This window comes from Bradyrhizobium sp. Cp5.3 (genome assembly GCF_000426265.1).
Classification (GTDB): Bacteria; Pseudomonadota; Alphaproteobacteria; order Rhizobiales; family Xanthobacteraceae; genus Bradyrhizobium; species Bradyrhizobium neotropicale.
Window position 1 is genome coordinate 394111 of sequence record NZ_AUFA01000003.1, and the last position, 55717, is coordinate 449827.

Below are 55717 nucleotides of genomic sequence, written 5' to 3' on the forward strand. Positions count from 1 at the left end.
CGCGTTCTACGACGGCAAGTTCGACATCCTGCTGTCGACCACCATCGTCGAATCCGGCCTCGACATCCCCAACGCCAATACGCTGATCGTGCACCGGGCCGACATGTTCGGCCTCGCCCAGCTCTACCAGCTCCGCGGCCGCGTCGGGCGCTCCAAGCTGCGGGCCTATGCGCTGTTCACGCTGCCGGCGCAGCAGAAGATCACGGGGCAGGCCGAGCGACGGCTCACCGTGCTGCAATCGCTGGAGACACTCGGCGCAGGCTTCCAGCTCGCCTCCCACGACCTCGACATCCGCGGCGCCGGCAATCTGCTTGGCGAGGAGCAGTCCGGCCACATCAAGGAAGTCGGCTTCGAGCTCTACCAGTCGATGCTGGAAGAGGCGATCGTCAACCTCAAGGCCGGCGTCTCCGAGCCTGCGGCCGACCGCTGGTCGCCGCAGATCACGATCGGCATGCCCGTGCTCATTCCGGAAGACTATGTCGGCGATCTCGCGGTGCGGCTCTCGCTGTACCGGCGCCTCGCCGATCTCGACACCGAAGAGGAGATCGAGAATTTTGGCGCCGAGCTGCGTGACCGCTTCGGTGTGCTGCCGGACGAAGTGCGCTATCTGTTCAAGGTCGCCGCGATCAAGGCGTTCTGCCGCCGGGCCAATGTCGAGAAGATCGATGCCGGTCCGAAGGGGGCCGTCATCGCCTTCCGCGACAATTCGTTCGCGTATCCCGACCGCCTGGTGTCGTTCATCCGCAGCCATGGCCAGGCCGCGAAGGTGCGGCCCGACATGAAGGTGGTGTTCTTGCAGGACTGGGAGACGCCGGAAGAGCGCCTCGCCGGCACCACCGAGATCATGCGTCAGCTCGCACAGCTCGCACAGAGCAAGAAGGCGGCGTAGGGCGCAAGTTAGTTTCCCCGTCATTGCGAGCGAAGCGAAGCAATCCAGAAATGTATCCGCGGAAGGATGCTGGATTGTTTCGTCGCTTCGCTCCTCGCAATGACGGTGTTACTGGAAGCATTTGTACGGTTGATAAAGGCGCGCAGCGCCGTGTCTTCTGCACCCGGATCTGGAATCGGTGGCACGCTTCGCTTTGCCCGCCCTACGTGGTCAATCGAGGTGGAATCTCAAGTAGAGGTTTCCAGCCGGCTCATTCTGGAAATACAAGAGCCCTTGCGGCGCCATGCCGGTAAAAAAGCGGAGCCTCGGTGCCGGGTCGCCGGGCACTATCCTCTGTGATGGCGCACCGAGTTCGAAGAAACAGCAGCCGGGCTTGCCTTCGATTTGAATGCGCGCGTGGTCGGGGTCGTCGCGAGACAGGAAAATGATGACCGTCAGGTTTAGCTTCGCGACCTTCACACGGCATACCCTATAGGGGCACGCCGTCGAACCTGCATCGCCGTCGGTCGGTGTTTCAATGCCGTAATCCAGCCTGTAGTCCTTGGCGTAGCCGGAAGCCGACGTGAGCAGAACGGCGGAAATGAATGCTGTTGCGAATTTCATCGTCGACCGGCATATCGAGGCGCACTGACAGACGATTTCTCGCCCGGAGGTTGTGGACAATTCGCATAGAACGAACCGGGAACGATGTCAACCGGCTCGCGGCTTTCGTGCATTGGCGACAGCGCTGATGTCGCCGCGGGTGCGCCTTTTCGGCATCTGATGAACTATCTCAATCCCTGACGACGCGACGGAGAACTCGGATGTTCGGGGCATTACGATCGGGAGCTTGCTTGACGGGCGGGGCGTCCAGAACACGATTGGTCTGAACTGCCTTAGGCGTCGAGAGCACGCCCTGGTCCGTCGGCGCTGCAAGAATTTGTATTCTCCCATTTGTCGTTGGTGAGGCATAGATTGGCGGGCGCGCACGCATGATCGAATCGTTTGGATCGCGCGGACGGATCTCGCTACGGCCGTCATCCTCTAGATTCGGGATCGCATTGCTGGCTGCTTGATAGCCGCATCAATCATTTGCTTTATAGGACCCAATATTGAGCCGGGGTCATCGACGTATTGCTCGGATGCGATAACGCTGTTCTTAAATCTATTGAGGTCATCGATGGTCTGCTGGACAGATTTTCGCGGCCCCTCGTTCCACCAGGACCCCTTGCCAGACATGTAATGATCTATGACGTCGCGCGCGCGACTCGTGATGTCTTCCTTGTCTGACGGATTGATCGTGACAAACCCAGAGCCGATCGGCGGTAAAGGTTTCCTTTCAATCGTCGGCACGAATAATTCTCCTGCGCAAATGAAAAGACCCGCAGCGGAATTTCTCCGCGCGGGCCAGCTGATTATTTCGATGATGCCATTCTGCCGGTGTTTTGCCCGACGTGTCAAATGGCTTCGTAAAATCCGTAGGGCTTCACGTCAGCAATTGACAGCTCCTTTGCATGGGGTTGTTTTTCAGATTTTGTCGGATCACCGTTCAAACCGAGGTCCGAAGGGCGATCCTGCGAAAGGAGGGCGCGATGATATCTACGACGCCGCGCGCGGTGCTTCTGCCGAGAGACGCGCCAGCAACGAGCGCGCGGTATCTAACGGCGACAGCGAATCCACGCTGACGACGGGATCGCTGCGCATCTCGTGCTTGCCGTTCGAGGTGTGCCGCATCACCGCGGAGAGGCGGCGGGCGATCATGTGCGCGGTGCGGAAATCGGTCTCTGCGAACACCACGATCACCGAGCCGTCCTTCTGCGCCGTGCCAAAATCCATCTGCCGCATTAGCCGGCTCAGGATGCGCGCGGCATCGAGCTGGGCGCGCGGATTGGCCGGATCGAACGCAAAGCGCGCAACCGAAAGGCCGCCGCCGCGGGCGAGCGTCTGCTCGACCGCCTTGGAGAAATCGCGGGCGAAGGCTTCGACAGTCAACAGGCCGCTGCGCGGATCGAGCCAGCCGCCGGCATCGATCGAGCGCAGCGTGCGGCTGAGCTGCGCCTCCATCGCGTGCTGGCGGATCAGCGGCAGCGCGTTGGCCGCGATCCGGACCGGCTCGCCCGAGATGATTTCGAGATTGGGCAGGTCGTAGTTCTGCGTGAGCTCGTGCGCGGTGACCACTACGGGCAGGTTGCGGAAGCGGGTGTCTTCCGCGAGCACCGTGAGGAAGGCATCCGCGACGCGCGCGGTAAAGCCTTCCGCGAGCACGACGCCGTCGATGTCGCGGGTGTTGAGATGCTTTGCTGCGGCCTCGATCGAAAGCGCGCCGATCACGCCCATCCGCTCGCCGAGCGCGACCGAGAGTGCGGGATAGGCCGCGCCGCGGCCGATCAGGAGCACCGTGGCATCACGCGCGGGATCGGCCTCGGGCAGCGAGACCTTTGCCGTTGCCTCCGGCAGCCGGCGCAGCACGGTCGCATGCAGCGTGCGCACGCGCAGTGCGGCGCGCAGCCGCGGGATCAAGCGGTCCGGATCGGCGCCGTGCGTGGCGAAGGGCAGGGCGTTGTGGGGGAGAGTGCCCGGCGCGTCCAGCGCGACGAAGGGAATGTAGAGCGGCTGGTCGGCAATCTTCTTGGCGAGCGGCGCGATGTACGGCTCGTGCCCGCCGGACATTGTGGCGAGAACCGCGGCAGGTTGCACCTGCTCGATAGCGCGGGCGGCGCTCGCCCAGTCGCTGTCGACAATGGGAAAGAGACGGCTCTCGTCGAGTGCCGCGATGAAGGCCGGCCGCTCGGCATTGGACACAAAAAGGATCGGGCCCGCCTGGGACATCGCAAACTCTGATCACGCAATAGGTGATGCGCAATCTAGTTTGGCCGCCTTAATGCGGCGTCAACGGATCAGTCGAACTGCGCTCAAACCGGGCCGGAGCGGTCGCGAAAAGCCTCGACCATCAGGGGGTTAAGCCCGAGCTCGCTGAGCGCCTCGCGGGCCCGGGCGTTGTCCTGGGCACGGCCTGCCAGCCGGTGCCCGGAGAGCCGATCGGGCAGCGCGGTCAGAAGCGCGCCCTGGCCGAGCCGGCGCGCCCATTCCTGCAGATCGTTGGAGAGGAAGCGGTAGCCGCCGACCGCCATGATGCCGGAGGGAGGCGCCGTGATGCAGATCGCGCCACTCGCACGGTCGATCCGCGCGGCGTAGCCGGTGTCGACATAGTCGCGCGGCGGCTGCGCCGTCAGCGTCTCGCCGACCGGTTGCGGCGGTGCGTAGGCCGCGATCGGCACCATCGCTCCGCGCAGGCCCAGTGTTCCCTTCGGCGTGAGCAGGATCTCGCCGGCGATCGAGGACCCCGACTGCTCGCGCGGCGCGCCATGGGGGCCCGGCATCACCGGCACCGGCATGCCGTCTTCGCCGCGCCGGACGCCGAACAGCCCGGCCTCGCCGAACAGATAGACGTCCGTGAGCGGCGCATGCGGCGCGATCCAGGCATCGCTCGCCGCCACCTGTTCTGGCGCGCGCCACAGGCCGACGACGTTGCGCAAGGTCGGCATCCGGGCCGCGAGGTCGGAATCGCCGAGCCGCAAAGCGAGTTGCGCGGGCGCGATCAGCACCTCGCAATGGTGCTCGTTGATCTGCTGCTCGAGCACCTCGCTCTCGAACGGATGATGCAGCGCCAGCGTTCCGCCGGAGAGCAGCCACACCGCGAGCGAAGAGGCGAGGCCCGCGAACGACATCGGCGTGAACGCCGCCATCACGGTCGCCCCCTGCTTGATGTCGGCTTCCAGCGACATCGCAAGGCCGGCGGCGATCAGGCTGAAATGCGGCCGCGGCACCGGACGAAAGCCCTCCGCGGTGACGTCGAAGGAGATCATCGCCGCCTTGCGGCCGTCCTGGATGATACTGCGTGTGGTGCCGGGCGGGCGGGCCAGCACCTCGTCGAGCGAGGCCATGCCTTCGGGCAGGTCGGTGCCGAAACCGAAGACGTGGCGGATCGAGAACGCTTCCGCCGCGGCATGCATGGCCAGGTCCGAATAGATCACCCCATCGACCTTGCTCATGGTGACGATGGCGCGCGCCGCGGTGCGGTTGAGCGCGGCGGTCAGTTCCGCGTGGCGCCAGAGCAGCGGCAGCACGGCGACCACGAGCCCGGCGCGGTGGGCGGCGAGCACGGTGAGCACGAACTCCACCGTGTTCGGAAGTTGGATCGCGATGACGGAATTGGCCGGCAGGCCGGACTCGACGAAGTGCGCCGAAAGCGCCTCGATGGCCCGATCCGCCTCGGCATAGGACAGCCGCCTCGGCTGGTGCCCGGTCACGCGCGCCTTGTTGATGGGGTCGAGCAGCGCCTGCGCGTGCGGCTGGCGGGACAGCGTGCGCTGAAACAGCGTGTCGAGCGTCGGCGATACGGCTGGCTGGTTCACGGCGTCACTTCGCTTGAGGCTGCCCCTTCGACCACCAGGTCTCCGGCAAATAGCCGGACAGCGCCGTGGCCGATGGCCGTTCTATCCGATTCCAGCGCGCGATCCATTGCTCCGATACGTTAAAGAGGGGGATTGTGTAGAAGCCCGCGATCAGGGCGCGGTCGAGCGCCAGCACCGCCGACACGAACGCCGCATGTTCACGGGCCTCCAGCAGGGCTGCGATCATGGCGTCGACCGCCGGATTCTTGGCGCCCATGTAGTTGCGGGTGCCCGGATTGTCGGCCGCAGTGCTGCCCCAGTAGAAATATTGCTCGTTGCCCGGCGACAACGACTGGTCCCAGCGGTTCTGGATCATGTCGAACTCGAAACCGAGCCGGCGCTGGTCGAACTGCACGGGATCGACCGATCGCACGGTCGGCTCGATGCCGGCCCGTTTCAGGTCGCGCTGGAAGGCGAGCGCGATGCGCTCCTGGTCGCGGGTCGTCACCAGCATCTCGAAGGTGAAGGGGACTTTGGTCTTGCGGTTGCGCAGCACGGTTCCGTCGAGATCGTAGCCGGCCTCGGACAGCAGCTTGAGCGCCGCACGCAACGTCGTGCGGTCGCGGCCCGAGCCGTCGGTGACGGGCAGGCGGTAGCTGCCGTCCATGATGTCGGACGGAATTTGTGCGGCGAAGGGTTTTAGAAGCTCGCGCTCACGCGCATCCGCAGGACGACCGTAGGAGGACAGAGCCGAGCCGGCAAAATAGCCGGCGACGCGCGAATAGAGTCCGAAGAAGTAGTTGCGATTGACCAACTCGAAATCGAACAGCAGCGTCAGCGCCTGGCGCACGCGGATGTCGGCGAAGATCGGACGTCGGGTGTTGAACACCAGGAATTCCGAGGGCTGCGGCACGCCGGGCTTGATGGTGTCGCGGATCACTTCGCCGCTTCTAGCCGCGGGAAAATCGTAGCCGTCGTGCCAGCGCAAGGGCTCGTTCTCGACGCGGAAATCATAGAGGCCGCGCTTGAAGGCTTCGAACTGGCCGTTGGCCTCGCGGTAGAAGTCGAGCCTGATCTCGTCGAAATTGTAGAGGCCGCGATTGACCGGCAGGTCGCGGCCCCAATAGTCGGGATTGCGGGTCAGCGTCACGCTGGTGCCGGGCTTCACCATCGTGACCCTGTAGGGGCCCGAGCCGATCGGGGCGGCCATCGTCGTCTCCTCGAAGGTCGCGACGTCGACCGCATGCCTGGGCAGGATCGGCATCAGGCCGAGGATCAGCGGCAATTCGCGGTCATTGGCCCCGGCCAGATCGAAGCGGATGGTGAGGGGATCGACCGCCTCGGCCTTGGCGACCTTGCCGTAGTACTGGCGGAGGTTAGGGCGGCCGTGATCGCGCAGGAGCTGCCAGGAGAACACCACGTCGTCTGCGAGCACCGGCTTGCCGTCCGAAAACCGCGCCCGCGGATCGAGATGGAACGTGACATAGGTCCGCTCGTCGTCGGTCTCGACGGTCCTGGCCAGGAGGCCGTAGAGCGTGAACGGCTCGTCATAGCCGCGCGCGAGCAGGCTCTCGAGTACGTAGCCCCGCGTCTGCTGCACCGCCAATCCCTTCACGATGAGGGGATTGAGGCTGTCGAAGGTGCCGAGGATGCCCCAGGTCAGCCGGCCGCCCTTGGGTGCGTCGGGATTGGCGTAGGGCATGTGGGTGAAACCGGCTGACAGTGCCGGCTTGCCGTGCATGGCAATGGCATGAGCTTCCTCGGCCCGCGCCGGGGCCGCCGGAAGCGCAACGGCGAGGAGGAAAGCGAGGCCGCAAATCCGGACGCCAAGGCCCTCGAAATGGCCGTCAAGAAGGCGCGGGAACATGAACATAAGCACACGTTGATTCGAAGACCGGCGGGATACGAATCCTAACACAGGGATTTTCCCCGAAAGCGTCCGCTGTCGCAGTCAAAGATAGTTGTCGGCATTGATCTTTTCGTCCGCCACGTTAAGAAGGCGGGCAATCGCGCAAGAGCGCCGAGCCCGTCACTTTTCCGCCTCTATTGACGGGGAGACAGCCGCGCCCAAGGCGGCTTGGTTCGGTGTTTCGGAGCGGTTCGGGCGCTTCCCGTTCAGAAAGGGTTTTCCGTAATGAATTTCCGTTACTTGGCCGCGTCCGTCCGGCCGCGCGGGCGACTTCTCGCTCTGTTGACGGCGACGGCATTGGTCGTTCCGTTCGCCGCAGAAGCCCAGGCTCCGGCGCCGGCCCCCGGTGCGCCCAAGGCGGCTCCGGCGCCGAAGGCCGCTCCGAAGGCTGTCCCCAAGGCGCCCGCGCCGGCCCAGGCTCCCCAGGCCCAGCAGGCCCCCGCTCAGGGCGCCCCCGCGCAGCAGAACGGCCAGCCCGCCGACCAGCAGATCCAGCTGATCTACGCGCCGTGGACCAAGTTCTGCCTCAAGGGCCAGGACGCCAATGCCAAGCAGGTCTGCTTCACCGGCAAGGACGGCCGCATCGAGTCGGGCCAGCCGGTCATCGCCGCCGTGATCATCGAGCCGGAAGGCGAGCCCAAGAAGATCCTGCGCGTGACCTTGCCGCTCGGCATGCAGCTCGTCCACGGCACCCGCATCATCGTCGACAACAATGCGCCGCTGCAGAGCCCGTACGTGATCTGCTTCGCCAATGGCTGCATGTCGGACTACGAGGCGACCCCGGAGCTCATCAACAACATGAAGAAGGGGCAGAATCTCGTTGTGCAGGCGATCAACGCCAACGGCGCGCCGCTGACGCTGCCGCTGCCGCTCGCGGGCGAGTTCGCCAAGGCCTATGACGGCCCGCCGACCGACCCGAAGCAGTTTGAGGAAACTCAGAAGAAGCTTCAGGAAGAGCTGCAGAAGAAGGCCGAAGAGCAGCGCAAGAAGCTCGAGCAGCAGGGCGGCGCGCCCGGCGGGGCTCCGGCGGCGCAGAAGTAAGCAGGCTGCTCAAGCCTGGACATGAAAAAGGCGCTCGGTTCGAGCGCCTTTTTTGCTGGTTCGTTTGTTTTTGTTGGTCCGCTTGCCGAGGCGAAAATCAGTTCAGCGACGGGTTGCGCGGCCGGTAGCCGCCGCCCTTGTCCTTCACGAAGATCTCGGCGACCTGCGAATGGCGGATCGGCTCGCCGGAATCATCGGGCAGGAGATTCTGCTCCGAGACATAGGCGACGTATTCCGACTCCGCGTTCTCAGCGAGCAGGTGATAGAACGGCTGGTCCTTGTGGGGCCGGACCTCCTCGGGGATCGACAGCCACCACTCCTCGGTGTTGTTGAATTCCGGATCGATGTCGAAGATCACGCCCCGGAACGAAAAGATCCGGTGGCGCACGACCTGTCCGATCTGAAATTTCGCGGTCCGCGCTTTAATCATCCTTCGTCGATAGACCAGGATTGTGGCCGATGCTAGTGCCCTGATCCGGAATTAACCCGCCGGTAAGGGGCAGATAGCCCCCAAGCCTTCAGAAAACACTTCATCAATGGTCGATATCCTCAATCTGGCCCTACCTTATTTCGGCCTGATCTTCGTCGGTTTTGCCTGCGGCAAGGCCAAGTCCCTGCCGGAATCGGGGCTGGCCTGGATGAACTTCTTCCTGCTCTACGTGTCGTTGCCAGCGCTGCTCTTCGCGATCATGTCGAAGACGCCGTTCTCGGAGCTGAACAACCCGCCATTCCTGGTTGCGACAACGCTGTCGACCGTTGCGGCGTTCACCATTGCACTCGTCGTCGGCAAGGTTCTCGGCCGGCTGTCGCTGCGCGAGGCGACGCTGGCCGGGCTGTCCGGCGGCTACGGCAATATCGGTTATATGGGACCGGGGCTGGCGCTTGCCGTGCTCGGGCCGAAGGCGGCGGCGCCGACCGCGCTGATCTTCTGCTGCGACAGCATCTTCCTGTTCACGATCGTGCCGCTGCTGATCGAGCTCTCCGACCGCGATCATCCCTCGCTGGTGCACGCCTTCGGCGTTGTCCTGAAGCAGATCGTGCTCAACCCGCTGATCATGTCGGCCTGCTTCGGCGCGGCTGTCGCGGCGCTCCATCTCGAGCTGCCGGTAGCGCTCGATCGCACCATCACCTTCCTCCAGAACGCCGCGGCTCCGACTGCGCTGTTCGTGCTCGGCGTGACGGTGGCGTTACGGCCGTTCGACCGCGTGCCCTGGGAGGTGCCGGGCGTGATTGCGGTCAAGCTCCTTATCCATCCGCTCGCTTCGTTGGCCCTGATGCTGGCCTTCGGTCCGTTCGCGCAGCCGTGGGCCGCGACTGCCGTGCTGATGGCCTCGCTGCCGCCGGCGCTGAACGTGTTCGTCATCGCGCGCCAGAACGACGCCTGGATCGAATCCGCTTCGGTCGCGGTGCTGCTCGGGACCTTCGCATCCGTGGTCACGCTGACCAGCGTGATGTGGTTCATCCAGACCGGGCGGCTGGCGTTTCCGTGAGCCGCCAGATTACCGCCGCCAGGTGGGCGTCAGCCCTTCGCGCATGGCGAAGCGCCGCAACGGGCCGATGGCGCCGAGCAGGTGCATGCCCAAGGCACGGACCGGCTGGAGCGGCAGGAAGTCGTTGAGCAGCGAGCGGTTGGCAATGTCGATTGCGAAGGTCCGGCTTAGGATGTCCGGACGCCGCGCCCAGTCGTAGCGCGCCAGCACCTCAGGAGCGCCGGGATCGCGGCCGGCCGCGATCGCGTCACCCGCGACCTTGGCGATGTCGGCGGCGTCCCGAAGACCAAGGTTGAGGCCCTGGGCGCCGATCGGGGGCACCACATGCGCGGCTTCGCCGACCAGTGCGATGCGGTCGCGGGCAAAGGACCTTGGCCGCTCGATTGCCAGCGGGAACAGGTTGCGGCCGAGCTCGACTGTCATCTGTCCCAGGATGGAATGCGACTGCTTCTCGATCGCGGCGGACAGTTCGTCGTCGGACAGGGCGCGAAGCCGTTCGGCCTCCTTGGGGGCCGAGACCCAGACTATGCTGGAGCGGTTGCCGGGCAGGGGCACGAACACGCAAGGCCCGTGCGGGGTGTGGAACTCGGTCGAGACGTTCCGATGTGGCCGCGCATGGGCGACGTTGAAGGTCAGCGCGGTCTGGGTCAGATCGCGCCGCGTAACCGCAATGCCGGCTGCCTCACGGCAGAGCGAATGCCGGCCGTCGGCGCCGACCACGAGGCGCGCCGTCAAAAAGCGTCCGGAGGCTGTGCGGATGGCGACATCGTCGGCCTCGATAACCACGCTCTCGGCGTCGTCGTCGAAACGGACAAGCTCGGGCAATTCGGCCGCGCGTTCTTCCAGCGCCAGCATCAGCGAGCGGTTGTCGATGTTGTAGCCGAAGGCCTCCAGGGCGATTTCGTGACAGGAGAACCGGACCTCCGGGGCGCGGATCAGCCGGCCGGTGTCATCGACGAGACGCATGACCTCGAGCGCGGCCGCCTTGTCCTTGCAGCGGGACCAGACGCCGAGGCTCTCCAGGAGATCGACGGAGGCGCCGAGCAGCGCGGTCGTGCGGTTGTCGGCATAGGGGGTGCGCCGCGCTACCAGCGCGGTACGCACGCCGGCTTCAGCCAGCGCGATCGCCGCCGCGAGGCCTGCCGGTCCGCCGCCGATAACGGCCGCGTCAAAAGAGACCGATGCATCTGTCATGAAGGGACAAATGACATGCCCCGCGGCAAATTCAAGTCCGCTTATTTTGCCTGATTTTGTGACGAATTGAACGGCCCTGCGCCGCAATGGCGGATGTGCAAACCGGTCTCATTCTGATAGCAGAAGCCATGGACAGCCAAGAGGATTCCCTGAAGCCCACGCCGGTGATCCGCGCCGCGGCGTTCTCGGTGCACGTCTTCACCGCATTCGGCGGAGCGCTCGCGCTGCTGGCGATGCTGGAGGCCGTGCGCGAGCATTGGGCGGCGATGTTTCAGTGGCTGGGCGTCGCGCTGATCGTCGACGCGATCGACGGGCCGATCGCGCGAAGGCTCGACGTCAAGAACGTGCAGCCGAACTGGTCGGGCGACGTGCTCGATCTCGTGGTCGACTTCGTCACCTACGTGTTCGTGCCGGCCTATGCGATCGTCGCCAGCGGCCTCCTGCTGCCGGTTGCCGCGCCGCTGCTGGGGATCGCGATCATCGTCACCAGCGCACTCTATTTTGCTGATTTGCGCATGAAGGCCGATGACAACCATTTCCGCGGCTTTCCGGCGCTGTGGAACGCCGCGGCGTTCTACCTGTTCCTGCTGCACTGGCCGCCGGTGCTGTCGACGCTGCTAGTCGCGGCGCTGGTCGTGTTGACATTCATTCCCTTCCACGTGCTGCATCCGGTCCGCGTCGTGCGGCTGCGCTGGCTGACGCTGTCGCTGATCGCGATCTGGGCGCTGCTCGGCCTCTACACGCTGGAAATGGATTTCCGCGTCGGCCCCGTCGCCACCATTGCGCTGTGCGCGATCGCGCTCTGGATCACCTTCAGCGACGCGCTGATCCGGCTCGTCAAATCCTTCGCATGATGCATCTGTTGACAAGCCCCGAAGCCTGGGCCGCGCTGCTGACCCTGACTTCGCTCGAGATTGTGCTCGGGATCGACAACGTCATCTTCATTTCCGTCATCGTCTCGCGCATTCCGGAAAAGCAGGCCAACCGCGCGCGCCAGATCGGACTGGGGCTGGCGCTGGTATTCCGCATCATCCTGCTCAGCGCGCTGGTCTGGCTGATCGGCCTGACCGAGCCGGTCTTCACCATGAAGGGCAACGCATTCTCTTGGCGCGACATCATCCTGGTCGGCGGCGGCCTGTTCCTGATCGCCAAAGCCACGCACGAGATCCACGGCGAGGTCGAGGCCGACGAGGCGGGCGGTGAGGGGGCGTCCGGCGGCAACGCCTTCTTCTGGGCGATCGCCCAGATCATCGTCATCGACATGGTGTTCTCGCTGGACTCGATCATCACCGCGATCGGCATGGCGCAGGACATCGAGATCATGATCGCGGCCGTCGTGATCGCCTGCCTCATCATGTACATTTCGTCGGGACCGGTGGCGCGGTTCGTCGCCGAGCATCCGACCACCAAGATGCTGGCGCTGGCCTTCCTGGTGCTGATCGGCGTTGCGCTGGTGGCGGATGGATTCCAGTTTCACATTCCGCGCGGTTACATCTATTTTGCGATTGCGTTCTCGGCTGCGGTCGAGTTCTTCAACGTGCTGGCAAAGCGTAATCGCAAGAAGGCCGGCCGTTAACGCTTAAGTTGTTCCATCCGGCGTCGAGTTGACAAGGCAGGCGCGATGCCTTTCGCTTGCGAAGCGGGAGGGAAGCGAGGGAGGCCAAGCGATGACCAAAGCGGTCCGGGTGCACAAGGTCGGAGGTCCCGAAGCCCTGGTCTATGAGAGCATCGACGTGCCGGCGCCGGGCCCCGGCGAGGTGCGTATCCGCCAGCACGCGGTCGGGCTGAACTTCATCGACGTCTATTATCGCACCGGGCTCTACAAGGCGCCGGGACTTCCCTTCATCGCCGGCAACGAGGCCGCGGGCGAGGTCGTCGCGGTCGGACCCGGCGTGACGCATTTCCATCCCGGCGACCGCGTCGCCTACTACTACAATCTCGGCGCCTATGCCGGCGAGCGCAACATCCCCTGGGAGCGGCTGGTCAAGCTGCCGGACCACATCACCTACGAGCAGGGCGCCGTGCTGATGCTCAAGGGGCTGACGGTCTGGTACCTCCTGCACAAGACCTTCAAGGTCGAACCGCATCATCGCGTGCTGATCCACGCCGCCGCGGGCGGCATCGGCCTGCTGGCCTGCCAATGGGCGCAGGCGATGGGAGCACATGTGATCGGCACGGTCGGCTCGCGCGCCAAGGCCGAGCTCGCGGAAGCCAATGGCTGCGACCACGTCATCCTCTACAACGAGGAGGATTTCGTCGCGCGCGTGAAGCAGATCAGCCGCAACGAAGGCTGCGACGTCGTCTATGACGGCGTCGGCAAGGCGACGTTCCCAGGCTCGCTGTCCTGCCTGAAGCCGCGCGGCATGTTCGTCTCGTTCGGCAATGCCTCAGGGCCAGTGCCGCCCTTCGCGATCGCCGAGCTCAACAATCACGGCTCGCTGTTTGCGACCCGGCCGAAGCTCAACGACTACATCGGCAAGCGCTCCGAGCTCCTGGAAGGCGCCGACACGCTGTTTGCCGCCGTCATCAGCGGCAAGCTGCACGTGCCGATCAACCACGCCTACGCGCTGAAGGACGCGGCGAAGGCGCATATCGATCTCGAAAGCCGCGCCACGACGGGCGCCTCGATCTTGAAGCCGTAAGCGCAGTCCCGAAGTGACGCCATGCCCGGGATTGTCCCGGGCATCCACGTTCTCCGTGCTGCGCGTCAAGCGTGCATGGCCGGGACAAAGCCCGGCCATGGCGGAGCATGCGGGGCGCTTACGCCACCCGCCGTGCCGCGCCGGCCTTGGTGAGAATTCCGTCGAGACAATCGATCATCTCGGCGATCTCCTGCCGCGTGACGTTCAGCGCCGGCATGAAGCGCAGTGCGTCGACCTGCGGCGCGTTCAGAAGCACGCCGGCTTCGAACGCCTGGGCGACGATGCTGGGCGCGATCGGCAGCTTGAGGTCGAGCGCCAGAAGGAGGCCACGGCCGCGCACGCCGCCAAGGCCGTGCCGGGCCGAGATCTTCTGAAGCTCGCTCTCGAGCAATAGGCCAGTTTCAGCGACCGCCTTCAGGAAGTCCGGCTTGCTGACCTGCTCCAGCACGGCGAGCCCCGCGGCGCACATGATCGGGTTGCCGTTGAACGTGCCGCCCTGGTCGCCGTGCGCGAAGCACGACGCGCGCTCGGTCGCAAGCAGCGCCGCGAGCGGCACGCCGCCGCCGATGCCCTTGCCGAGCGTCATGATGTCCGGCGCGATCCCGGCATGCTCATAGTGGAAGAGCCTTCCGGTCCGACCCATGCCGGTCTGGATCTCGTCGAAGATCAGGAGCAGGCCGTGCGCCGCAGTGAGCGCGCGCAGCTCTTGCAGGAACTGATCGGTCGCCTGCCACACGCCGGACTCGCCCTGGATCGGCTCGAGCATCACCGCGACGGTGTTGTCGTTGATCAGCGCTTCGACCGAGGCGATGTCGTTCAGCTTCGCCTTCTTGAAGCCGGCGACCTTCGGTTCGAACAACGGTTCGAACGCCTTCTTGCCCGAGGCCGACATCGTCGCCAGCGTGCGGCCGTGAAAGCCGCCTTCGAAGCTGATGATTTCGAACGCGCCGCCCTTGTGCAGGCCGCCATATTTGCGCGCGAGCTTGATCGCGCCTTCATTGGCCTCCGCGCCGGAATTGGCGAAGAACACCTGGTCGAAAGCGCTGTTCTTAACCAGCGCTTTCGCGAGCTTGAGGCTGGGCTCGTTGTAGAAGGCCGGGCTCGGCGTCAGGAGCCGCTTGGCCTGCGCGGCAAGGGCGTCGGCGATCGCGGGCGGCGAATGGCCGAGGCTGTTGACGGCCCAGCCCTGGACGAAATCGAGATAGCGCTTGCGACTGTCGTCCCAGAGGTAGGAGCCCGCGCCGCGGACGAACACGGCCTTGGGCCGTGCTGTGATGTCCATCAGCGCGTCATACGGATGGGTGGCGGTGGTCATGTCGAACTCCTCTGGAGGCGGGTGAAAAAGGCGCGCGAAAAGCAAGAAGGCCGCACTTTGCGGGTGCGGCCTTCTCGAAAACTCTGCTGATGTTAGTGCTTCAGCGGCGTCGTCGGACATGGCGCAACCCATCATCGTCGCGGGTGCGACGACGGAAAGCTGCGCGGCGGTGGGTCCGAGAGTTGATCATGGGGCGCGGCCATACAGCCGAATGGCGGGGCTTGTCAAGCGGGCGTTTTGCAGAGCACCCGCCCAGCGTGCATCGATCAGGTCAGATGCGTGGCCTCTTCGGCGTCCTCCTCGCTCCAATCCGCATCGGCGATCGACGTGTCGATCAGCTCGCCGCGCAGAAGCTTGAGCGGGGATTTCCAGTACAGCGCGATGTTGTGGAAGGGATCGGTCAGCACCTTGAAGACCCACACCAGCCCGGTCGTGACGTCGCGCGTCAGGAAGAGCTGGATCATGCGGAAAAGACCGCCGCCGATGCCGATCGCGAGCCAGACCGCGCCGACGTGGCGGATGAAGTCGAGCCGGCCGGCGGGCGGATCGAACAGGCCGAAAAGCGTCGGGACCACGTAGAGCACGAGCGGCGTGCTGCCCCAGACCAGCAGCAGGATGATCTTGCGGGTCTGGTTGTAGCCGACCTTGACCGCTTCCTTGTATTCGTTGCTGACGTCGTTGACGGCGTCATAGCCGTTGGGCTCGAAGAAGAAGTGTCCGGTCTGCCGCGTCAGCATCGCGAGCCAGCCGACGAGGCCCGCGAGTGCGGGGTCTTTGAACAGCAGCGCGTAGCAGCCGAGGAAGATCACGGCGCTGATCAGGTGCAGCGTCTGATTGACGGTGCTCTGGTGGTAGTAGCGGTAATCGTCGAAGCGCTGCGTGCGCAGCATGTTCGAAACACGGCTCATCATCAAACCTCGCTCGCGTTGAAAAGCGCGGCAGGCATAGGCCGAGTCCGTGACTGATGCGTGAATGCACTATAGTTTCACATCTCGCTTCTCTTGCAGCCGCGCGCGATCTAACGACGCGGCGGTAGAGAGTTACTCGACGCCGTAGTGCGCGAAGGTATCCACAATGCCGGCATTGATCGCCTTCGCAGCGGCGATGTCGCGCTCCGCGCCGTCAGCATCGCCCTTCTTCCGCTTCGCAAGCCCGCGGCCGTACAGAGCGCTGTCGAGCTGCGGCTGAGCGCTCAGTGCCGCATCATAGTCCATGATGGCGGCATCGAGATTGCCGAGCTTGAGGAAGGTGAGGGCGCGGCTGTCGAGCGTGTAGGCATCGTTCGGGCGCATTCGCAGCGACTGCTCGCAATCGGCAAGGGCCTCCTGGAGGTGGCCGAGGATCGCGTGCGTCATGCAGCGTGCATTGAACAAGCCCGCATGACTCGCATCTGCCTTGATCGCGCGGTCGTAGTCTTCCAGCGCGCGTGCATATTCGTGCTCGTCGAAATATATGTCTGCGCGCGCATAGGCGTCGCGGTCGTAGTTCGAGATGAGCTGAAGCGATTTGTCGAAATCGGCCAGCGCGCGCGTGCGCTCGCCCCGGTCGCGGAAGATGCGCGCACGGTTGCCGTAAGCCGGGCCATAGCTTGGATCGAGCTTGATCGACATGTCGAGATCGGCCAGCGCGCGATCTGCTTCGCCGTGTTCGCGATAGGCCGTGCCGCGATTGAAATAGGCGAGCGCGAATTTCGGGTCGAGCCTGAGGGCCTGATCGTAGTCGGCAAGCGCATGTTCGTAGTCGTTCTTGCCGCTGTAGGAGTTGCCGCGGTTGTTGTAGTAGAGCGCGTCATCGGGCTTGAGACGGATCGCGCTGGTATAGTCGGCGATGGCATGGTCGCGATCACCGAGATCGTCATAGGCAATGCCGCGATTGTACCAGGCGTCGGCATCCCTGGGGTCGATATCGATGGAGCGGTTGAGATCGGCCACGGCCCGCTCTGCTTCGCCCTTGCGCCGAAACATTTCGCCTCGGTTGGCGAGTGCCAGCGCATTCGATGGATCGGCCAGCAGCACGGCCGAGCAGCCGATGATGCGCTGGTCGTCGTCGACGCTCTCGGTGTCGAAGCACCATTGGCGTGCCTGTAGGGCTGATGGGGATCGTGCGGAAGCGGGGGCGGAAACTGCGAGCAGGATCAATACGACGCCGATCGCGTACAGCTTGTGCCCGATACCGGTCGTTTCATCGCATTTCATCGACTGCCACCAGAAACCATCATGCCTCTAGCGCGTTTGTGATCGAGGGACGCGGTTTGGTTCGAACCGAAAGTGCACCGAATCAGACCAAAAGGGGCGCGGGACCAACCAGACAGTTTTAGCCTTGTCCAATACGCCTTATCCGATCGACCTCGAGAGCATCCGCGGCGCTTTTCCGCCGGGCATCGAGGCGCCGCCTCTGCTGCTCGATTTTGCCAGCTGGCTCAAGGGACGCCCTTGGGGCAGCGTCGGCTGCTTCTCGCTGCAGGGCCAGTTTTCCGACCAGGCGCCGATCTTCGACGGCAGTCCGTTGCGCGATCGGTTCGCGCTGTTCATGCGCTTGCCGGACGGCTCGGCCGTCGGCGGCTGGTATGGCGCCGGTCTCGACCGGGACAATCCGCCGATCGTCGGGCTCGGTTCGGAGGGCGACTACGCGGTCCTCGCGCCGTCGCTCGACGGCCTGCTGGAGCGCTTGACGTCGAAGGCCTTTGAAAACGCCTGGCACGATTTGCTGCCGGATGACGAAGTCGAATGCCAGACCATCGAGCTCGCGCGATGGCTGGCCGGGCGTGTGCCCGGCGAGCAACCGGCGTGCGAGGAGCCGTCGTCGGAGCTGCCGGATTTTCGCGGATTCGTGGAAAGATGGAGCCGGGATCGCGAGGACTATTGGGCCAATCACAGGCTGATGGCCGAACTCGGCTGGCGGCTTGCCGCGCATCTGCCAAAGGGCAAGAATGCCTGGGACAAGACGCGCTTTGAGGTCGCGATCGTCGGCGCGCAATATCAGGCGCGGGTTCTGTCACGCGGGCCGCAGCCGTTCGAGGAGGCCGCGTCGATCGAATCCCTGCTACGGGACTTGCGCGAGGAGATGCGGCGGGCGCAGCCCGAACTCGGGCTCTGGTACGCGATGAACTTCGGGCTCTATGCCGACGGCCGCGTCATGCCGAGCTTCGAATATGACGTGCATCCGATGATCGACGGCGAGCCCGCAAAACTGTCCGAAGCCAAGGCGGATCTTGCCCGGGCGCCGCGGCCGGAGCGCTGGGTGCCGAAATGGCTGATCTGACGGCGCGAGGTCAGAACCCCGCGACGCTGCCGTGCAGATCGTATTCGTCCGCACGCTCAATCTTCGCGGTGACGATCTCGCCGACCCGCAATGGCCGGCGGCTCGAGAGATAGACCGCGCCGTCGATCTCCGGCGCATCGGCCTTCGAGCGGGCTTTTGCGACGGTCGGACCGACCTCGTCGATGATCACCTGCTGACGGGTGCCGACCTTGCGCTTCAGCCGTCGCGCTGAAATCTTCTGCTGCCGCGCCATCAGCGCGTTGTAGCGCTCCTGCTTCACCTCATCCGGCACGGCGCCGGGAAGCGCATTCGACGTGGCGCCCGCGACCGGTTCGTATTTGAAGCAGCCGAGGCGATCGATCTCGGCCTCATCCAGCCAGTCGAGCAGATAGGCGAAATCGGAATCGGTCTCGCCGGGGAAGCCGACGATGAAGGTCGAGCGCAGGGCGAGATCCGGGCATTCCTCGCGCCAGCGCTTGATCCGCGCCAGCGTCTTGTCCTGCGCCGCCGGGCGCTTCATCGCCTTCAGCACCTCCGGGCTCGCATGCTGGAAGGGGATATCGAGATAGGGCAGCACCTTGCCCTCGGTCATCAGCGCGATGACCTCGTCGACATGCGGGTAGGGATAGACATATTGCAGCCGGACCCAGGCGCCGAGCTCGCCGAGCTCGCGCGCAAGGTCGAGGAATCTGGCGCGCACCGCGCGATCCTTCCACGGGCTCTCGGCATATTTCAGGTCGACGCCGTAGGCCGAGGTGTCCTGCGAGATGACCAGCAGCTCCTTGACGCCGGCGCCGACCAGTCGCTCGGCTTCGCGCAGCACGTCATTGGCTGGACGCGAGACGAGGTCGCCGCGCAGCTTCGGAATGATGCAGAACGTGCAGCGGTTGTTGCAACCCTCGGAGATCTTCAAGTACGCGTAGTGGCGCGGCGTCAGCTTGATGCCCTGCGGCGGCACCAGGTCGAGATGCGGATTGTGCGCCGGCGGCAGCGCGCGGTGCACGGCATCGAGCACGCTCTCGTACTGCTGCGGTCCCGTGATCGAGAGCACGCCGGGATAGGCCTGTTCGATCTGCTCGGGCTCGGCGCCCATGCAGCCGGTCACGATCACCTTGCCGTTCTCGGCCATGGCCTCGCCGATCGCCGAGAGCGATTCCTGTTTGGCGCTATCGAGGAAGCCGCAGGTGTTGACGATGACGACGTCGGCCCCGTCATGCTTGCGCGCGAGCTCGTAGCCCTCGGCACGCAGCCGCGTGATGATGCGCTCGGAATCCACCAATGCCTTGGGGCAACCGAGTGATGTGAATGAAATACGCGGCGCTCTTTCCATGTACTCGCCTGGAACCTGCATCTGAATTGTTCGGATATGCGATCCAACTAATTGATCCGATGGTGAAATTCAATAACTAACGTGCGCGGCGCGATGCTAAAGCAGTACTCGCGCATATATGCGATCGGCCAGTAGCTAGGGAGGTATGGACTGACCGAGGGCCCCTGACGGTGGAAGCTCGTTCCGATCGAGCGAGTGGAGCCGAGATGAGTTGCTCGAACGTGCACGTTTTAGTTGTTATTCTGATTCTTGCTTGATTCCACGGAGTTTCACTGTGATGCGCCGTTTCATCTTCGGCATGGCTTTCGTTACCGTTTCCTGTGGCGCGATGTTTCCGGCGCGGGCTGAAGTCGACAAGATCATCCATGTCTGCGATCGGCCAGAGCGATTGTGTCCGGAATACAGGCCACGCGTGACGGTACCGGATGGGTGGGTGAGGGACGAGGCCGCGAGTCTCAAGTACGGCGCCTCGATGTTCGTGCCCAACGGGAAGAGATTCGGTAAAGCCGAAGTAATCATGTATGCGGAAGGCCGCTACAACAAGGATCGGACCGAGTTGATTCAATGGGTCGCAGACAGCGATCGGGATTGGACGACGACATCCGGCAAGAATGCCAAGATCACCACGCTTCCCTCGGTCAACCCGAAGGTCATCATCAACCGCTACGACAATCCGTCCCTGAAGGACCAGCCGATCGAAGTAATCGCGCATTACGCCGATCTCGACAAGGACGGCAATTCCTACGTCGTGCGGCTAGCGGTCTCCGGCCTCAACGAGACGGCGGTGCTGGCTGCCGTGCCACTTCTCGATAAGATGATCGTTAGCGCGAAGATTCCGTGAGAGCATAAGGCCAGATGTTCGGGTCACGACAGGTAGGGCTCCGATGGATCACGTGAGTTCCGCTTTGCATCCAGAAACCAAAGTCTCGCCTTAACGAGTACACGCCCAAATTGATGAATTGATAGTCCAGATGACAGCTGCCTTCGGGCGGCTTTTTCTGAGGGGGCGAGCCTCAAAAAGTTATACATAGCTTGAGGAGCACCCGAGCGACACGAAGCTGACCTTGGGCGCAGCCGTCTGATCCATACCTGAATCTGCCTGATTGACGGCCTGCAGCTAGTCCTAATTTCTCACAATTACAACCCTTTGCATGGGGCCCGGGCGTGCTATGGATGCGAGTCTGGGGTGGGTGAGTTGAGCGATGAGCGCCGAACAGTCGCCGAAAATTGTGATTGTCGACGAGAGCCCGATCCGGGCCGCGATCCTTGAGGACGGCTTGCGGGAGGCGGGCTTCACCGAGGTGGTCCATATCCGCGAGATGCAGAGCCTGCTCGCGCGCATCTATGCGGTCGACCCCGACATCATCCTGATCGACCTGGAAAACCCCAGCCGCGACGTCCTGGAACAGATGTTCCAGGTCAGCCGCGCGGTGCGGCGGCCGATCGCGATGTTCGTCGACCAGAGCGATTCTGCCTCGATCCAGGCCTCCGTCGAGGCAGGCGTGTCCGCCTACATCGTCGACGGACTGAAGAAGGAGCGCATCAAGCCGATCCTCGATCTCTGCGTGTCGCGCTTCAACGCGTTTGCGAAACTCCAGGAAGAGCTGGAGCGAACCAAGTCGCAGCTCGAGGACCGCAAGATCATCGAACGCGCAAAGGGTATCCTGATGAAGGTCAAGGGCCTCACCGAGGACGAGGCCTATGTGCTGCTGCGCTCCACCGCCATGCGCGAGAAAAAGAAGATCGGCGAGATCGCCCAGTCGATCATCACCGCATCGGAGATGCTGAAATGACCGCTACCCTCCGCATAGGGTTCATCCCGCTGGTCGATGCCGCCGCGCTGATCGTCGCCGTCGACAAGGGGTTTGCCGCCGCCGAAGGGCTCGAGATCGAACTGGTGCGCGAGGTGTCCTGGTCCAACGTCCGCGACAAGCTCAATATCGGCCTGTTCGACGCCGCGCATCTGCTCGCGCCGGTCGCGATCGCATCCTCGCTCGGGCTCGGCCACGTTAAGGTGCCGATCGCCGCGCCCTTCAACCTCGGCATCAACGGCAACGCGATCACGGTCTCGCCGGCGCTTTACGCCGCGCTGATGGCGGAGATCGACGGCGATCGCTTCGATCCGCTTGTGACGGCGAAAGCGCTGGCGCGGGTGGTGGCAAAGCGCCGCCAGGCCGGCGCCGAGCCCCTGACCTTCGGCATGACCTTTCCGTTCTCGACCCACAATTACCAGCTTCGGTTCTGGATGGCGGCGGCCGGCGTCGATCCCGACGAGGATGTGCGTCTGGTGGTGTTGCCGCCGCCCTACATGGTCGACAGCCTCGCCAACGGCCACGTCGATGCGTTCTGTGTCGGCGCGCCCTGGAACTCGGTCGCCGTCGATCTCGGCATCGGCCATATCCTGCATTTCGTCTCCGACATCCTGCTGCGCGCGGCGGAGAAGGTGCTGGCGGTCCGCCAGGCCTGGGCCGACAAGAACTCCGAAACCATTGCCGCGCTCGTGCGCGCCGCCGTGAAGGGCGCCGCGTTCATCGAGCATCCGGAGAACCGGGCCGAGGCAGCGCGCATCCTGGCGCGGCCGGAGCGGATCGGGGTCGATGCCACAGTAATTCAGCGCAGCCTTGATGGGCGTCTGAAAATCTCGCCCGACGGCACGCTGCGCGAAAGCAATCGCTACCTTCTGGTCGGGCGCGAAGGGGCAGGGCGGCCCGATCCGGCGCAGGCGGCCTGGCTCTATGCCCAGATGGTGCGCTGGGGGCAGACCGCGCTCAGCCCGGACGCCCTCGTGACGGCCATGGAAGTATTCCGCCCCGATCTCTATGACGCTGCCGTGGGGCGGGGCGGGCTAGCTACGGACGAAGCGAGCGTCGCGTTCGGCGCCTTTGCCGGTCCTGCCTTCGACCCTCGCGATGTCCCCGGCTATCTGGCCTCATTCGACGTCGCCCGGCGCGCTCGCTAGCGTTGCTTAAAAATTAGTCGTGGCGATTCGAAGCCTAATTTTTGGGCCGATGCTGCCCCAAGCAGCATGAATACTAATCCACTTCATGCGCCGCACACAAATCTAAATAGCTGATTCCAAGCAATTTCCTGACTTTTGCTGCGTTGGCACACTCCTTGAATAGGAGGTGGCAAGCCGCCCGGCGTGGGCGCCGGCGGCCCCAAGTCCATGATGGATTTCCGCAGCAACGAGGCTGATCGGATCGCCCCGGGAACCGGTCAGGCCGCGTGCGCCTGCAATCGTGCTCCCAGCGATCAACACCGTTTCAACCCGTTGTCGACCGCCACGCGCGGCAAGCTGGAGCTTCGATATGGATTACGCAAAACCCTCCGACGTCGTCGCCTCGATGGTCGATGCCAGCCTGAAGAAGCTGGCGCTCGGCCCGCGCGACATCATGATCCGAGGCGCGATCTCGGGGGCGCTGCTGGGCGCCGCCACCACGCTCGCCTTCACCGGCGCGCTTACGACCGGCCAGCCCCTCGTCGGCGCGCTGATCTTTCCTGTCAGCCTCGTGATGATCGTCCTGCTCGGGCTCGAGCTGGTCACCGGCAGCTTCGCCATCGTTCCGCTCGCGCGCCTCGAGGGCAAGGCGACCTGGAACGCCGTGATCGCCAATTGGTCCTGGGTCTTCGTCGCCAATCTGCTCGGCAGCCTTGCCTTCGGCGCCTTGATCGCGATCTCGCTCACCAACATGGGCAAGGTCGAAGTCGCCGGCGTCGCGGCGCGCATCGTCGCGGTGGCCGAGGCCAAGACGATCGGCAATGCCGCGATCGGCACCGCCGGGATGGTCTCCGTCTTCGTCAAGGCCATCCTCTGCAACTGGCTGGTCTGCCTCGGCGTCGTCATGGCGATGACCTCGACCTCGACGGTCGGCAAGATCGCGGCGACGTGGCTGCCGATCTTCCTGTTCTTCGCGCTCGGCTTCGAGCACGCCGTCGTCAACATGTTCGTCATCCCGACCGGCATGCTGCTCGGCGCCAAGGTCAGCATCTCCGACTGGTGGCTGTGGAATCAGATTCCCGTGACGCTCGGCAATCTCGTCGGCGGCTTCGTCTTCACCGGTCTTGCGCTCTACGCAACTTACAAGCCCGCAAAGCCGGCAGCCGAAGTGGCGCAGGTCGCGGTCCAGGCAGCAGAGTAGGTCCAGTCATCCCATGAAACTCGACACGACACCCACGGCCGACTTCTCCGACGAGCAGAAGCGCTATCTCGAAGGCTTCATGTCCGGCCTCCAGGTCGGGCGTGTCGGGCGCGCCTTTGCCGCCGGCGGCGCGCCTGCCGCCGCAGGCAATGCGCCGTCGGAGCCGACCGGTCCGGATGCCGCGGCAATCAAGGCGCAGGACAAGCTCACCGCGGCGGGCAAGAAGCTCACCGACCAGGAGAAGTTCAAACGCGAGCTGCATCCCTTCGACGGCTATGAACGGCTGAAGGATCAGGCGCGCAACAACGCCAACCCGACGCCGGCGGACAATTTCCGCTGGCGCTATTACGGCATCTTCTGGGTGGCGCCGGCGCAGACCTCCTACATGGCGCGCCTGCGTATCCCCAACGGGATTTTGAAGCACTGGCAGATGTCTGAGCTTGCGTATCTCGCCGAGGCCTATGGCGGCGGCTACACCCATGTCACGACCCGCGCCAACTTCCAGATCCGCGAAATCGAGCCGAAGAACACGGTCGCCCTGCTCGAGGGCATCCAGGACGTCGGCCTGTGCTCGCGCGGCTCCGGTGCGGACAATATCCGCAATGTCACTGGCACGCCGACCGCCGGCATCGATCCGCAGGAGCTGCTCGACACGCGCCCCTATGCGCGCGAGTGGCACTACCACATCCTCAACGATCGCTCGCTCTACGGCTTGCCGCGCAAGTTCAACGTCGCCTTCGACGGCGCCGGCAAGATCGCGGCGCTCGAGGAGACCAATGACATCGCGTTCACCGCGGTCGAGGTCAAGGACGGCTTCGGCGTCGCGCCCGGCGTCTGGTTTCGTCTCGGCCTCGGCGGGATCACCGGACACAAGGACTTTGCCAAATATTCCGGCATCGTGGTTCGTCCCGAGGACGCCACCGCAGTCGCGGACGCCATCGTGCGCGTCTTCATCGAGCATGGCGACCGCACCAACCGCACCAAGGCGCGGCTGAAATACGTGCTGGATACGATGGGCCACGACGCGTTTCTCAAGCTGGTCGAGGAGCTGCTCAAGAAGCCCTTTGCGCGCGTGCCGGCGGAAGCACTTGCGCCGCGGCCCGCAACCGACCGCATGGCCCATGTCGGCGTGCATAAGCAGAAGCAGGCTGGCCTCAATTGGATCGGCGTCGCCCTGCCGGTCGGCAAGCTTACCTGCGAGCAGATGCGCGGCATCGCCAAGATCGCCCAGGACCTCGGCGACGGCGACATCCGCCTGACCGTCTGGCAGAACCTTCTGATCTCCGGCGTGCGCGACGAAAGCGTGGCGCTGCTGACGGCGGCCATCGAAAAGCTCGGCCTCGCGACGCAGGTGTCGAACGTCCGTGCCGGCCTGATCGCCTGCACCGGCAACGCCGGCTGCAAGTTCGCGGCGTCCGACACCAAGCGTCACGCCGTCGCGATCGGCGACTGGTGCGATGCGCGCATCAACCTCGATACGCCGCTCAACATCCATCTCACCGGCTGCCACCACTCCTGCGCCCAGCACTACATCTCCGACATCGGCCTGATCGCGGCCAAGGTGCCGGGCGCCTCGGAAGAGGACCAGGTCGAGGGCTATCACCTCTTCACAGGCGGCGGCTTCGGTCCCGATGCCGATATCGGGCAGGAGGTGTTTCGCGATGTGAAGGCCGAGGACGCCCCGAAAATCGTCGAGGGCCTCTTGAAGGCTTATCTCGCCAACCGCGCCTCGCCTGAAGAGACCTTCCTGACTTTCTCCCGTCGCCATGCCGGCGACGCCTTGCGCAAACTCGCCGAAGCGGAAGTCGCAGCATGACCCAGATGCCTGTCCCACCGAAACTCGAGATCATCCCGCCCAACGCGCCTTTCAGCGAAGGCCAGCGGCTGTGGCTGAATGGTTTTCTCGTGGGCATGTTCGGCCTCGACGGCTCGACGCCGCTGTCGCCTGCGGAGAACGGGGCGGTGCTCGCCCCGCAAGGCGATGGCGATGACGGCGAGGCGCCCTGGCACGATCCGGCAATGGCAATCGCCGATCGCATGAAGCTTGCGGAGGGGAGGCCGGTTCGCCGTCGCATGATGGCGGCGATGGCACAGCAGGACTGCGGCCAGTGCGGCTACAATTGCGCCGACTATTCCGATGCGATCGCCAACAAGAGCGAAGCCCGCCTCAACCTCTGCGCTCCCGGCGGCAAGGAGACGGCGCGGATGCTGAAGCAGCTCTATGAGGAGCTCGACAAGGCGCCGGCGGCCAAGCCTGCCGCGGGTGCGGCAGCTCCGGCCGCGAGCGTACCGGCTTCGCCCGAGGTGAAGGCAGAGCTCGGCCGCGCCCGCGAAAATCCGGCCGAAGCGACGTTCCTGTCGCGGCGCCTGCTCAACAAGCAGGGCTCCGAGAAGGAGACCTATCACATCGAGTTCGATCTCTCCGAGAGCAAGCTCGACTACGTCGTCGGCGACAGTTTTGGCGTGTTCGCGCGCAACGATGTCGGTCTCGTCGACCAGATCATCGCGCTGCTCGGCGCCTCCCACACCACCAAGGTCAACGGCAAGACGCTGCGCGAGGCGCTGATCGAGGACGTTTCGCTGTCGCCGGCACCCGACAAGCTGTTCGAGCTGATCTCGTTCATCACCGGCGGCGCGCAGCGCGAGAAGGCGCGGGCGCTGGCGCAGGGCGAGGATCCCGATGGTGATGCCGCCACCCTCGACGTGATGGCGGCGCTGCAGAAGTTTTCAGGCACGCGGCCGCATCCGGAGGCCTTCGTCGAGGCGCTGGAGCCGCTGCAGCCGCGACTCTATTCGATCTCGTCGTCGCACAACGCGACGCCCGGCAAGCTGTCGCTGACAGTCGATTCCGTCCGCTACGTCATCGGCAAGCGCAAGCGCCTCGGCGTTGCTTCCACCTTCCTCGGTGAGCGCATCAACGAAGGCGAGAAGCTCAAGGTCTATGTGCAGAAGGCGCACGGCTTCGGCCTGCCGCAGGATCCGAAGACGCCCGTGATCATGATCGGGCCCGGCACCGGCGTCGCGCCGTTCCGTGCCTTCCTGCTCGATCGCAAGGCCACCGGCGCGCCCGGCAAGAACTGGCTGTTCTTCGGCCATCAGCGCAGCGATTGCGATTTCTTCTATCGCGACGAGCTCAACGCGCTGAAGACCTCGGGCCTGCTGACCCGCCTGTCGCTGGCCTGGTCGCGCGACGGCGAGAAGAAGTTCTACGTGCAGGACCGCATGCGCGAGCTTGGCCGCGAGGTGTGGACATGGCTCGCCGAAGGCGCGCATCTCTACATCTGCGGCGATGCCAAGCGCATGGCGAAAGACGTCGAGCGCGCACTCGTCGACATCGTCGCGCAGTTCGGCGCGCGCTCGACCGATGAAGCGGTGAGCTTCGTTGCGGAGCTCAAGAAGAAGGGCAGGTTCCAGGCGGACGTCTACTAGTGGTTGGTGTTGATTCCAATTTGGTTCGGAGTTGAACGAATAGGATTCTTGGAACCCTCGCTTCAGGAGAATTTCATCCTGTAGCGGGGGTCTCGAAGAGAACCCTTATCGCTATTTCCGCGCTCGTCTTGCGTGTGGGCTGGGGTGATCCTTCATAATCGCGCAAATGGGGCGTTGGAGATCGACCATGCGCGAACTCTCGGCGGAAGCCAGGCTGCACTTCTACGCGCGCTCGCTCTCGCGGCGGACCGGGGCGAGCGCTCATCACATCGCGCTTTACAGCGCCTTTGCGGTCATCGCAGCGATCGTCTTCGGCACGCTCTCGGTGCATCCGTTCTGACGTATTCGGAGATGCCGTAGGGTGGGCAAAGGCGCGCCCTTCGCGCGCCGTGCCCACCGTATTTCCACATTGTCACCGCGAATGGTGGGCTCCGCCTTCGCTCTTCGAGCTACGGCGGACAAGTCGCTTTGCCCACCCTACGGCATTGAGCAAGTCTCACGCCCCGCGCTTGAACGGCGCCACGTCGATCCCCGCAGTCTTCAACGCCTGCCGCAAGCCGCGCGCGATCTCGACTGCGCCGGGCGTGTCGCCGTGAATGCATACCGTATCCGTGCGCATCTTGATGACCTTGCCCGTCACCGAGACCACCGCGCCGTCCTGCACCATGTGCACCACGCGATCGGCGATCGCCTTGGCGTCGTGCAGCACCGCGCCGGGCTTCTTGCGCGAGACCAAATTGCCGTCGTCCTCATAAGCGCGGTCGGCGAACACCTCGTGCACCATCGGCAGGTTGGCGTCTTCGCCCGCCTTCACCAGCTTCGAATTGGCGAGCACGACGAAGATCAGGCTCGGATCGACCGCCTTGATGCCGGCGGCGATCGCCTTCGCCGTCATGTCGTCCTCGCAGGCGACGTTCGAGAGCGCGCCATGCGCCTTCACATGCGTCACCTTGTGGCCGGCAGCGGTGGCGATCGCCTGCAACGCGCCGATCTGGTAGGCGACGAGGTTCTCGATCTCGGACGCCTTCAAACCGACGATCGGATGCCGGCCGAAACCGTGCAGGTCGCGATAGCCGGGATGGGCGCCGACCGAGACGCCGCGCGCCTTCGCAAGCTCGACCGTCCTGCGCATGATGTCGGGATCACCGGCGTGGAAGCCGCAGGCGACGTTCACGGAGCTTGCAAGCTCGATCATGGCAGCGTCGTTGCCCATCTCCCACGCGCCAAATCCTTCGCCGAGGTCGCAATTGAGATCGATCGTCTTCATGGGTAGCCCTCCGCCTCTGGTCTTCGTGTCGATTACGGCTCCGCCGAAACCTGCCACGTCCCGGCATCGACAGCGTTCACCGCGTAGCCGGCGACATTAGCATCGTGCAGTGCCTCGATGTTGAGCGCGACGGTGTCGGCCGAGCGCAACCGGTCGGGCAGGCTGCGGATGAGCCGGGCGAACTTCCGCGCCTCATCCTGCGCCTCGGCCATGCTGACCTGCTTGAAGCGGAACGCAGTTCCCGCCGAGGTCTGCGCGAGCCGGCCGACATCGGCGGTGATCACCGTTGCGATCTTCGGATAGCCGCCAGAGGTGCCGCGGTCCATCATCAGCGCGATCGGCGCGCCATTTCCGGGCACCTGGATGCTGCCGTTGACCGTGCCGTCGGAGACGATGTTGTGGCCGTGCAGATGCTTGATCGCTGGACCTTCGAGCCGGTAGCCCATGCGGTCGGACGTCGCCGAGATCTTCCACTCGCTCGCCAGGAACAGCGCCTTGTTGGCCTCGTCGAACTCGTCGTCCTGCGGACCCAGCACGACGCGGATCGGGCCTTCGGCCGGCTTCGGCAGTTCAATCCGCAGTTCCGGCGCGCCGCTGGCGGCGTTGACTGTGAATTCATCGCCGGCCTGGAGCGGGCGCGGGTAGGGGCTGCCGAGGCCCGCACGGGCGTTCACCGCGAGGCTGCCGAACACCGGCTCGCCCCGGATCGCCCCTTCGATCGCGAGGTAGCTGAAAGCGCCGCCGCGGGCAAAGCCGAGCGTCAGCGTCTCGCCATCCTTGAGTGTCACGGTTGTGTCCAGCGCCACCGCGCGCCCGGCGATGTCGGCATTGCGCGGCGCGCCGGCGAGCGCAACGCGAACGGCGCCGTCACGTGCCGTAAAGGACGCACCGAACGGGCCGATCTCGACGCCGGCCGCGAACGGCTCGTTGCCGACCAGACAATTGGCTGCGGCGAGCGCCAACCGGTCCATCGCGCCGCTCGGCGTCAGGCCATAGCGCTGCGCACCTAGGCGGCCGCCATCCTGGACGGAGCTTGCGGGACCGATGCTGGCGACGACGAGCCGGCTCATGAGGCCACCTGCTCGGCGATGAGCTCGCCCGCTTCCGCGGCGCGGTCCTGCTCCGCGAATGTCTTGTGGTCGATGGCAAAAAACGTCACGCGATCACCGGGTTCGGTGAGAAAGGTCGGGTTCCGGTGGAGCTGATAGGTGCGCACTGGCGTGCGGCCGAGCAGGTGCCAGCCGCTGGGACCGGCCAGGCACTGGATGCCGGTCTGGATGCCGCCGATCGAGATCGTGCCCGCCGGTGTGAGCAGCCGGGGATTCTGCCGCCGCGACATGTGCAGCGATGTCTCCAGGCCGCTGAGATAGGACCAGCCCGGCGTGAAGCCGATCATGGCGACGCGGTAGTCGCCCGCGACATGGCGCGCGACGATGTCGTCGGGGGTGGTGTTGAGCGCTTTCGCGACGTCCTCGAGATCGACACCATGCTCGCCGCCATAGGCCACCGGAATGCGCCAGCGCCGCGCTTTCGCGCTCGGCGGCAGCGGCTGGCTGGCGAGTGCGAGCAGCTTTTCGCCGAGCGCATCGAACCCGATCCGGCCCGGATCGTAATGCACCAGCAGCGAGCGATAGGTCGGTACGGACTCGGTGATGCCATCGATGCCTGCATCGGCGAGCGTTTTGTCGAGCGCCAGCACGCGCTGGTTGGCGTCGTCGTCGATGGTCCGGCTGAACTCGACCGTGACGGCACTGTCGCCACTGGGCAGGAGGCGGGGCGGGGGAAGCGTCGCGGCCATGAGCTGTCGAAATCGTGCTGTCGAAATCGGCTTCTTGGAAAGCGCGGCCTCAGCCTTGAGTTCCGCGTCACCCTGCTTCGCGTAAATGCGCCCGCAAGTCCAATAAATTAATGCAGGGGTGTTCGATAAAGCCTTGTTATCGCATCGCATAACAGCCCTGCGGGCGTCGTTTATGGCCCTTGACGGAAAGCTCGCGCCTCGCAAGATGCGCGGCGTCCTTTCCCGCCCATCCGGAGCTCGTCTGTTTCCATGTCGCTATCCCCCGAAGCCCGCAAGACCCTCGCCGGCATCACCACCGCCACCATCACCACGGTCCTGCTCAAGAAGGGCCTGCGCAACGTGTGGATGCGCGGTGCACGTCCGCTGCGCCCCGGTTTGCCGCGCCTGGTGGGACCGGCGTTCACGCTGCGCTTCGTGCCGGCGCGCGAGGATCTGGCGACGCCGGAATCCTGGTCGTCGCCGATCTCGACCCGCACCGCGATCGAAGCGATGCCGGAAGGCTGCATCGCCGTGGTCGACGCCATGGGCATCACCGATGCCGGCATCTTCGGCGACATCCTCTGCGCGCGCATGGTCAAGCGCGGAGTCACCGCGCTCGTCACTGACGGCGTGGTGCGTGACGTCGAGGGCGTGCTCGGCACCAATCTTCCGGTGTGGTGCGACGGCTATGCCGCGCCGCCGTCTGTCGCGGGGCTGACCTTCGTCGGCTGGGGCGAGCCGATCGGCTGCGGCGGCGTTGCGGTGTTTCCGAACGACATCGTGGTTGCGGATCAGGATGGCTGCGTGCTGATCCCGCAGGCGATGCTCGATCACGTGCTCGCCGAGGGCGTCGAGCAGGAACGCATGGAAGCCTGGATCGTCAACGAGGTGAACAACGGCGCCGTGCTGCCGGGCCTCTATCCCATGAACGCCGAGACCAAGGCGCGCTACGCCGCAAGCAAGAAGTAACGACAAACCAAGCGAGGTCATTCCATGGAAATCCACGTCGCAGGCACACGGCCAACCCGCCGCGCGCCCAAGGAGAACTTCACCGGCACCGTGTTGCAGGACCCCGTGATCATGGCGCCCGCGCCGGCGCGGCTGAACTGCTCACGCGTGTCGTTCGAGCCGGGCGCGCGCACCAACTGGCATCACCATCCGCTCGGACAGACGCTCTACGTGATCTCGGGCGTCGGCCGCGTCCAGTCCAAGGGCGGCCCCATCCGCGAGATACGCCCGGGCGACACTGTCTGGATTCCGCCGGGGGAATTGCACTGGCACGGCGCTTCGCCGACCAACGGCATGACCCACATCGCCATGCAGGAGGCGCTCGACGGCGTCTACTCGACATGGCTGGAGCCGGTGACGGACGCCGAATATTCGGCGCCGGTGGGCTAGCAGCAGGCATCGTGCCCTGGACAAGACGTATCGCCCGTGGCGATACGTCGCTGATCCGGGGCCCAGAGTTTTGGACAGCATCAAGATTGCTGGGTCCCGGCTCAGCGTCGCGTCATACGGGACGATGCTTCGCATCGCCCGGCATGCCGCGCCTGAGCTGGCGCCAGGCCGACGCGCAGGCGCTGCCGTTTCCGGACGGCTCATTCGATGTCGTGTGCTGCCAGTTCGGCGCGATGTTCTTTCCGGATCGCATCAAGGGCTATCAGGAGGCGCGGCGCGTGCTGAAGCCGCAGGGTGCTTTCATTTTCAGCGTCTGGGACCGGATCGAGGACAACGTCATTGCCGGAGACGTGACGGATGCACTGGCCGCGTTCTTTCCCGATGATCCACCGCGATTTCTTGCGCGCACGCCGCACGGATATCATGACACGGCCGTGATCCGCCGCGACGTGCTGGACGCAGGATTTTCAGGCGTGACGATTCAAACACGGCCCGATCGAAATCGCTCCATCTCGGCGGAGCTTGCCGCGATGAGCTACTGCCAGGGCACGCCGCTCCGCAACGAAATCGAAGCGAGGCGTCCCGATGCGCTGGAAGCTGCCACCGCCCACGCGGCAAAGGTGATCGCCGCGCGGCATGGTGACGGCGAGGTGGTGGCGAAAATCCAGGCGCACGTGATCGAGGCTGTGCCCTAGATCGCAGGCGCCCATCAGTTGACGCGCGTCCAGGTTTGGCCGCCGCAGAACATGCCGCCGAAGGCGCAGCCCTGCACGCGCAGGCGGTCCGTGCCCTTCATTGCGATCGTGGAATCGTAGGTCGAGCCGGAGTTGGGATCGAGGATGCGGCCAGACCATTTCTGGTCCTTCCCGGGCTTCATGTTGATCAGCACCTGCTCGCCGTTCTGGTTCGATTTGGTATCGACCGAATAGCCGCAGAGATTGGTGCCGCATTGCTCGATGCGAACCTTGCCTTCCTTCTCCTCGGTGAGCCAGACGCCGAGCGGTGAATTGAGATCGCGCGTCGGCGCAGCGGTTGGCGTCGGCGCAGCGGTTGGCGCCGGCGTGGCCGCGGCGGCCTGAGCGGGGGCGGGCGCCGGAGCAGGCGGAGGAGGCGGCGCCACGGGCGTGGCGGCTACAGCCGGTGGCGGTGTCACCGCAGGCGCAGCCTGCTGCTCAGCCGCGGCAGGTGTTGGAGGCGGCGCGGGCGGAGGCAGCACGGCTGTGTCGGCCGGCGCATTGTTTGCGGTCGTCGTCGGTGGCGGGGCAGGTGGCGCTGAAGGCGGCGCTGCAGCGGCGGGCGCAGATACAGGAGCCTGCTCGGGCGCGGGCGGTGCTGCCACGACCGGCGCGGGAACGGCTGGTGCCGGAGCCGGAGTTGCGGTCGGCGGTTGCGGATCGACCTTGGCCTGCTGCGGCGTCTGCTGATCCGGCTTGGTCTCGTTCTTCTTGGCCTTCTTGGCCTTGCCCTGTCCGGTGTTGTCGTAGACGCCGGGGATCGAGACCGTGCCGCGGTCAGGATCGATGCGGATGGTGCGACCGCCATATTCGAAGGTGTACTGCGCCTGCGCCGCCGTGCTCGCCAAAAGCAATGCCGCTGTGGCCAACAGCTTCCTCATGTCCGTCTCCTGAGCAGGTGGTCCCCGCAGCACCGACGCTTACGCCTCGGTCTGAACTCAAAACGTGATCTAGATCACTGTCTCCGTATGAGTCGTCCTCTCACCGATCTGGGTTCAATACCCCCGTAGCAGGTCCGAAATTTGGCCGGCGCCGGGCATGGCACATCGCGAGGGATCTAGTCGAACCAGGCGGCGTAGATCTTCCTGTAGCTGCCGTCCTCCATGGCGATGTGCAGCCACTGGTCGACGAAGGCCTTCAGCGCCATGTCGCGCTGGAGCCAGTAGGCCTTCTCGGAGAAATCGAACGGCTTCTCCGGATGCACCGCGCAGAGCACGCCGGCGTGCTGCTTCTGCTGGTAGCGGGTCTCGGAGGCGTCCGTCATCATCAGATCGGCGTTGCCCTTGGCGATCTCGTCGAAGATCACGGTGTTGTCGGAAAAGACGTTGATCTCGGCATCCCTGATGTTGGCGCGCGCGAAGCGTTCATTGGTGCCGCCGGGATTGACGATCACGCGGGTGCCCTTCTTGTCGATGTCGGACAGCGTCTGGTACTTGCCGACTTCTGAGCAGCGCGCGATCGGCGTCTTGCCCTCGCGCATGATCGGCGTGGAGAAGAATCCCCTCTTCTGGCGGTCGAGCGTGACCGACACGCCGCCCATCGCGATATCGAACTGGTCGGCCTCGAAATCCTTCGTCAGATTCGGCCAAGCCGTCTTTACGAATTCCACCTTGACACCGAGGGCCTTGCCCAGTGCCTCGGCCATATCGACGTCGAAGCCGCGGAATTGCTGCGTGGTCTTGTCCAGATAGGTGAAGGGCTGGTAGTCGCCGGTCATGCCGACGCGCAAGGTGCCACGCTTGACGATCTCGTCGAGGCGCGAAGGCGCCTGCTGCGCCTGCGCCGAGAAATTCGCCAGCAACACCACGGCCAAGGCCGCCAAGAATCGAACGAGCATGTCTTTTCCACCCCTGCGCGAGCTGTCATTGTGCAGCTCTTGAAGTGTGGATTTAGACCAGATGCCAGCCTCTGGCGAGATGGAATTGGCAAGGAGAAGCCGGACGTGACTATCTCAATGTACGACGCCTCGGTCGGCGTCTTCGCCCCGCATTTGCATAGCCTGTCCGGACTGCTCGACAAGGGCGCGGCCCATGCCGAAGCCCGCAAATTCGACTCCGCCATCCTGCTCGGCATGCGCCTGTCGCCGACGATGTACGATCTGGCGCAGCAGGTTGGCGAGGCCTGCCGTCATGCCATAGTCGCCTCGGCTCTCCTGGCGCAGCGCGAGCCGGCTCTGCTGCCGGCGCTGGAGCATGACATGGCCGGACTTCAGGCGCGGATCGCGACGTCGATCGAATTCATCGAGGGCCTGCCGCGCGCCGAGATCGATACGGCGGCGGAGCGGAACGTCGCCTTCAGGCTGAAGAACGGGACCGAGCTGCCGTTCACCGGGCGGACGCTGCTGCTGACCTTCAGCGTGCCGCAGTTCTTCTTCCACCTGACGACGGCCTACGACCTCCTGCGGCACGCAGGCATCGAGCTCGTGAAGAGAGATTTTCTCGGCCGGCGTTAGAGCATGATCCGGACCCGAAGGGCCGCGCTAGCGCAAAGTGTGCAGCGGTTTTCCCTCGCGACAAACGCGGAACGCGTTTGCGCGGAGATCATGCTCAAACAATAGGCCTAGGCTTCGCCTTTGCGCTCGAACTCGGCGACCGAGCTGCGGCCGGCGATCTCGCTGCGCAGCGCCTCGAAGCGCCGATGCGCCTCATCCTCATGCTCGTCGACGAACCGCACCGCGGCCTCGCTCGTCATGGGGCCGCTGATCACGGGCGCGGACTGCTCGCCGATGGTCTCGTGCACATAGAATTGGCCGTCCTCGCCGCGGTGAACCGTCCATTTGAGACGGATCGCCACCATCGGCCCGGGACCGACCTTGCTGTAACCCTCGGCATCGGTGGGCTCCGGCACCAGGGGCTGTTCGTCGACGACTGGATGCTCATCGGTGGCAGGATGTTCGTCAGTGGCCGGCTGCGCGGCCTCGCGGGTGGGGGAGGGCTCGGAGTCTTCCAGAATGCTGGCGATGGTCGCCAACGCATGATCGGTCGGGTCGATTTCTGACAAGGGTCCATCCTCCAGCTCGACGCGGCCGGCAAATCTGTCCCACTGCCGGCGCGATGGAACATATTAGGCGCTTTTGATTAAGGCTGAGTTTGGGCTCGATCTGCACCAAAATGGGACGCATTCTGGCGCTCCGAAGGCGGGCGGATGTGCCGCCCGCCGTTCGGCCTAGCCCAGCACGTCCTGATTGATGATGTTCTGCCGGATCGGATCGCCGTCCAGCACACTCAGGATGTTGCGCGCGGTCTGCTCGCTCATGCGGTTCACCGCCTCGACGGTGACGCCGGCGACGTGCGGCGCCATGATGACGTTCGGCAGTGCGAACAGCGCATTGCTGACCGGCGGCGGCTCCACCTCGAACACGTCGATGCCGGCACCAGCGAGCTTGCCCGACACCAGCGCATCGTACAGCGCCTGCTCCTTCACGATGCCGCCGCGCGCGGTGTTGATGAGATAGGCCTTCGGCTTCATCCGGCCGATCCGCGCCGCGTCGAACATGCCGACGGTTTCCGGCGTCTTCGGACAGTGGATGGTGACGAAGTCGGCGTGGGGCAACGCGGCGTCGAGATCGGCGACCGGCTCGCAGCCGGCGGCCTTGATCTCGGCGGCCGGCTTATAGGGATCGTAGACCTGCACGTTCATTTCCATCGCCAGGCAGCGCTTGGCGGTGCGCGTACCGATGCGGCCGAAGCCGACGATCAGGGCGGTCTTGCCGTAGAGATCGAACGGCAGCATGCCGAGCCGGTCGGCCCATTTGCCGTCCTTGACGCAGGCGTGCATCTCGTTCGCGCGCTTGGCCAGCGTCAGCATCATGAACAGCGCCTGCTCGGCGACCGACGGCGAGTTTGCCGAGCCAGCGATCATCAGGGGCACCTTGCGGCGGGAGAGGGCGGGAACGTCGACCGCGTCGTAGCCGACGCCGATGCGGGTCACCACCTTCATGTCCCTGGACGCTTCGAGCTCGGTCTCGCCGAAGGCGGTGGCGCCGAGCGCCACGCCGTGGACCGGCGCATGGCTCTTCAGCATCGCCTCGAAGTCCTTGGCCGAGATCAGGTTCGGAAACTCGACCAGCTCGATATCGTCCCGCTGGGTAAGAAGGGCGCGTGCCCCCTGCGACAAAGTTTGTGTAACGAAAATCTTCTTCTTGTTGGTCGCCATCGTCTCCTGCCTGCGCGAGTTTCTTGTCCGGTCATCACAGCACGACGCCGGTCGCCTCGTTTAGCAGGTGCATATTGTTGAGGTCCATGGCCAAACGCATGGGAGACCCGTCCTTGGCGCCGGCGTTGGGGTTGACGCGGCCGCAGATGGGTGTGCCGTCGAGCCCGAAATAGACCAGCGTCTCCATGCCCATCGGCTCGGTGACGTCCAGCACGGTTTCGAATGTCTCGACACCCGGCTCGAGGTGCGCGTGCGACTCGGTGAGGTGCTCGGGCCGGATGCCGAGCAGCAGCTTCTCGGTGCGCGGCAGCGCGTTGTAGCGGGCGGCGCGGGCCGGCGGCAGCGCAAAGGCGATGCGGTCGGTCAGGCGGATCTGGAGGGTGCCACCGACATCCTCCAGCCGGCAGGGAAGGAAATTCATCGCGGGCGAGCCGATGAATCCGGCCACGAAGCGTGTCGCCGGCTTGTGGTAGAGCTCGTTCGGCGTGCCGATCTGCTCGATGCGCCCCTTGTTCATCACCACGACGCGATCGGCGAGCGTCATCGCCTCGACCTGGTCGTGGGTGACGTAGACCGTCGTGGTGCGCACCTTCTGGTGCACCTTCTTGATCTCGATCCGCATCTGCACCCGCAGCTTGGCGTCGAGGTTGGACAGCGGCTCGTCGAACAGGAAGACCTTGGGATTGCGCACGATGGCGCGGCCCATCGCGACGCGCTGGCGCTGGCCGCCGGAGAGCTGCTTCGGCTTGCGGTCGATCAGGTCGGTGATGTCGAGGAGCCGGGCGGCTTCCGTCACCCGCTCCTTGATCTCGGCCTTGGGATAGTGCTTCAGGCGCAGCCCGAACGACATGTTCTCGGCGACCGTCATGTGCGGATAGAGCGCGTAGTTCTGGAACACCATCGCGATGTCGCGGTCCTTCGGCGGTACATCATTGACGACGTCGCCACCGATCAGGATATCGCCGTCGCTGATGTCCTCGAGGCCGGCGATCATCCGCAGCGTCGTCGACTTGCCGCAGCCCGACGGCCCCACCAGCACGATGAACTCATGGTCGGAGATTTCAAGGTCGATGCCGCGCACGGCTTCAACATCGTCGTAACGCTTGATGACCTTACGCAAGGAAACGTCAGCCATGAAACTTCAACCTCTCGATATCAACCCTTTGTCGCACCGGCGGTCAGGCCGGCAATGTAGTAGTCCATCAGGAAGGCGTAGATGACCAATGGCGGCGCGGCGCCAAGCAGAGCGCCTGTCATGATCTGCCCCCAGTTGAACACGTCGCCCTTGATCAACGTGGTGGTGATGCCGACTGGCAGCACGAACTGGTCCACAGAGGTCGTGAACACCAGGGGATAGAGGAACTGGGCCCAGGAGACGGTGAAGGCGAAGATGGTCGCGGCGATCAGGCCGGGCAGGGCGACGGGAATGAAGATCCGCGTCAAGGTCTGGAGCCAGGAGGCGCCGTCGATGAGGGCGGCCTCATCCAGCTCCTTCGGGATCGACGCGAAATAGCCGATCATGATCCAGGTGCAGAACGGCACCGTCAGCGTCGGGTAGATGAACAGCAGCACGTACCATCTGTTGAGCAGCGTGATGCCGGTATAGTCCTGAAAGACCGCGAGCATCTTGAACAGCGGAATGAACAGGAGGCTGTCCGGGATCAGGTAGGTGAGGAAGACGCCCGTGGCGAGCGTCGCCGAGCCCCAGAACTTCATCCGCGCCAGCGCGAAGGCCGCGGGGATGCTGATCAGCATCGTGATGATCACGACTGCGATCGCCACGACCGAGGAATTCCAGAAGAAGCGCAGAAACTGGTTCGATGTCAGGAGCTCGACATAGTTCGACAGCGTCGGGTGGAACACCCACCATGGGTTGGTCGCCGCCGATATTTCCGCACTGCTCTTCAGCGAGGTGATCAGCATGTAGACCGGCGGCGTCAGAAAGAAGATCGCGAACAGCACCAGGAAGAAATAGGACCAGCGCAGTGCCCAGGTCCGATCCCGGCTCATGCTGCCATACTTGACCTTGCGTGACGGTCCGGCCTTGTCGATTGCGAGCGTGCTCATCAGGCTTCGTTCCCGCGTTTGGAGACATCGCGCAGGATGAAGATCGCTGCGACGGCGAGGATCGGCACCATGAACAACGAGACGCAGGCGCCGAGCGGAATGTCGTTGCTCTGGATGCCGACCTGGAACGCCCATGTAGCGAACAGATGCGTCGTATCCAGCGGGCCGCCGGAGGTCAGGATGCGCACGATGTCGAAATTGGCGAACGTCACGATCAGCGAGAACAGCGTGGTGATGGCGATGATGTTGCGCATCATCGGCAGGGTCACGTACCAGATCCGCTGCCACCAGTTGGCGCCGTCGATTGCCGCGGCCTCGTAGAGCTGGTCGGGCACGGATTTCAGCGCGGCGAGATACATGATCATGAAGAACGGCGCGCCGTACCAGACGTTGACGAGGATGACGGAGAAGCGCGCCCAGAAGGTGTCGCCTAGCCAGGGGATCGGGCCGACACCGAAGAAGGAAAGCGTGTAGTTGAAAGCGCTGTAGGACGGATCGAATAGCCACAGCCAGGCGAGCGTGCTCATCGCCGGCGGGATCACCCAGGGCACCAGCAGCATGCCGCGCCATTTGCGCTGGCCCTTGGCCGGGATGTTGTGGACGAAATGCGCGACGATGAAGCCGATCAGCGCCTTGAAGATCACGGCGGTGATCGCGAAGATGCAGGACTGCTGCACCACCATCCAGAACGTTTCGCGCTTGAACAGGAAAGTGAAGTTGCCGAAGCCGACGAACTTCGTCATCGCCTTGTTCAGCGTCGCGAGGTAAACCGAGTAGAAGGCAGGGTAGAGCACGAGCAGAATGATCAGGAGGATCAGCGGCAGCGTCAGGAAGAACGCCACCGTCGATTTTCGCCCCAGCGCGTTGCGCAGGCTTGTTCCCTTGCGCGCGCCCGTCGCACCGGCAACGCGACCTCGCTCAACGACGACATCGGCCATGTCAGCTTCCTTTGGTCAGCTTTCTCGTAAACTGTCCAACCGCGAGGCCAGCCGTTTGGGCCAGCTTCGCGATCACGCGGATCGGATGACGGGGATGAGGGCGGCTCACGCAAATGGCGTCAACCGCCCAGGCACACCCCGGCTCAGCTCCGCATGAAGCCCTCGCACTCGCCCTCGGCCCAGGCGAGCGCCTGCTCCATCGTCTCGCCCCGCGCAAAACGCAGCGCCATCTTGGTCAGCGTCGCCTGGAAGTAGATCTGCTGCGCGATCTTGGGCGGCGCCGGCGACGCTGCGATTGACAGCGTCTGATGGTTGTAGGGATTCGGGTAGTGATAGAGCGTTCCCTTCGGCGGCCCTTCTTCCGCCCACGTCTTCAACGTGGTGAAGTTCGCGTAGGCCGGCAGATCATAGCCGCCGCTCACCGCAACGAACTTCTCGATCGACGCCGGCGCGGACAGGTGAACGAGCAGGCTCTTGGCTGCCTCCTTGTTCTTGCCGAAGCTCCAGACACCCCAGAAATAGGGCAGGTACGGTGCAAACCGGCCCTTCGGACCGGCAGGGAAGCCGTGCGTCCAGCACTGCTCGGCGACCTGCGGCGCATCGCGCTTGGCGACCGCCCAGGCGCTCGGCGGATTCAGGATCATCGCGCCACGGCCGGAGATCAGCCACTTGTTGTTCGAGGCGTCGTCCCAGGACGGTGCGTCTGGCGGCAGGACCGCGATCAGCTTCTTGTAGAATTCCATCGCCTGGCGAACCGAGTCGGTCTTCACCGTGATGTCGCCCTTGGCGTTGACGAGCTCGGCGCCGAACGACTGGAAGATCGCGCCCGCGGTATCGACACTGTCGGTGGTCTCGCCGAGACCAATACCGAACGCAAAGCCGGCCTTCTGGCAGGCCTCGGCCGCCTTCAGGAACGTCTCCATTGTCCAGTTGTCCGCCTTGGGCGGGCTGCCGGCCGGGTACATCTCCTGCACGTCGATGCCGGCATGCTTCTTCATCAGATCGATGCGAGAGCAGGGGCCCTTGATTTGGCTGCCGGGCGTTGCGGGCACTGCGAGCCATTTGCCGCCTGACTGTCCGAGATATTTGACGGTGCCGTTCACCTCACCGTTCTGCTTGATCAGCGGCTCCATGACGTCGTTGAGCGGCTCGAGATTCTCGGAATAGGCCTGCGGCCACCAGCTCGGCATCTGAAGAATGTCATGACCGGACTTGGCCTGGGCTTCGGCCGCGGCGGTCAGCTCGATCTTCTTGTTGTTGCTGGTGATGTAGTCGATGGAGACCTCGACCTTTTCCTTCGCGGCCCATTCGTTGACGAGGTCGGTGGAGGCCTTGTTGGCGCCGGGCACCCAGTGGTCCCAGAAGCCGATCGAGAGCTTGCCGGCGGCATAGGCTCCGCGCACATAGGGCGCTGTGATCAGCGCCGCGGAGGACATCGCAGTGGCAGCTACAAATTGGCGTCGCGTCAGTTTCTTGCGTGACATCTCGTTTCCTCGCTTGGGTATTTATTGTTGGAGTTTCCTCTTCGTGCCTTGTCTGAGTTTCTTGTTTTGAGTTTCTTGTTTTGATTTTTCTTTTTTGGTCCGTCGCCCCAAAGATTCATCACTCAAGGCGCGGACGTTGGTAGCGCGATCAGACCATGATTGTTTGCATCTGTCGAGAAACCCGAAGGGATCATTGTCTAGAACTAACGTTGTGTCCCGCGCGATGGCCACACCCGCGCGAGCTCGCGCGTCGGAATGAAGCGCCTCGGTTGATTTTGCGACGCACACTGCGGATGAAGCCGGCCGACAATGATCCGTGCGCAATTACGCCGCAGTTCCGGATAAGCCTCTATAACCGCTTCGCGTGAAAGGCTTTTCGGACGTGGACAGGAAATGCCTGCGTCTGGACCTTGGCGCGGTGACAACGATAGAGTTCCGCCCGGCAGATGCCTGCCATCCTCAACGCCAAAGCCAATTCAGCCAAGCCAAGATCAAGCCAAGATGATGGAGACCAGAATGATCACCCCAGCGCCGCAAGCGCGGCTTCGCCTGCGAGGTTGGTTCGCGCTCGGGTCCGTGCTCGCGTTGCTGCTCGGCGCGGCCGCGGTCGCGAATGCACAAGGTTTGGTCAAAGGCGTTCAGGACGGCGCCGCGGCCGGCAACAAGGCGGCGGGTCCCGTCGGCGGCGTGCTGGGCGGTGCGATCGGCGGCGTGGTCGGCGTCTTCACCGGCGTGCTTGGCGTCGGTAACAACAACAGCAATCAGGCGCCGGCAGCCAAGGACGCTAACAAGGACGCCAAGCAACCGGGTGCCGGCAAGGACAAGGATGCCAAGGACGCGAAGAGCGCCAAGGCAGGCAAGAGCGCCAAGGCAACCAAGGAAGCCAAGAACGCGCCCCAGGACAACAAGCAGGACAATAAAGATGTCGCCGTTCTCACCCAGAACGGCGCGCCGCAACTCACCGCCGAACAGATCGTCGCCAACAGCGACGCCTATATCGAGCGGATCAAGACCGAATTGAACCTCACCCCCGACCAGGAGAAGCATTGGTACGGCTTCTCCAGCGCCATGCACTACCTCGGGCATAATGGTGCAGAGCGGCTCAACCTGCGGATTGCGCGCGCCAAGCGGGATCCGCCTGACGACATCGTCGAGCAGATGCGCAACGAGGCGCAATTCCTGATCGACCGCGCCTCCGACCAGCGCAATGTCGCCGACGCCGCCGAACCACTCTACTCGAGCCTCGATGACAAGCAGAAGGAAGTCTTCATCCAGGAGATGGTGCGCCTGAGCCATGAGCGCGGGCTGGATTGATCAACTTGAATCGGATCGGGCGCGCCCGAATTAACGGCGCGTGCCACGAATTCGTGAATCCTCCCGCAACCTCGGTTATGATTAGCTTCGTGTGATGCTGCGGGGTTGACATGGCTGGCAGACTCTCCGTTTTCCTGGTTGAAGACGAGGCGTTGATCCGGATGATGATCGCCGACATGGTGGAGGAGCTTGGCCACCACGTCGTCGCGGAGGCGGACAACGTCCGGGATGCCAGCGCCTTTGCCATGACGGCGCAGTACGATTTCGCCATCCTCGACATCAATCTCATGGGTGTCTACGTCGACCCGGTCGCCGATCTGATCGAGCGGCGCGGCAAGCCGTTTCTGTTCGCGACGGGCTACGGGCCGGAATTGCTGCCCTCGTTGCTCCGGCGCAGACCGATCCTGCGCAAGCCGATCTCCATCGACCAGCTCAAGGCGATGATCGACTCGCTGTTTCCGGAAGGGGCCGCCAAGGTCCCGCACTGACCGCGCCTGATCCGCGCGGGCGGCGAATAGCCGGGCAGCCTTGCCCTGGGGTAGGTGAAAGGCGCGGTGCCCGGCTATCCTGCCGCAGCGGCGCGGCCCGCTGAATTCGTCATTGGAACTTGAAGAAAAGCGGACCGATTCGCGCCCGACTCATGGCAGTCTCGCGGCCATGTCGGGAACCCGCACCGCCGCGACCGGTAACGGCGGGTGTTAGGTAGGTCAGTGCTTCTGCCATAGCGCAACAAGAAGGCCGCCCCGAGGGGCGGCCGTTTGAGCTCGAAAGCTCGGGTCGTGTTACATCAGGCCTGCACTGAGATCGATGCCCTGCGCCATGAGGTTGAACGAGGCGAGGAGACCCGCGCAGCAGAACAGGACGACGGCCTTGAAGGAGTAATCGCCCGACCGCGTTTCGACGCCGGCCGGAATGGCGGCAAGTGAAATCATGCTCATGTTCATTCCCCCCCTGTGGTTGCCCCTGAATTGGATCAGGTGGGGAGAACTTCTAGAGCAAAAAGTTTTATGCGGGATTGCGAAGGATCCTTAATGGAATCGCAATCGATCGTCCGCTTGCGCGAGCGACGCCAAGGTCAGCAAGTCTCAGTTGCGGCCGGCTCTGAGCACCGTGGCGATGGTTTGCGCGGTCATCGCGGCGCGGTCCGAGGCACGCTGCGCAGCCAGCCGATCCCTGGCCTTCTCCTCGATCAACAGCTCGATCAGGGCGAGGCGCTTGTCCTCGTCGTCCGCTTCGCACAGCAAACGGTGATACCGATGGTAGTCGAAGCCCAAATCCTGTTTGGGCAGGTCCTGCTTACGCATGTCGCGCCCCGCACACACGCCACGTACGGTTGAATTGTTTCTCAGTGGAAACGCACAGGCAAGCGCGATGCTGCTGGGAAGGCAGTATCCGAGACAATGATCTGTGAATTACTCGCTGCCAAGCCGCAGCATCGGCACGGTGCGGCTCAATCGACGTTGTGATCGGCAAACATCTTGAGCCCGACGAAGCTCGCATCGGGCTTTATGACGAGCCAGCTTGGGATGTTGTGCAGGTAGTCCTGGAAGCGGCCCTTGGCCTCGAAGCGCGCCCGGAACGCGGACGCCGCGAGGAACTCGGGAAAACGCGGCGCGATACCGCCGGCGACGTAGACGCCGCCGCGGGCCCCGAAGGTCACCGCGAGATTGCCGGCGACCGAGCCGAGGATGGCGCAAAACATCTCCAGCGTGGCGCGGCTAATGCCGCAACTGCCGTCAAGCGCCGCCTTGGTGATGTCAGCCGCGTTGCGCTTCGGCGCCTCGGCGCCGTCGACCTCGGCGACCGCCTCGTAGAGGTTTTGCAAGCCGGAGCCGGACAGCGCGCCACGTTCGATCGAGACATGGCCAAAGCGCTGGCGCATGCATGCGATCACGCGCTCCTCGCGCTCATTCTCCGCCGGCAGGGTTGCATGTCCCGCCTCCGTGACGACTGCCAGCCGCACGCCGTGGCGCTCGACCAGGCAGGAGACGCCAAAGCCGGTCCCGGGCCCGATCACCAGCAACGGCTCTCCGGCGAGGCCGCCTTGGCCGCCGAGTGGGATCAGGTCGGCCGGCTGCAAGGCGGGCAGGGACCAGGCCACCACCTCGAAATCGTTGAGCACGTGCACGCTGTCGAAGCCGAGTGCCGGTTGCAGCTCATTGCCGTCGATGACCCATGGACTGTTGGTCATGACGCAACGATTATTGGTCACGGGACCTGCCACGGCCAGCACGGCCCTTTTGGGCTGCTCGCCACTGGACCGTCGTGCGAGGACGTCGCTGATGGCCTCCCGGACGGTCGGGAAGTCGGCGACCTTCACATAGTCGATCGCTCCGATCTGATCGCCCCGGCTCAGCGCGAAGCGCGCGTTGGTGCCGCCGATATCGGCGAGAAGAATTGTTTGTCCTGTCTTGCCGATACTCATGGCGATGCGGCTGCCGCGGCCTTGCCGGCTACGGGAACCTTTGCCTCCGTTGCTTCAATCCGCAATTTGGCGGAGGGTGAGAATCCGCCGTCGAGCGTGGGTAGTCAACACGAACGAGGCCAAACCGTTGCACCCGCGGAAGGATCGAGCAAATCATTCCCGCGACATGGACGCGCGCGGCCAATGAGGCGGTTGCGAACCGGCGAGGGAAGATCGACATTGGGGGAGATCGGCGCCCGTCACGCCGGACGCACGCGAATGAGGCCACGATGAAGATCTCCGACCGCGACGTGCTGCTCGTGATCGACGTGCAGAACGACTTCTGCACCGGCGGGGCGCTTGCCGTTCCCGGCGGCGAGAAGGTTGTCCCCGCCATCAATCGCATCGCCCAAAGATTCGACAATGTCGTGCTGACCCAGGACTGGCATCCACGCGATCACGTGTCCTTTGCGCCGAACCACGCGGGCAGGCAACCCTTTCAGACGATCGAGCTCGACTACGGCACCCAGGTGCTCTGGCCCTCCCATTGCGTGCAGGGCACTGCCGGCGCCCAATTCCATCGCGATCTGGACGTCACCCGGGCCAGCCTCGTGGTGCGCAAGGGGTTCCGCCGCGGCATCGATTCCTATTCGGCGCTGTTCGAGAATGACCACAGGACGCCGACGGGGCTACTCGGATATTTGCGCGAACGAGAGCTGCAGACGGTCTTCGTCGCAGGGCTCGCGCTGGATTTCTGCGTGCGCTTTTCGGCGGAGGATGCCCGCAAGGCGGGTCTTCAGGTTGTGGTCATCGAGGATGCCTGCCGCGGCATCGATCTCGACGGCTCGGTCGCCGCGACCCATCAGAGTTTTCGCGAGCTCGGCATTTCCGTGGTCAGCCTCGAGGCGTTCTTATGACGGTGATGGACTAGTCGTGGCGGAGAAAACCGGCAAACAGCCGACCGGATCGGCGCATGTCCCTGATGATCCCTTGCTTTGGCCGTTCGCGGCGGCACGGCTCGCCATGGACGCCTGCTTGTGGTGGCTCGAGCGCGAGCCGGTGGAGCAGGGCGACGACAGCGGCCTGCCGTGGACCACGCCAAACACTGTTGCGCTGGAGCTGCCCACCATGCGCCTGCGCCGTTGCGGCAGCGGGACACGATCCGGCCAGCCGGCCCTGGTCTGCGCGCCCTATGCGCTGCATCGGGCGCTGATCGCCGACTTCGCGCCGGGCCACAGCGTCGTGGAGGCCCTTCAGCATGGGGGCATCGATCGGGTCTATCTCACCGATTGGCGCTCGGCATCATCGGAGATGCGCTATTTCTCGATCGACAGCTATCTCGGCGATCTCAATGTCGCCGTTGACGAGATCGGCGCGCCCGTCGATCTCATCGGCCTGTGCCAGGGCGGCTGGCTGTCGCTGATCTATGCGGCGCGCTTTCCCGCCAAGGTACGGCGGCTGGTGCTGGTCGGCGCGCCGGTCGACCTCTCGATCGACTCCGCGCTGTCGCGGCTCACCCGCAACGCGCCGGAGATGATCTACGACCAGCTCGTGGCCCGCGGCGGCGGCAATGTCAGTGGCGAGGAGATGCTGAGATTCTGGTCGAAGGCGCCGAGCCCCGACGACATCGCGGCGGCGTTGCAGAAGGACCTCTCCGATGAGGAAGGCGCGGCGCTGCGTGAGCGCTTCGACCGTTGGAACGCCGAGACGCTCAATCTGCCCGGCACCTACTATCTCCAGATCGTCAACTGGATCTTCCGCGAGAACCGGATCGCGGCGGGCACTTTCACGGCGCTCGGCCGCGAGATTCATCTCAAGGACGTCAAGGTGCCGGTCTTCCTGCTGGCCGGTCTCGACGACGAGGTGGTGCCGGCAACGCAGGCGCTGGCCATCGCCCATCTCATCGGAACGCCGCCGGCCTTCGTCGCGGCGGCCTCCGAGCCCAGCAATCACCTCGGTCTGTTCATGGGGGCGCGGACCCATGCCCATGCCTGGCCGCGGATCGCAAAGTGGTTGCGGGACGATCTGACCGGTGTGCTGGCGCGCAGCGCCTGATCCGGCCGAAGGGCGGGCGGAAGTGCAAATCCGTTATGCATGACGGCGAATGGTCTGCACGGGCCTATGTCGATGAGCTAAATATGGCCTGAGATCGCGCGGCCGGACCACGCCTCCCGATCTAAGAAGGAATTAAGGGTACGCGATGAGCTTCCACTCGATCTACGCCCACGGATTTGCCCGCGTGGCGGCCTGCGTGACCACCTCCCATGTGGCCGATCCCTCGGCCAACGCGAAGGCCATCGTGACGGCGGCGAAGGCCTGTCACGCGCAGTCGGTGGCCGTTGCCGTGTTTCCCGAGCTGTGCCTGTCCGGCTATGCGATCGAGGACCTCGTCAAGCAGGATCCGCTGCTCGATGCTGTCGAGCGCGGGCTCGCCACGATCGTCGAGGCATCGGCGGCCCTGATGCCTGTCCTGATCGTCGGCGCGCCGCTGCGCTTTGGCGCACGGATCTACAATTGCGCCGTCGTCATACATCGCGGCGGTATCCTCGGCGTCGTGCCGAAGACTTATCTGCCGACTTATCGCGAGTTCTATGAAGGACGGCATTTCGCCTCCGGCGCCGGCATCGTCGGCGAAGCGATTGCAATCGGCGGGCTCCGCGCGCCCTTTGGCGTCGATCTCCTGTTCGCGGCGGAGGACGTTCCCGGCCTCAGCATCGGCGTCGAGATCTGCGAGGACATGTGGATCCCGGTGACGCCGGCCTCGGAGCTCGCGCTTGCGGGGGCCAGCGTGCTGATCAATCTGTCGGGCAGCCCGATCACGATCGGCCGGGCCCGTTCGCGCGCGCTGCTCTGTCAATCGACCTCCGCGCGCTGCCTCGCGGCTTATGTCTATGCCGCGGCCGGGGCAGGGGAATCGACCACTGATCTCGCCTGGGACGGCCAGACCTCGATCTACGAGAACGGCGTGCTGCTGGCCGAGGGCGAGCGGTTCCGGCAGGATGGCCAGATCACGCTCGCCGACGTCGACCTCGACCTGCTGCGGCAGGAACGCGCGCTGATGGGAACGTTTGACGACAATCGTCGCCAGCGCGAGGGCTTTTTCCGCAAGATCGCCTTCGCCTTGAATCCGCCGGCCGCGGACATCGGCTTCCTGCGCAAGGTCGAGCGTTTTCCGTTCGTGCCGAGCGACGAGAGCCTGCTCGAGCAGGATTGCTACGAGGCCTACAACATCCAGGTCGCCGGACTCGTGCAGCGCATGCGCGCGACCGGCACCAAGCGCGTCGTGATCGGCGTCTCGGGCGGCCTCGATTCCACCCACGCGCTGATCGTCGCCGCCAAGGCGGTCGACCTGCTCGGCCTGCCCCGCAGCAACATCCTCGCCTACACCATGCCGGGCTTTGCCACCGGCAGCGAGAGCAAGACCAATGCGCTGGCGCTGATGAAGGCGTTGCAGGCGAGCTCGCAGGAGCTCGACATCCGCACCACGGCAACGCAGATGCTGAAGGACATCGGCCATCCCTTCGGCAAAGGCGAGGCGGTCTACGACATCACCTTCGAGAATGTGCAGGCGGGACTGCGCACCGACTATCTGTTCCGCCTTGCCAACCATAACGGCGGTATCGTCATCGGCACCGGTGATCTCTCCGAGCTTGCGCTCGGCTGGTGCACCTATGGCGTCGGTGACCAGATGGCGCATTACAATGTCAATGCCGGGGTGCCGAAGACGCTGATTCAGCATCTGATCCGCTGGGTGATCGCGTCGAAGCAGTTCAGCGACGACGTGAACAAGACGCTTGCATCGATCCTCTCGGCCGAGATCTCGCCCGAGCTGGTGCCGGTCAAGCCGGGCGAGAAGCCGCAGAGCACGGAAGCTTCCGTCGGGCCCTATGAGCTGCAGGATTTCAACCTGTTCTACACGCTGCGTTTCGGCATGCGGCCGTCCAAGATCGCCTTCCTGGCGCTGCATGCCTGGAAGGACGTCGCCAAGGGCGAGTGGCCTCCGGCATTCCCCAGCGATCGGCGCAGGGCCTATGACCTTGCGGAGATACGGCGCTGGCTCGAGGTGTTCCTGCGGCGCTTCTTCGCCTTCAGCCAGTTCAAGCGCTCGGCCATGCCGAACGGGCCAAAGGTCTCGGCCGGCGGCTCGTTGTCCCCGCGCGGCGACTGGCGTGCGCCGTCGGATTCGAGCGCTGCGGCCTGGCTTGAGGATCTCGCACGGAACGTGCCGAACTGAAAAGGGCAAGACGACTAAAATAAGTCGACGTACAAGGCGGCCCAAACGAGATCGCGCCGCACGGCTCATAAAGCCGGCGGCGCGACGCTGCGTTCAATCTAGAAGATACGAGGTCCGGAGTGCCTAGGAGTCCGGACCTCGTAATCTTGCCCCAGCCTTCAAATCCCCGCCCCATGCGGCCCCCCAGCCCCATGTCGCGCGATCAGAGGGTGATGCCCTTGTGGCCGCCGATCGATGTGCGCGATGTACGTGAAGTCTCGATAGGATTCCATTCCGGATCACTACGGACACGAATACCGTTGCGCTCGCGGCTCATCATGTGCATCCGCATCTTGCAACTGAGGCATCCGAACGTTCAGGCGTGCATCCTCGTCCTCATCATGGCGCTCGCGACGTTCGGCTTCGAGGCTGCGCTCGGAGCAGGGGAGGCCTGCGCAAGGCTGCTTCCGCCCGGTCCGGGCCAAGTTCTCATTGCACCCCGTGGCCCCGTGCGCTATCCGGCCGGAAAGGCCTGAGGCGGCTCCCAAATTTCCCCCGCCCGGTCCACCCAACGAGGACGGAAACCGCCATGCCAGCCTATCGCTCCCGCACCACCACCCACGGCCGCAACATGGCAGGCGCCCGCGGCCTCTGGCGCGCGACGGGCATGAAGGACGCCGATTTCGGCAAGCCGATTATCGCTGTCGTCAACTCCTTCACTCAGTTCGTTCCCGGCCACGTCCACCTCAAGGATCTCGGCCAGCTCGTGGCGCGCGAGATCGAGCAGGCCGGCGGCGTCGCGAAAGAGTTCAACACCATCGCGGTCGATGACGGCATCGCCATGGGCCATGACGGCATGCTCTACAGCCTGCCGTCGCGCGAGCTGATCGCCGACAGCGTCGAGTACATGGCGAATGCGCATTGCGCCGACGGCCTCGTCTGCATCTCCAACTGCGACAAGATCACGCCCGGCATGCTGATGGCGGCGCTGCGCCTCAATATTCCCGCCGTGTTCGTCTCGGGCGGGCCGATGGAGGCCGGCAAGGTCAAGCTGCAGGGCAAGACCAAGGCCGTCGACCTGATCGACGCCATGGTCGCTGCGGCCGACGCCAAGGTCAGCGACGACGACGTCAAGGTGATCGAGCGCTCGGCGTGCCCGACCTGCGGCTCCTGCTCGGGCATGTTCACGGCGAATTCGATGAACTGCCTGACCGAGGCGCTTGGCCTCGCGCTGCCCGGCAACGGCTCCGTGGTCGCAACCCATGCCGACCGCAAGCGGCTGTTCGTCGAGGCCGGCCACACCATCGTCGATCTCGTCCGCCGCTACTACGAGCAGGACGACGCCTCCGTGCTGCCGCGCAATGTCGCGAACTTCAAGGCGTTCGAGAACGCGATGACGCTGGACATCGCCATGGGCGGCTCGACCAACACCGTGCTGCATCTGCTCGCCGCCGCGCATGAAGGGCAGGTCGAGTTCACCATGCGCGACATCGACCGCCTGTCGCGCCGCGTGCCCGTGCTGTGCAAGGTCGCGCCGTCCGTTGCCGACGTCCATGTCGAGGACGTGCACCGCGCCGGCGGCATCATGGGCATTCTCGGCGAGCTCGATCGTGCCGGGCTGATCGACACCTCGGTTTCGACCGTGCATGCGCCGACGATGGCGGACGCGCTGGAGCGCTGGGACGTCAAGCGCTCCAAGAGCGAGGCGGTGCGCACCTTCTATCGCGCTTCGCCCGGCGGCATCCCGACCCAGGTCGCCTTCAGCCAGGAGCGCCGCTACGACGAGCTCGACACCGATCGCGAGAAGGGCGTGGTGCGCGATCTCGAGCACGCCTTCAGCAAGGACGGCGGCCTCGCCGTGCTGTACGGCAACCTCGCGCAGGACGGCTGCATCGTGAAGACCGCCGGTGTCGATGCCTCGATCCTGAAATTCTCCGGCCCCGCGCGCGTGTTCGAGAGCCAGGACGCCGCGGTGGAAGGCATTTTGGGCGGCAAGGTCGTTGCCGGCGAGATCGTGGTCATCATCTATGAGGGCCCGCGCGGCGGCCCCGGCATGCAGGAGATGCTGTATCCGACGAGCTATTTGAAATCGATGGGCCTTGGCAAAGCCTGCGCGCTCGTCACCGACGGCCGTTTCTCCGGCGGCTCGTCCGGCCTGTCGATCGGCCATCTGTCGCCGGAAGCGGCTGAAGGCGGCAACATTGGTCTGGTGCGTACCGGTGACCGCATCGCGATCGACATTCCGAACCGCAGCATCAGCCTGGAGATCTCCGACGAGGAGCTTGCCAAGCGCCGTGCGGCGGAAGAGGCGAAGGGCGATGCCGCCTGGCAGCCAACGAACCGCAAGCGCAACGTCTCGACCGCGCTGCAGGCTTATGCGGCGCTCACCACCAGCGCCGCGCGCGGCGCGGTGCGCGAGGTGAAGCGGCGCGGCAAGTAAGCCACGCGCCAGCGCGTCGAGATGGTCTCGCCGGGCTATTCCTACTATGCGCCGGCGGCGATGGGCTGCGCCTCCTGCGGCTACTGACCCCAACGCAACGATCAAGGTTTCACGCGGCGCTCGTCTCGGGCGCCGCGTTTTCTTTTGCTCGGATGCTAGTCTGCTTTAGCCTCATAGGCGCGGATCAGGGCGAGATTCTTCAGCACGCGCTCCGCCGCTGACTCCTGTTCGGCATCGTCCTCGCCGTCCCGACAGGAGAGGCGGCCCGCCTCGTGGTCGGCGAGGTCCTGGCGATCGTTGTCTACCACCCAACGAAGGCGACCGATGGATTTCATCGAAATCTCCACCGCAATAGCGGTGGCCCGGCACACTGCCCCCGCCGAAACGCATGCCGGGCCTAGCCAGTCCGCCCGCTGGTCGAATCTGACCGGCTGGCGTCGATCTTGGGGCAAAATTGTGACTCTGAAAATTGCTCGGCTGCAACACTCGATAGCTTTCTGCGGGCAGCAGCCTGCTACGGAATGGTGCCATGCATTGGCCGCCAACAGGCCAGAATCGCAACTGCAATTAAGCGCGTCTCGGATGCGGTCGGTTTTCGTGCTGGTTCGATCGAAGTCCGTGACTCCCGCTCCATCGCTAATCAGCCCCCAGCCCCAGCGATGGAGCGGGGCAGGAATTCGGAAGCCGTCACAACCACGGAAACTCTCTGCCGGGTTTGCCCCGCCGCCCCGGGGAGGAGCGTCAGCGTGTCAGAAACCGCAGCCCCCTTGGCAACGCGGCCCCGTGCAGCGACCTCGATGAATCCAAGCGACGATTCCGACCGATGGCAATCACGCTCCACGTCGCCGGGCTCCGTCGTTGCGCACCGCACGCTGGTCGCAGGATCGCACCGTGATGGTCGCGCCGCCAAGCGTCCAGTACGAGTGCGCCCCGCCGCAATACGCCATGCGCCAGCGGTACTATGCCCCGGTGCAGATGGGCTGCGCCTCCTGCGGCTACAGGCGTCAACGCAGCGATCACAGGGTTCGCGCGGCGTTCATATGGGCGCCGCGTTTTCTTTGCAGAGATAATAAGCGAGGCCCGGACGTGGAGGGGACTCCAGCCGGGCCTCGCAACCGGCAACGCCCTGGGCGGTGTCACCGATGCCGCCCAAGCTAGCGGACCACGCTGACGCTCGCCTGACAGGTCCGTTTCCGGTGAAGGGCCCGGTCTCGGGTGAGGGCACCAACTTCGCGTTGCCTTGCGCGCTCGCCTGCGTTAAGCGACAGCCATTCCGGGCTTGGAAGGGTGGCCGAGTGGTTTAAGGCACCGGTCTTGAAAACCGGCGTGCCCGCAAGGGTACCGTGGGTTCGAATCCCACCCCTTCCGCCACTAGATGTTCTCCTCCGTTCGTCGTCGTTCGGACTCCACAGCAAAATCAGTAACTTGCGCCGGAAAGCTGTACTTCGCAGCTCGTCGGTGTTCTTCCTGATCGGGTCCCATCGCTCGCAAATTCCAGGCACGCGCGGAGAATGTCGCAAGGCAGAGCTCCGTCTTCGACGTACGATTGAGGGCGCGGGAATTGTTGGCAATGCGCGTCCGTTTGAAGCTGCCTGTGTCGAAGCAAAGCCCAACGGACCGTCGGCAAAAAATTGAGCTGCGACGGCCAGCCGGCTGCCCCACGGGGTTCACCGGCGGTCTGATCGCGCACCCATTGACGTCAGCACGCGGAGCACTTGTTCGGCTCGCTCCTTTGTCAGATTGGCCGCCACATCTGTCCCAATCATTGCTGGACCCTTGAGTTCTCGATCGTAAACCATCCACCCCTTTCCACCGATCCGAATAAGAAATCTGCTCTGCGACGGCACTTGGTCAGTCAATAGTGAACGCTGCCCTGGTCTGCACTTCAACAACCAACAGGGAGAGGCATCCATCTTCGACGCTGCATTTGCATATGTGAATCCGATCGGGAGAACTCGGCATGTTCCGGGACGGAACATCATCCCCAATGTGCTGAAACGAACAGAACGGCTTTGATCTGCGAGTAAGCTCGCCATCGCTTGGCTTCCCCAAGTTGTCCAAGCACCTCCAAGCGGCCCCGGCCCTCCCACACCCCTTAAACCCCATGGCCGGGGCCGACTTTGCGCGGCGCGTTCAGCGGTGAGCTTCATCGATAACCCGTCGTAGGAATCATCGGCTTATTCCAATTGAAGTCCGGCCGAATCCGCGCCGCGGCCAGGCCGCACGCGGTGCAGCCTTCAGCACGGGAACGCGTCGCGGACCGCAACAAGCGCTAGCTTCACCATCGTGTGATGTGACGAATTGCACCGAACAGCGTCGGGGTTGTTCAAAGCGTCGAGGTTTTTTGTTCAATCAAGGGAGGACGAAAAATGAAGACAGCGATCGTCACACTTGCTGCCACCATCCTCATCGCCGCTGCTCCGGCCGTGCTTGCCAAGAATCTACCAAGCAAAGCACCGCACCAGCACCAGGTCTCCAAGAAGCACCCTGCGAGTATTTACGGCTACGCTCCGTGGCGTGTGATGCGCGCCAACGGCATGATGACGGGCTATCCAGGAGCCTTTGGCGGCTACGCACCCGGCAGCGGCCCCAAAGACTATACCATCGAAAATTCCAGAAATGCTGGCGGCGGTGGTGGAGGCGGCGGCGGTGGCGGTGGTTCTGGAATGTAAGTAGCCAAGCTCCTATGGTGCCAAGGAAAGGTCGAGGGCCCGATCCGGGCAGCGCGACCGGCATGTGAAAGGTGACCCGAAACGCAACCAGCGGTGCAACGGCCAAGTCAACGGGGTGTCGAGCACGTTGAGCGTTGCGCGACACCCTGAGGGTGCCGACCTGCGTCGTCTACACCGGCGCTCGGTCTTCCTTGCTTGCTGCGCCCACCTCGAGCACGCTGCTTGGCAGCGTCCTCCGCCAAACGGTTTCCAGTGGGATCTGCGTGAAGGCGGTCAGCCTTCGCCACCAAGGCGGCCTTACTGTCGAGAGCGCCCCCTCAAGGCGGGCGGCTTTTTCTCGGGCAGTCGCAGTTTCAATGTTGGCTTTGAGCAGTTCGGCCAACAGCTTGTTGGTGCGGCCACACTCTCTCTCGAAGTCCGCCCGGTTACCTCCGGCTATGGCCTTCAGCTCAAGGAGGTCCGCCTGCAACGTCGCAATGTGCTCCTTTAGGGCGGTCACCAGGTGGTCACCGCCCGGGCTCTGGGATGCGCGCGCGTTCGGGGAATGACTGATTTCTGTAAGATCGACTTGAACCAGCGTCTTGCCATCGTTGGAGCGGGAGCGCGGCAAACGGTGCCGCTTGACGAGCGCTCTTGCGGCCTCTGGGGAAATTTTGAGCCTGTCGCCGAGTTCGGCGTACGTGAGCATCTCGACGGGCATGATGATTCCTCCCGCTTGACCGGACGGTCACCACCCGGACACTGGCAAAGTAGCGATCACAGGTTAAGAGTTGGTTTACTATGGTCGGCCAGGTCCTGGCTCAGCACGACTTAGGGTGAGCAAGAGATGTCTTCCTTCGATGCACCCCGAGCAACGACTTTCAGGGTGTCGTCGGGCAGGGGCCGCGGCAGCATTTTCGCCTAGTCCCACAGTGTGCGCATTTAAACGTCGCGCCCCACGTCGGTGGTGAGGATGATCGGCATGGCCTTCAGGTGGATTGGCTCGACCATGGCGTTCGCTCAGCGCTCAGAAGACGTGAGAGCCCCCTTTGCGTCGCTCAGCTTCCGCATGTAGTAGCCTTGCCTTTGAACAGCCGACTTGATCTCGTCACTAACTTTGAGAACCTTCTTCTTGGATTTGCGCCATCGCCCCGACTTGTGTGGGGGTATAGGAAGTCCCTTGCTAACGACGAGCAAGTCCCGTCTTTCGTTTAAATAAACGTCAAACATGTGCCACCCCGAGCCAATTCAACGGGTATCATTTCGGTGCAAAAGCGCGGTTACAAAATCGCAACGCTGGGCTGGTTTTTTTCGCCGCTTCATCGCAGCACTGTCGCTCTGACAATAACACCTGGCTTTCTGCCCGCATCCTGTGAATAGCGGGGAAGACTCTCGGTGTTCATCCAATATGGCGCGTTCTTCTGCTTGTATGTTGTTCGGATGTCACACGTACACACCAACAGATTTCCGCATCGCGTCGCGGTGAGCGCCTCATGGCTTGCGCCCCAGCCAAGGGAACAAGCTGTGGATTAAAGGCCAGTTGAACCCACTAGGCGCGGTTGATGGAACCAGACGCCGTGGGAGTCAACGATGCCGATTAACGACCTGATAGACAGACTGATCGAAGAACACCGGGGCGACGTTCTCGGGGCCTTGCAGGTGCTCCTTTTGCTCAACGAGCGTCTCGAAGCCGAACTGCAATACTTCTATGAACAATCCGACATCGCTCCGCCGCATCGAGGCACGCTGCACTAGACTATTGTTGGCAGCAGTAAGGCCCAATCACCTCGTCCGCCGCGCCGTTGGTTGATGCTTGATGCGAGCGCTGCGGAAAGCGGCGGTTGGTTGCCAACGTAGCGGGTG

At 64.2% G+C, this 55717-nt stretch carries 52 protein-coding genes, 1 tRNA gene and 2 pseudogenes (1 of these 55 cut by a window edge); 27 read left to right on the forward strand and 28 right to left on the reverse strand.

What is annotated here, in order from left to right; translation table 11 throughout:
- Positions 1-889: the 3' end of a transcription-repair coupling factor gene (gene mfd / locus K289_RS0107225; RefSeq protein ID WP_027550885.1), read on the forward strand. Its footprint begins 2630 nt before the window's first position; the window shows 889 of its 3519 coding nt (coding positions 2631-3519); its start codon lies off the left edge, out of view; its stop codon occupies positions 887-889.
- A 210-nt stretch (positions 890-1099) separates the two neighbouring features.
- On the opposite strand, the gene K289_RS0107230 is transcribed toward mfd, so the two are convergent.
- The 5 genes from K289_RS0107230 to K289_RS0107250 form a co-directional block, all read right to left on the reverse strand.
- Positions 1100-1492: a hypothetical protein gene (locus tag K289_RS0107230; RefSeq protein WP_027550886.1), complete on the reverse strand. Its 393-nt coding sequence runs from the start codon at positions 1490-1492 to the stop codon at positions 1100-1102.
- 420 nt (positions 1493-1912) lie between these two features.
- Positions 1913-2221, reverse strand: a complete 309-nt coding sequence (locus K289_RS0107235; RefSeq protein WP_027550887.1) for a hypothetical protein — start codon at positions 2219-2221, stop codon at positions 1913-1915.
- 246 nt (positions 2222-2467) lie between these two features.
- Positions 2468-3697, reverse strand: a complete 1230-nt coding sequence (locus K289_RS0107240) for a hypothetical protein (RefSeq protein ID WP_027550888.1) — start codon at positions 3695-3697, stop codon at positions 2468-2470.
- An 83-nt stretch (positions 3698-3780) separates the two neighbouring features.
- Positions 3781-5283 carry a class I adenylate-forming enzyme family protein gene (locus tag K289_RS0107245; protein WP_027550889.1) on the reverse strand — a complete coding sequence of 501 codons (1503 nt, stop codon included), beginning with the start codon at positions 5281-5283 and terminating at the stop codon, positions 3781-3783.
- 4 nt (positions 5284-5287) lie between these two features.
- Positions 5288-7135 (reverse strand): extracellular solute-binding protein, encoded by a 1848-nt coding sequence (locus K289_RS0107250; protein WP_027550890.1) that lies wholly within the window; start codon positions 7133-7135, stop codon positions 5288-5290.
- 261 nt (positions 7136-7396) lie between these two features.
- Between K289_RS0107250 and K289_RS0107255 the strand changes: the two genes are divergently transcribed.
- Complete coding sequence (locus K289_RS0107255; protein WP_027550891.1) at positions 7397-8212, forward strand: invasion associated locus B family protein; 816 nt, start codon at positions 7397-7399, stop codon at positions 8210-8212.
- 97 nt (positions 8213-8309) lie between these two features.
- Here the strand turns inward: K289_RS0107255 and hspQ are convergent, their stop codons facing one another.
- Positions 8310-8642, reverse strand: coding sequence for a heat shock protein HspQ (gene hspQ, locus K289_RS0107260; RefSeq protein ID WP_027550892.1), 333 nt, complete (start codon positions 8640-8642; stop codon positions 8310-8312).
- A 106-nt stretch (positions 8643-8748) separates the two neighbouring features.
- On the opposite strand from hspQ, the gene K289_RS0107265 reads away from it, so the two are divergent.
- Complete coding sequence (locus K289_RS0107265; protein ID WP_027550893.1) at positions 8749-9702, forward strand: AEC family transporter; 954 nt, start codon at positions 8749-8751, stop codon at positions 9700-9702.
- A 9-nt stretch (positions 9703-9711) separates the two neighbouring features.
- Here K289_RS0107265 and K289_RS0107270 read toward each other — a convergent pair whose 3' ends face one another.
- Positions 9712-10896 (reverse strand): UbiH/UbiF family hydroxylase, encoded by a 1185-nt coding sequence (locus tag K289_RS0107270; RefSeq protein WP_027550894.1) that lies wholly within the window; start codon positions 10894-10896, stop codon positions 9712-9714.
- Between the two features lie 86 nt (positions 10897-10982).
- Between K289_RS0107270 and pcsA the strand changes: the two genes are divergently transcribed.
- From pcsA to K289_RS0107285, 3 genes are all read left to right on the forward strand, one after another.
- Positions 10983-11750 (forward strand): phosphatidylcholine synthase, encoded by a 768-nt coding sequence (gene pcsA, locus K289_RS0107275; RefSeq protein ID WP_035684061.1) that lies wholly within the window; start codon positions 10983-10985, stop codon positions 11748-11750.
- A complete protein-coding gene (locus K289_RS0107280) occupies positions 11747-12472 on the forward strand; it encodes a TerC family protein (protein ID WP_027550896.1) in 726 nt (241 codons plus the stop codon). Before pcsA ends, K289_RS0107280 begins: the two co-directional genes overlap by 4 nt.
- 91 nt (positions 12473-12563) lie before the next feature.
- A complete protein-coding gene (locus tag K289_RS0107285) occupies positions 12564-13538 on the forward strand; it encodes a quinone oxidoreductase (RefSeq protein ID WP_027550897.1) in 975 nt (324 codons plus the stop codon).
- 118 nt (positions 13539-13656) lie between these two features.
- On the opposite strand, the gene K289_RS0107290 is transcribed toward K289_RS0107285, so the two are convergent.
- The 3 genes from K289_RS0107290 to K289_RS0107300 all read right to left on the reverse strand — a co-directional run bounded on the left by K289_RS0107290 (position 13657) and on the right by K289_RS0107300 (position 17048).
- The gene (locus K289_RS0107290; protein WP_027550898.1) at positions 13657-14853 is read right to left on the reverse strand and encodes an acetylornithine transaminase; all 1197 of its coding nucleotides are present in this window, start codon (positions 14851-14853) and stop codon (positions 13657-13659) included.
- Positions 14854-15119: 266 nt separating this feature from the next.
- Complete coding sequence (locus K289_RS0107295; protein WP_027550899.1) at positions 15120-15761, reverse strand: hypothetical protein; 642 nt, start codon at positions 15759-15761, stop codon at positions 15120-15122.
- 132 nt (positions 15762-15893) lie between these two features.
- On the reverse strand, positions 15894-17048 hold the full coding sequence (locus tag K289_RS0107300; RefSeq protein ID WP_027550900.1) for a tetratricopeptide repeat protein: 1155 nt from the start codon (positions 17046-17048) through the stop codon (positions 15894-15896).
- Positions 17049-17172: 124 nt separating this feature from the next.
- Between K289_RS0107300 and K289_RS0107305 the strand changes: the two genes are divergently transcribed.
- Positions 17173-18114, forward strand: a complete 942-nt coding sequence (locus tag K289_RS0107305; protein ID WP_027550901.1) for a hypothetical protein — start codon at positions 17173-17175, stop codon at positions 18112-18114.
- Between the two features lie 10 nt (positions 18115-18124).
- Here K289_RS0107305 and rimO read toward each other — a convergent pair whose 3' ends face one another.
- Positions 18125-19444 carry a 30S ribosomal protein S12 methylthiotransferase RimO gene (gene rimO, locus K289_RS0107310; RefSeq protein WP_027550902.1) on the reverse strand — a complete coding sequence of 440 codons (1320 nt, stop codon included), beginning with the start codon at positions 19442-19444 and terminating at the stop codon, positions 18125-18127.
- Positions 19445-19721: 277 nt separating this feature from the next.
- On the opposite strand from rimO, the gene K289_RS0107315 reads away from it, so the two are divergent.
- From K289_RS0107315 to K289_RS50240, 7 genes are all read left to right on the forward strand, one after another.
- The gene (locus tag K289_RS0107315) at positions 19722-20285 is read left to right on the forward strand and encodes a hypothetical protein (protein ID WP_027550903.1); all 564 of its coding nucleotides are present in this window, start codon (positions 19722-19724) and stop codon (positions 20283-20285) included.
- 361 nt (positions 20286-20646) lie between these two features.
- Entirely contained in the window at positions 20647-21237 is a 591-nt protein-coding gene (locus K289_RS0107320) for an ANTAR domain-containing response regulator (protein ID WP_027550904.1), read from the forward strand.
- A complete protein-coding gene (locus K289_RS0107325; RefSeq protein ID WP_027550905.1) occupies positions 21234-22403 on the forward strand; it encodes a CmpA/NrtA family ABC transporter substrate-binding protein in 1170 nt (389 codons plus the stop codon). Before K289_RS0107320 ends, K289_RS0107325 begins: the two co-directional genes overlap by 4 nt.
- A gap of 349 nt (positions 22404-22752) precedes the next feature.
- Positions 22753-23583, forward strand: coding sequence for a formate/nitrite transporter family protein (locus tag K289_RS0107330; protein WP_027550906.1), 831 nt, complete (start codon positions 22753-22755; stop codon positions 23581-23583).
- Positions 23584-23596: 13 nt separating this feature from the next.
- Positions 23597-25399 carry a NirA family protein gene (locus K289_RS0107335; RefSeq protein ID WP_027550907.1) on the forward strand — a complete coding sequence of 601 codons (1803 nt, stop codon included), beginning with the start codon at positions 23597-23599 and terminating at the stop codon, positions 25397-25399.
- A complete protein-coding gene (locus K289_RS0107340; protein WP_027550908.1) occupies positions 25396-27012 on the forward strand; it encodes a sulfite reductase subunit alpha in 1617 nt (538 codons plus the stop codon). The genes K289_RS0107335 and K289_RS0107340 overlap by 4 nt, the downstream gene beginning before the upstream one ends.
- A 187-nt stretch (positions 27013-27199) precedes the next feature.
- Positions 27200-27352, forward strand: a complete 153-nt coding sequence (locus K289_RS50240; RefSeq protein WP_198024667.1) for a hypothetical protein — start codon at positions 27200-27202, stop codon at positions 27350-27352.
- 156 nt (positions 27353-27508) lie between these two features.
- On the opposite strand, the gene K289_RS0107350 is transcribed toward K289_RS50240, so the two are convergent.
- Genes K289_RS0107350 through pxpB form a run of 3 tightly spaced genes read right to left on the reverse strand, consistent with a single transcriptional unit; the run spans position 27509 to position 30077 of the window.
- Positions 27509-28279, reverse strand: coding sequence for a LamB/YcsF family protein (locus K289_RS0107350; RefSeq protein ID WP_027550909.1), 771 nt, complete (start codon positions 28277-28279; stop codon positions 27509-27511).
- A 32-nt stretch (positions 28280-28311) separates the two neighbouring features.
- Positions 28312-29349 (reverse strand): biotin-dependent carboxyltransferase family protein, encoded by a 1038-nt coding sequence (locus K289_RS0107355; RefSeq protein ID WP_027550910.1) that lies wholly within the window; start codon positions 29347-29349, stop codon positions 28312-28314.
- Entirely contained in the window at positions 29346-30077 is a 732-nt protein-coding gene (gene pxpB, locus K289_RS0107360) for a 5-oxoprolinase subunit PxpB (RefSeq protein ID WP_027550911.1), read from the reverse strand. Before pxpB ends, K289_RS0107355 begins: the two co-directional genes overlap by 4 nt.
- A 249-nt stretch (positions 30078-30326) precedes the next feature.
- On the opposite strand from pxpB, the gene K289_RS0107365 reads away from it, so the two are divergent.
- From K289_RS0107365 to K289_RS44005, 3 genes and pseudogenes are all read left to right on the forward strand, one after another.
- Positions 30327-31025: a ribonuclease activity regulator RraA gene (locus tag K289_RS0107365; protein WP_027550912.1), complete on the forward strand. Its 699-nt coding sequence runs from the start codon at positions 30327-30329 to the stop codon at positions 31023-31025.
- A gap of 24 nt (positions 31026-31049) precedes the next feature.
- A complete protein-coding gene (locus K289_RS0107370; protein WP_027550913.1) occupies positions 31050-31454 on the forward strand; it encodes a cupin domain-containing protein in 405 nt (134 codons plus the stop codon).
- 149 nt (positions 31455-31603) lie between these two features.
- Positions 31604-32149, forward strand: a pseudogene (locus K289_RS44005) (class I SAM-dependent methyltransferase); the annotation flags it as partial.
- A gap of 14 nt (positions 32150-32163) precedes the next feature.
- Here the strand turns inward: K289_RS44005 and K289_RS0107380 are convergent.
- Together K289_RS0107380 and K289_RS0107385 are read right to left on the reverse strand one after the other, a co-directional pair.
- On the reverse strand, positions 32164-33069 hold the full coding sequence (locus tag K289_RS0107380) for a DUF2147 domain-containing protein (protein WP_027550914.1): 906 nt from the start codon (positions 33067-33069) through the stop codon (positions 32164-32166).
- A 176-nt stretch (positions 33070-33245) separates the two neighbouring features.
- Positions 33246-34025: a transporter substrate-binding domain-containing protein gene (locus K289_RS0107385; protein WP_027550915.1), complete on the reverse strand. Its 780-nt coding sequence runs from the start codon at positions 34023-34025 to the stop codon at positions 33246-33248.
- Positions 34026-34142: 117 nt separating this feature from the next.
- On the opposite strand from K289_RS0107385, the gene K289_RS0107390 reads away from it, so the two are divergent.
- Positions 34143-34640: a DUF1993 family protein gene (locus tag K289_RS0107390; protein ID WP_035684066.1), complete on the forward strand. Its 498-nt coding sequence runs from the start codon at positions 34143-34145 to the stop codon at positions 34638-34640.
- 107 nt (positions 34641-34747) lie between these two features.
- Here K289_RS0107390 and K289_RS0107395 read toward each other — a convergent pair whose 3' ends face one another.
- From K289_RS0107395 to K289_RS0107420, 6 genes are all read right to left on the reverse strand, one after another.
- On the reverse strand, positions 34748-35188 hold the full coding sequence (locus K289_RS0107395) for a hypothetical protein (protein WP_027550917.1): 441 nt from the start codon (positions 35186-35188) through the stop codon (positions 34748-34750).
- 165 nt (positions 35189-35353) lie between these two features.
- The gene (locus tag K289_RS0107400) at positions 35354-36343 is read right to left on the reverse strand and encodes a hydroxyacid dehydrogenase (RefSeq protein WP_027550918.1); all 990 of its coding nucleotides are present in this window, start codon (positions 36341-36343) and stop codon (positions 35354-35356) included.
- Positions 36344-36377: 34 nt separating this feature from the next.
- The gene (locus K289_RS0107405) at positions 36378-37478 is read right to left on the reverse strand and encodes an ABC transporter ATP-binding protein (RefSeq protein WP_027550919.1); all 1101 of its coding nucleotides are present in this window, start codon (positions 37476-37478) and stop codon (positions 36378-36380) included.
- Between the two features lie 20 nt (positions 37479-37498).
- Positions 37499-38410, reverse strand: a complete 912-nt coding sequence (locus K289_RS0107410; RefSeq protein ID WP_027550920.1) for a carbohydrate ABC transporter permease — start codon at positions 38408-38410, stop codon at positions 37499-37501.
- Positions 38410-39348, reverse strand: a complete 939-nt coding sequence (locus K289_RS0107415; RefSeq protein WP_027550921.1) for a carbohydrate ABC transporter permease — start codon at positions 39346-39348, stop codon at positions 38410-38412. Before K289_RS0107415 ends, K289_RS0107410 begins: the two co-directional genes overlap by 1 nt.
- A 143-nt stretch (positions 39349-39491) precedes the next feature.
- Positions 39492-40832 (reverse strand): ABC transporter substrate-binding protein, encoded by a 1341-nt coding sequence (locus K289_RS0107420; protein ID WP_027550922.1) that lies wholly within the window; start codon positions 40830-40832, stop codon positions 39492-39494.
- A 516-nt stretch (positions 40833-41348) separates the two neighbouring features.
- Here K289_RS0107420 and K289_RS0107425 point away from each other — a divergent pair.
- Together K289_RS0107425 and K289_RS0107430 are read left to right on the forward strand one after the other, a co-directional pair.
- Positions 41349-42146: a Spy/CpxP family protein refolding chaperone gene (locus tag K289_RS0107425; RefSeq protein WP_027550923.1), complete on the forward strand. Its 798-nt coding sequence runs from the start codon at positions 41349-41351 to the stop codon at positions 42144-42146.
- A gap of 110 nt (positions 42147-42256) precedes the next feature.
- The gene (locus tag K289_RS0107430) at positions 42257-42634 is read left to right on the forward strand and encodes a response regulator (protein WP_027550924.1); all 378 of its coding nucleotides are present in this window, start codon (positions 42257-42259) and stop codon (positions 42632-42634) included.
- Positions 42635-42928: 294 nt separating this feature from the next.
- Here the strand turns inward: K289_RS0107430 and K289_RS51435 are convergent, their stop codons facing one another.
- The 3 genes from K289_RS51435 to glk all read right to left on the reverse strand — a co-directional run bounded on the left by K289_RS51435 (position 42929) and on the right by glk (position 44571).
- Complete coding sequence (locus K289_RS51435; RefSeq protein ID WP_198024668.1) at positions 42929-43084, reverse strand: hypothetical protein; 156 nt, start codon at positions 43082-43084, stop codon at positions 42929-42931.
- Between the two features lie 147 nt (positions 43085-43231).
- The gene (locus K289_RS0107440) at positions 43232-43435 is read right to left on the reverse strand and encodes a hypothetical protein (protein ID WP_027550925.1); all 204 of its coding nucleotides are present in this window, start codon (positions 43433-43435) and stop codon (positions 43232-43234) included.
- A 161-nt stretch (positions 43436-43596) separates the two neighbouring features.
- The gene (gene glk, locus K289_RS0107445) at positions 43597-44571 is read right to left on the reverse strand and encodes a glucokinase (RefSeq protein ID WP_027550926.1); all 975 of its coding nucleotides are present in this window, start codon (positions 44569-44571) and stop codon (positions 43597-43599) included.
- A gap of 269 nt (positions 44572-44840) precedes the next feature.
- Here glk and pncA point away from each other — a divergent pair, with 269 nt between their 5' ends.
- The 4 genes from pncA (at position 44841) to ilvD (ending at position 51203) form a co-directional block, all read left to right on the forward strand.
- The gene (pncA, locus tag K289_RS0107450; protein WP_035684069.1) at positions 44841-45467 is read left to right on the forward strand and encodes a bifunctional nicotinamidase/pyrazinamidase; all 627 of its coding nucleotides are present in this window, start codon (positions 44841-44843) and stop codon (positions 45465-45467) included.
- Positions 45468-45483: 16 nt separating this feature from the next.
- A complete protein-coding gene (locus K289_RS0107455) occupies positions 45484-46605 on the forward strand; it encodes an alpha/beta fold hydrolase (protein ID WP_027550928.1) in 1122 nt (373 codons plus the stop codon).
- Positions 46606-46750: 145 nt separating this feature from the next.
- Complete coding sequence (locus K289_RS0107460) at positions 46751-48784, forward strand: NAD(+) synthase (protein WP_027550929.1); 2034 nt, start codon at positions 46751-46753, stop codon at positions 48782-48784.
- Positions 48785-49352: 568 nt separating this feature from the next.
- Positions 49353-51203: a dihydroxy-acid dehydratase gene (ilvD, locus tag K289_RS0107470; protein ID WP_027550931.1), complete on the forward strand. Its 1851-nt coding sequence runs from the start codon at positions 49353-49355 to the stop codon at positions 51201-51203.
- 155 nt (positions 51204-51358) lie between these two features.
- Here ilvD and K289_RS50245 read toward each other — a convergent pair whose 3' ends face one another.
- A complete protein-coding gene (locus tag K289_RS50245) occupies positions 51359-51538 on the reverse strand; it encodes a hypothetical protein (RefSeq protein ID WP_027550932.1) in 180 nt (59 codons plus the stop codon).
- A 946-nt stretch (positions 51539-52484) separates the two neighbouring features.
- Here K289_RS50245 and K289_RS0107480 point away from each other — a divergent pair.
- Positions 52485-52574, forward strand: a tRNA-Ser gene (locus K289_RS0107480).
- A gap of 998 nt (positions 52575-53572) precedes the next feature.
- Complete coding sequence (locus K289_RS0107485) at positions 53573-53875, forward strand: hypothetical protein (protein ID WP_027550933.1); 303 nt, start codon at positions 53573-53575, stop codon at positions 53873-53875.
- Between the two features lie 169 nt (positions 53876-54044).
- On the opposite strand, the gene K289_RS44015 is transcribed toward K289_RS0107485, so the two are convergent.
- Both K289_RS44015 and K289_RS53025 read right to left on the reverse strand, forming a co-directional pair.
- Positions 54045-54575 carry a hypothetical protein gene (locus tag K289_RS44015; RefSeq protein ID WP_051310512.1) on the reverse strand — a complete coding sequence of 177 codons (531 nt, stop codon included), beginning with the start codon at positions 54573-54575 and terminating at the stop codon, positions 54045-54047.
- A 110-nt stretch (positions 54576-54685) separates the two neighbouring features.
- Positions 54686-54871 (reverse strand): annotated as a pseudogene (locus tag K289_RS53025) (SOS response-associated peptidase); the annotation flags it as partial.
- 573 nt (positions 54872-55444) lie between these two features.
- On the opposite strand from K289_RS53025, the gene K289_RS51440 reads away from it, so the two are divergent.
- A complete protein-coding gene (locus tag K289_RS51440; protein ID WP_198024669.1) occupies positions 55445-55609 on the forward strand; it encodes a hypothetical protein in 165 nt (54 codons plus the stop codon).
- Positions 55610-55717 lie beyond the last annotated feature (108 nt).

What these genes read in the sequence shown, in the direction of transcription:
- K289_RS0107230 (WP_027550886.1), bottom strand. Translation starts at nt 1,492, where the DNA reads ATGAAATTCGCAACAGCATTCATTTCCGCCGTTCTGCTCACGTCGGCT.
- K289_RS0107240 (WP_027550888.1), bottom strand. Translation starts at nt 3,697, where the DNA reads ATGTCCCAGGCGGGCCCGATCCTTTTTGTGTCCAATGCCGAGCGGCCG.
- K289_RS0107250 (WP_027550890.1), bottom strand. Translation starts at nt 7,135, where the DNA reads ATGTTCATGTTCCCGCGCCTTCTTGACGGCCATTTCGAGGGCCTTGGC.
- K289_RS0107255 (WP_027550891.1), top strand. Translation starts at nt 7,397, where the DNA reads ATGAATTTCCGTTACTTGGCCGCGTCCGTCCGGCCGCGCGGGCGACTT.
- hspQ (WP_027550892.1), bottom strand. Translation starts at nt 8,642, where the DNA reads ATGATTAAAGCGCGGACCGCGAAATTTCAGATCGGACAGGTCGTGCGC.
- K289_RS0107265 (WP_027550893.1), top strand. Translation starts at nt 8,749, where the DNA reads ATGGTCGATATCCTCAATCTGGCCCTACCTTATTTCGGCCTGATCTTC.
- K289_RS0107270 (WP_027550894.1), bottom strand. Translation starts at nt 10,896, where the DNA reads ATGACAGATGCATCGGTCTCTTTTGACGCGGCCGTTATCGGCGGCGGA.
- pcsA (WP_035684061.1), top strand. Translation starts at nt 10,983, where the DNA reads ATGGCGGATGTGCAAACCGGTCTCATTCTGATAGCAGAAGCCATGGAC.
- K289_RS0107280 (WP_027550896.1), top strand. Translation starts at nt 11,747, where the DNA reads ATGATGCATCTGTTGACAAGCCCCGAAGCCTGGGCCGCGCTGCTGACC.
- K289_RS0107285 (WP_027550897.1), top strand. Translation starts at nt 12,564, where the DNA reads ATGACCAAAGCGGTCCGGGTGCACAAGGTCGGAGGTCCCGAAGCCCTG.
- K289_RS0107290 (WP_027550898.1), bottom strand. Translation starts at nt 14,853, where the DNA reads ATGACCACCGCCACCCATCCGTATGACGCGCTGATGGACATCACAGCA.
- K289_RS0107295 (WP_027550899.1), bottom strand. Translation starts at nt 15,761, where the DNA reads ATGAGCCGTGTTTCGAACATGCTGCGCACGCAGCGCTTCGACGATTAC.
- K289_RS0107300 (WP_027550900.1), bottom strand. Translation starts at nt 17,048, where the DNA reads ATGAAATGCGATGAAACGACCGGTATCGGGCACAAGCTGTACGCGATC.
- rimO (WP_027550902.1), bottom strand. Translation starts at nt 19,444, where the DNA reads ATGGAAAGAGCGCCGCGTATTTCATTCACATCACTCGGTTGCCCCAAG.
- K289_RS0107315 (WP_027550903.1), top strand. Translation starts at nt 19,722, where the DNA reads ATGCGCCGTTTCATCTTCGGCATGGCTTTCGTTACCGTTTCCTGTGGC.
- K289_RS0107320 (WP_027550904.1), top strand. Translation starts at nt 20,647, where the DNA reads ATGAGCGCCGAACAGTCGCCGAAAATTGTGATTGTCGACGAGAGCCCG.
- K289_RS0107325 (WP_027550905.1), top strand. Translation starts at nt 21,234, where the DNA reads ATGACCGCTACCCTCCGCATAGGGTTCATCCCGCTGGTCGATGCCGCC.
- K289_RS0107330 (WP_027550906.1), top strand. Translation starts at nt 22,753, where the DNA reads ATGGATTACGCAAAACCCTCCGACGTCGTCGCCTCGATGGTCGATGCC.
- K289_RS0107335 (WP_027550907.1), top strand. Translation starts at nt 23,597, where the DNA reads ATGAAACTCGACACGACACCCACGGCCGACTTCTCCGACGAGCAGAAG.
- K289_RS0107340 (WP_027550908.1), top strand. Translation starts at nt 25,396, where the DNA reads ATGACCCAGATGCCTGTCCCACCGAAACTCGAGATCATCCCGCCCAAC.
- K289_RS50240 (WP_198024667.1), top strand. Translation starts at nt 27,200, where the DNA reads ATGCGCGAACTCTCGGCGGAAGCCAGGCTGCACTTCTACGCGCGCTCG.
- K289_RS0107350 (WP_027550909.1), bottom strand. Translation starts at nt 28,279, where the DNA reads ATGAAGACGATCGATCTCAATTGCGACCTCGGCGAAGGATTTGGCGCG.
- K289_RS0107355 (WP_027550910.1), bottom strand. Translation starts at nt 29,349, where the DNA reads ATGAGCCGGCTCGTCGTCGCCAGCATCGGTCCCGCAAGCTCCGTCCAG.
- pxpB (WP_027550911.1), bottom strand. Translation starts at nt 30,077, where the DNA reads ATGGCCGCGACGCTTCCCCCGCCCCGCCTCCTGCCCAGTGGCGACAGT.
- K289_RS0107365 (WP_027550912.1), top strand. Translation starts at nt 30,327, where the DNA reads ATGTCGCTATCCCCCGAAGCCCGCAAGACCCTCGCCGGCATCACCACC.
- K289_RS0107370 (WP_027550913.1), top strand. Translation starts at nt 31,050, where the DNA reads ATGGAAATCCACGTCGCAGGCACACGGCCAACCCGCCGCGCGCCCAAG.
- K289_RS0107380 (WP_027550914.1), bottom strand. Translation starts at nt 33,069, where the DNA reads ATGAGGAAGCTGTTGGCCACAGCGGCATTGCTTTTGGCGAGCACGGCG.
- K289_RS0107385 (WP_027550915.1), bottom strand. Translation starts at nt 34,025, where the DNA reads ATGCTCGTTCGATTCTTGGCGGCCTTGGCCGTGGTGTTGCTGGCGAAT.
- K289_RS0107390 (WP_035684066.1), top strand. Translation starts at nt 34,143, where the DNA reads ATGTACGACGCCTCGGTCGGCGTCTTCGCCCCGCATTTGCATAGCCTG.
- K289_RS0107400 (WP_027550918.1), bottom strand. Translation starts at nt 36,343, where the DNA reads ATGGCGACCAACAAGAAGAAGATTTTCGTTACACAAACTTTGTCGCAG.
- K289_RS0107405 (WP_027550919.1), bottom strand. Translation starts at nt 37,478, where the DNA reads ATGGCTGACGTTTCCTTGCGTAAGGTCATCAAGCGTTACGACGATGTT.
- K289_RS0107410 (WP_027550920.1), bottom strand. Translation starts at nt 38,410, where the DNA reads ATGAGCACGCTCGCAATCGACAAGGCCGGACCGTCACGCAAGGTCAAG.
- K289_RS0107415 (WP_027550921.1), bottom strand. Translation starts at nt 39,348, where the DNA reads ATGGCCGATGTCGTCGTTGAGCGAGGTCGCGTTGCCGGTGCGACGGGC.
- K289_RS0107420 (WP_027550922.1), bottom strand. Translation starts at nt 40,832, where the DNA reads ATGTCACGCAAGAAACTGACGCGACGCCAATTTGTAGCTGCCACTGCG.
- K289_RS0107425 (WP_027550923.1), top strand. Translation starts at nt 41,349, where the DNA reads ATGATCACCCCAGCGCCGCAAGCGCGGCTTCGCCTGCGAGGTTGGTTC.
- K289_RS0107430 (WP_027550924.1), top strand. Translation starts at nt 42,257, where the DNA reads ATGGCTGGCAGACTCTCCGTTTTCCTGGTTGAAGACGAGGCGTTGATC.
- K289_RS51435 (WP_198024668.1), bottom strand. Translation starts at nt 43,084, where the DNA reads ATGAGCATGATTTCACTTGCCGCCATTCCGGCCGGCGTCGAAACGCGG.
- glk (WP_027550926.1), bottom strand. Translation starts at nt 44,571, where the DNA reads ATGAGTATCGGCAAGACAGGACAAACAATTCTTCTCGCCGATATCGGC.
- pncA (WP_035684069.1), top strand. Translation starts at nt 44,841, where the DNA reads ATGAAGATCTCCGACCGCGACGTGCTGCTCGTGATCGACGTGCAGAAC.
- K289_RS0107460 (WP_027550929.1), top strand. Translation starts at nt 46,751, where the DNA reads ATGAGCTTCCACTCGATCTACGCCCACGGATTTGCCCGCGTGGCGGCC.
- ilvD (WP_027550931.1), top strand. Translation starts at nt 49,353, where the DNA reads ATGCCAGCCTATCGCTCCCGCACCACCACCCACGGCCGCAACATGGCA.
- K289_RS50245 (WP_027550932.1), bottom strand. Translation starts at nt 51,538, where the DNA reads ATGAAATCCATCGGTCGCCTTCGTTGGGTGGTAGACAACGATCGCCAG.
- K289_RS0107485 (WP_027550933.1), top strand. Translation starts at nt 53,573, where the DNA reads ATGAAGACAGCGATCGTCACACTTGCTGCCACCATCCTCATCGCCGCT.
- K289_RS44015 (WP_051310512.1), bottom strand. Translation starts at nt 54,575, where the DNA reads ATGCCCGTCGAGATGCTCACGTACGCCGAACTCGGCGACAGGCTCAAA.
- K289_RS51440 (WP_198024669.1), top strand. Translation starts at nt 55,445, where the DNA reads ATGCCGATTAACGACCTGATAGACAGACTGATCGAAGAACACCGGGGC.